This window comes from Streptomyces kanamyceticus (genome assembly GCF_008704495.1).
GTDB lineage: Bacteria > Actinomycetota > Actinomycetes > Streptomycetales > Streptomycetaceae > Streptomyces > Streptomyces kanamyceticus.
In genome coordinates this window covers 5,594,009-5,650,023 of record NZ_CP023699.1, presented here as the reverse complement: position 1 = coordinate 5,650,023, position 56,015 = coordinate 5,594,009, and the positions used below count along the sequence as shown (strand labels likewise).

The following is a 56,015-nucleotide window of genomic DNA, read 5'->3' as shown; positions in this document are numbered from 1 at the left end:
GGTGCCGTACATGAGGCGGACGGGAACGCCGTTCACCTCGTACAGGCGGCCGTCCTGGCGCACCGTGGAGCCGGTCTCGGCGGACCAGGTGAGGGTGCCCGTGGCGCCCGCGTTGACCTTGCGTTCCTTGGCGTAGCCGAGGGTGCCGTCGACCTGGGAGCCGCTCGTGAGGTCGCCGCGCTCGACGGACGCGGTGGCGGCGGGCAGCCCGGCGTCCTGCCGGGTGGAGTCCTCCTTGCCGCCCGCGTCGGCGAGCGCGGTGACCGCGATGCCGCCGCCGGTGACGGCGAGGAGGGCCACGACCGTGGCGACGACGGCGGTGCGCCGCCTCACTTGACGATGCCCTTGCACGCCTCGGCGGCCTTCTCCATCTTCTTGGCCTCAGCACCCTTGGGCATCGGCAGTGCCTCCATGGCCTTGCCGTCGAACTTTGGGTCCGGCATGTTGTAGCCGTTCTTGCGCATGCACTGGGCGTACTTGAGCATCTTGTCCTTGTCGGCCTGCGAGACGCCGCCGCCCTTGGCTCCGCCGCCCATGCCGCAGTCCTTCATGATCTTCTGCATCTTGTCCTGGCTCATGTCGCCGCCGATGGTGATGCCCGCGGCGTCCTGTCCCGACTTGGGCTCGTCCACCTTCATGCCGTGCTTGCGCAGGCACTCGCGCTCCTTGAACGCCTTGTCGGCGTCGGAACCCTTTCCGCCGTCGGCGCTGTTCTTCTTGGAGCCGGATCCGTCGTCCGATCCCGAGCCTCCGGAGCAGGCCCCCGCGAAGAGGGCGAGGGCGGCGAATCCTGACGCGAGTACCGCTGAGCGCTGGCGAGTCCTCATGGCGTGGCTTCCCTTCACATGGGGCGTGGGTGACGGCCACAGGCTGGCGGGAAGCGGGGTTTCGTTTCTCTCCACGGGGACGCTTACACCGGCGAAAGGTCACTCTCCGGTACACAGGTCGGCATGCGCGTACTTCTGGTGGAGGACGAGGACTTCCTGGCCGAGATGATCGCCGAGGGGCTCCGGCGCGACGCGGTGGCCGTCGACATCGCCTCCGACGGCCTGACAGCGCTACGCAAGCTGCAGCTCGGGGAGTACGACGTGCTGATCCTCGACCGCGATCTGCCGGGCCTGCACGGCGACGAGGTGTGCCGCCGCGTCGTACAGCAGCGGCTGCTCACCCGGGTCCTGATGCTGACGGCGGCGGGCACGGTGCGTGACCGGGTGGCCGGGCTCGGCCTGGGCGCCGACGACTACCTGACCAAGCCGTTCGCGTACGACGAGCTGCTCGCCCGCGTCATCGCGCTCGGCCGCCGGGCCCGGCCCGCGCTGCCGCCCGTGCTCGAACGGGCCGGGCTCGTCCTGGACACCGCGCGCCGCCAGGCCAGCAGGGACGGGCGTCATCTCGCGCTGTCCCGCAAGGAGTTCGCGGTCCTTGAGGCGCTGCTGCGGGCGGACGGCGCGGTGGTCAGCGGCGAGGACCTGATCGAACAGGTCTGGGAGGAGGACACCAGCTACCGCACCAACGCGGTCCGCGTCACCCTCTCCAAGCTCCGCGCGAAGCTGGGCGAGCCTTCGGTGGTGGAGACGGTGCCGGGCGCCGGGTACCGGGTCACGGGGCGGTCCCTGTGAGGCGCGGGCGCCTGCCGTCGGTGGGGATGAGCAGCGAACGGGCCCGGCTGACCGCGCTGTACGGCGGGCTGCTCGTCCTTGCCGGGGCGCTCCTGACCGGGCTCGTGTACCTGCTGGTGGAGCAGGGGCTCTACTCGTCCATCAGTACGGCGGTGACCACCGCCGTCCCCGGGGATCCCCGGCCGCCGTGGAAGGACACCGCCGCTTCGCTCCCGGCCCTTCAGGTGGTGCCCGCGACCCCGGTGCGGCGCACGCTGCCGTCCGCGGACACCGAGGGCCTGGCCATCGCGAAGGTCAGCGACCTCGCGGGCGAGGCCGCGCTCAACCGTCTCCTGACCGTCTCCGTCATCGTCTTCGCCGCGTACGCCGTGCTGTCGATCGCCCTCGCCTGGTGGATGGCGGGCCGGGTGCTCCGCCCCGTCGCGGTGATCACCGGCACCGCGCGGCGGCTCTCCGGGGCCAATCTGCACGAGCGGATCGGCCTGGACGCCCCGCCGGGCGAGCTGAAGCACCTGGCCGACACCTTCGACGAGATGCTGGACCGGATAGAGCGTCTGGTCGGCGCGCAGCAGCGGTTCGCGGCCAACGCGGCGCACGAGCTGCGCACGCCGCTCGCCGTGCAGCGGGCGGCCGCCGAGATCGGCCTCGCCGGTGAGCCCGACGCGGAGCGGGTGGCGATGATCCGCAAGAAGCTGATCTCCGTGGCGGACGACAGCGAGCAGCTGATCGAGGGGCTGCTGCTGCTCGCCGCGTCGGAGCAGGGCCTGGAGCGGCGCGAGCCCGTCGCGCTCGACGTCCTCGCGCACGCGGTCGCGGACGGCCTGGGTGCGGAGGCGGCCGCCTGGAACGTCGCCGTGACGGTGCGGGCCGAGCCGTTGACGGTGGAGGGCGACGGGGTGCTCCTGGACCGTCTCGTCCACAACCTGGTGGCGAACGGGGTGCGCTACAACGTGCCGGACGGCAGCGTCACCGTGCGGGTCGAGGGGGACGGCACGCTGGAGGTCACCAACACGGGCCCCGAGGTCCCTCCGGAGACCGTCCCGCACCTCTTCGAGCCGTTCCGGCGGCTGACCGAACGCACCCACGCGCGCGGGGAGGGTGCCGGTCTCGGTCTGTCGATCGTGGCGGCGATCGCGCGGGCGCACGGGGCGGAGGCCACCGCCGAGGCGAACAGGGAGGGCGGAGGCTTGACGGTACGCATCAGATTCGCCCCGTAAGGGCCACGGTACGGACCGGGCGCGCCCCGTAAGGGGCGCGGGGAACTGCGCGCCCGGCCACAACGGACCCGCAGCGACCCCACAACCAACACCGCTCAAGCCAAGCGCAGCGACCAGCGACTATCGACGGTAGAAGATCCGGTCCCCGTACTCCTCGAAGACCCGGCCGTTCCAGTCGTGCCCGCCGTCCACGTTCGCCGAACGGAGCAGGGGCGGCTGCTTGCCGCGGGCGACGAGCTCCTCGACGGCGGCGGCCATCATGGCCTGCATCAGCGCGTTGGTGACCACGCTGGACGCGGGGCCGAACGGCGCGTCGACCCCGTCGACGGCGAGCTCCGCGTCGCCCACCGCGATCTTGGAGTCGATCACGACGTCGCAGTGGTCCTTGAGGAAGGTGCCCGAGGTGTGCCGCGACCTGGTCTCGGTGGCGTACGCCACGGAGGTGACGCCGATGACCCGCAGGCCCAGCGCGCGGGCGTTCATCGCCATCTCCACCGGCAGCGAGTTCCGGCCCGAGAGCGAGATGATCACCAGTACGTCGCCGGAGCGGGCCGGGGACGAGTCGAGGACGGCGCCCGCGAGCCCGTCGACGCGCTCCAGGGCGGAGCCGAGCGTGGCGGGCATGACGTCGACGCCGACGACGCCCGGCACGGCGAGCAGGTTCATCAGGGCGAGGCCGCCCGCGCGGTAGACGACGTCCTGCGCGGCGAGCGAGGAGTGCCCGGCGCCGAAGGCGAAGAGCCGCCCGCCGCCCTCGACGGCGTCGGCGAGCACGGTGCCCGCCTCCGCGACGTGCCCGGACTCCTCGTCACGGACACGCTGGAGCAGCCCGATGGCGGCGTCGAAGTACCGGCCGACCAATTTACTCTCGCTCTTGGAGCTCATTCGCCTCACGTTGCGGTCTGGACCTATGCCCTGTCAACACTGTCTCAGGCCCCTCAGCGGCGGGAATTCCACCGGCGCGGCACGGTTGTCAGTGGTATGCGTCAGAATTGAGGGCAGGGCCAGCGCACGAGCGAATTCTGAGGGGCACCCATGTCGGGGCTGATTGACACCACTGAGATGTATTTGCGCACCATCCTCGAGCTTGAGGAGGAAGGTGTGGTCCCCATGCGCGCCCGGATCGCCGAGCGGCTCGACCAGAGCGGACCGACGGTGAGCCAGACCGTGGCGCGCATGGAGCGCGACGGCCTGGTGGCGGTCGCGAGCGACCGTCACCTGGAGCTCACCGAGGAGGGCCGCCGTCTGGCCACCCGTGTGATGCGCAAGCACCGCCTCGCGGAGTGCCTGCTCGTCGACGTGATCGGGCTCGAGTGGGAGCAGGTGCACGCCGAGGCGTGCCGATGGGAGCACGTGATGAGCGAGGCGGTGGAGCGCCGCGTCCTGGAGCTGCTCCGCCATCCGACCGAGTCGCCGTACGGCAACCCGATCCCGGGCCTGGAGGAGCTGGGCGAGAAGGACGGCGCGGATCCGTTCCTGGACGAGGGCATGGTCTCTCTGATGGAGCTGGACCCGGGCGCCGAGGGCAAGACCGTCGTCGTCCGCCGCATCGGCGAGCCGATCCAGACGGACGCCCAGCTGATGTACACGCTGCGGCGTGCGGGCGTGCAGCCCGGCTCCGTGGTGAGCGTGACGGAGTCCGCGGGCGGTGTGCTCGTGGGCAGCAGCGGTGAGGCCGCGGAGCTGGCCTCGGACATCGCCTCGCACGTCTTCGTCGCCAAGCGTTGATCAAGCACTGACCCGGCGCCGATCGAGCGCTGGGAGGGTTCCGCTTCGGGCGGCGGCCACCCGTTGTTGGGGCGTACGTCGCCGGATGCGGGCACTGAGGTCAACTTCCGTTACTAGAGGGGAAGTTGACAAGACCCCGGGATCTCCACGAGATCTCTCGGAGTCCAAGATTCAGTGTGCGGAATCGCAGCGGCCGAGCGTTTTGCGTGCAAGGCTGTCGCGAGAGGCATATGACCTGAGGGCTCTTGACCGTGTCGGCACCGGGTCTGGCCGCACGGCCGGAGAGGGGGCAGAAGTATGTGCCCGTCTGGTGAGCACGAACGTCCGTCCGATGGACGGGCTCGTACCGCCCGCGGACCAGTAGAGGGCCCCGGCGCCCAAGAGCGCCGGGGCCTGTCCTCCCCTGTGCTGACCTGGAGCCCCGAGCTCTCAAGGTCATTCCCCTCGGACCGGCTTCCCCGAGCGGCCCGCCCCCCGATGAAGATCTCCCCTCGGCAGCGCCGGCCAATCCTTGAGACCGGTCACCCGAACGAGGGGTGTTATCGCCGATCCGGGCGCTTTCGAAAGGGAGTTCGATAGCGTGCGGGGGTGCGGAGCAGGACCAGGCGTGGAACCCGAGCGGAATCAAGGGGGGTGCCAGGAATCATGGTGCGGCGCATCGACGTGACAGGTGCGGGTGGCGTACGCCTCGCCGCCTGGGAGTACGCCGACCCTCCCAAGCTCAGGGAGGTCGAGGGCTCGTCAGGCGGAGTGCTGTTACTGCACGGCCTCATGGGCCGCGCGTCCCACTGGGCGGACACCGCCCGCTGGCTCTCCGAACGCCACCGCGCGGTCGCACTCGACCAGCGCGGCCACGGACAGAGCGAGAAGCCCCCCGAGGGCCCCTACAGCCGCGACGCCTACGTGGACGACGCCGAGGCCGCCCTCGACCAGCTCGGCCTCGCGCCCGCCGTGCTCATCGGCCACTCCATGGGCGCGCTCACCGCCTGGCAGCTCGCCGCGCGCCGCCCCGACCTCGTCCGGGGCCTGATCATCTGCGACATGCGGGCCTCCGCGCTCGGCGCCGCGTCGCAGCGCGAGTGGGAGGACTGGTTCAAGTCCTGGCCCGTTCCCTTCGCCACCCTCGCCGACGTCCGCAAGTGGTTCGGTGAGGACGACCCCTGGGTGGAGCGCCCCAACCCCGCGCGCGGCGAGTTCTTCGCCGAGGTGATGACCGAGGGCAAGGACGGCTGGCGGCCCGTCTTCGACCGCGCCCAGATGCTCAAGTCCCGCGAGACGTGGGTGCACGACGCGCACTGGGAGGAGCTGATCCAGGTCCGCTGCCCCACCCTCGTCGTACGCGGCCTGGACGGCGAGCTGGGCCGCGCCGAGTCGCAGGAGATGGTGCGGGTGCTGCCGCGTGGGGAGTACGCGGAGGTGGCCGATGCGGGGCATCTCGTTCACTATGACCAGCCGGGCGCTTGGCGCGCGGCGATCGAGCCGTTTCTGGACGGGGTCCTGACGGGGTAGCGGCCGGTCCGCGGGTGGGCTGATGCCGGTCGCGGCCTGCGGCCTGGCTCGTCCTCAAACGCCGGACGGGCTGATTTTTCCCCGGCCCGGCTGAAATTGCCCGGCCCGGGGAAATTGCCCGGTCCAGCCGAATTTTCCGGCCCGGCTGGAAATCTCACGGGCTGAGGCGCTCCAGGTGCCACCCCTGGCCCGCCTCGCGTACGTACCTCAAACGGTCGTGCAAGCGGTCCGATCGCCCCTGCCAGAACTCCACCGCCGTCGGGGTCACCCGGAAGCCGCCCCAGTTCGGTGGGGCCGGGACCTGTTCGCCCTCCGGGTAGCGCGCCGCCAAGTCCGCGTACGCGCGGTCGAGTTCTCGCCGCGAGGTGAGTACGGAGGACTGCGCGCTGGCCCAGGCGCCCAGCTGGGAGCCGTGTGGGCGGGTGCGGAAGTAGGCGACGGTCTCCTCGCGGGCCACGCGTGCCGCCGTGCCCGAGACGATGACCTGGCGGGCCATGGGGTGCCAGGGGAAGAGCAGCGAGACGTACGGGTTGGCGGACAGCTCGCGGGCCTTGCGGGACTCGTAGTTGGTGAAGAAGACGAAGCCGCGCTCGTCGAAGCCCTTCAGGAGCACCGTGCGGGAGCTGGGCCTGCCCTCGGCGTCGGCCGTGGAGACGACCATGGCGTTCGGCTCGTGGACGGCGCCCGTCGCGCGTGCCGCCTCCTTGAACCAGAGCGCGAACTGCTCCAGGGGGTCGCCGGGCAGCGCGGCCTCGGCGAGCCCGTCGGTGACGTACTGCTCTCGCATGTAGGCCGGTTCGGGAACGGGGGCACTGGAGTCGGTCACGCGGTCATCTTGCCGTATACGTAGGAGCGCGGACGCAGGGGCGCTCGACGGGGCGCACTACGCCACGGAGAGGTGACGTGTGGCACTGAGTGCCGCATTCGATCGCCAAAGGTGGCACCAAGGGATATCGTCCTGCTGCCGAATCGGTTGGGTGACCACCAGCCTCACGGGGCATCACCGGGATGACCGTTCCGGACCGCGAGTCGGCGAAGTCGACGCACACGACCGCGGAACCGGACCGAAATTGCCCACTTCTGACACATGGTCACGAGCTGATCGCAACCCCATCTCTCGAAACCATCTTGTCGAACACATCACGAGGAGCCGCCTGATGTCCGACTTCGTACCCGGACTTGAAGGAGTCGTCGCGTTCGAGACGGAGATCGCCGAACCGGACAAGGAGGGCGGCGCCCTTCGCTACCGGGGCGTCGACATCGAGGACCTGGTCGGCCACGTCTCCTTCGGGAACGTGTGGGGCCTGCTCGTCGACGGCGCCTTCAACCCCGGTCTGCCGCCCGCCGAGCCCTTCCCGATCCCGGTGCACTCCGGCGACATCCGCGTCGACGTCCAGTCCGCGCTCGCGATGCTCGCGCCCGTGTGGGGGCTGCGCCCGCTGCTCGACATCACTGAGCAGCAGGCCCGCGACGACCTCGCGCGCGCCGCCGTCATGGCCCTCTCCTACGTCGCCCAGTCCGCGCGCGGCCAGGGTCTGCCGATGGTGCCGCAGCGGGAGATCGACAAGGCCGACACGGTCGTCGAGCGCTTCATGAAGCGCTGGCGCGGAGAGCCCGATCCCAAGCACGTGCAGGCCGTCGACGCGTACTGGACCTCGGCCGCCGAGCACGGCATGAACGCCTCCACGTTCACGGCGCGCGTCATCGCCTCCACGGGGGCCGATGTCGCGGCGTCGCTGAGCGGGGCCGTGGGCGCGATGTCGGGACCGCTGCACGGCGGGGCGCCGTCCCGGGTCCTCGGCATGATCGAGGAGATCGAGCGCACGGGGGACGCGGTCGCGTACGTGAAGCAGGCCCTGGACAAGGGCGAGCGCCTCATGGGCTTCGGGCACCGGGTCTACCGGGCCGAGGACCCGCGTGCGCGAGTGCTTCGCCGCACCGCGCGTGAGCTGGGGGCGCCCCGCTTCGAGGTCGCCGAGGCGCTGGAGAAGGCGGCCCTGGACGAGCTGCACGCCCGCCGCCCCGACCGCGTCCTCGCCACCAACGTGGAGTTCTGGGCGGCGATCGTCCTCGACTTCGCCGAGGTGCCCGCGCACATGTTCACGTCGATGTTCACGTGTGCGCGCACCGCGGGGTGGTCGGCGCACATCCTCGAACAGAAGCGGACGGGGCGGCTTGTCCGCCCCTCGGCCCGGTACGTGGGACCTGCGTCGCGGGGCCCGCAGGCGATCGAGGGGTACGACGAGATCGCGCGCTGAGGGCCTCCGGCACGAGGCTGGTGCCGGGAACTCCCGCTCGGCCCCGTGACACCGCTGCCTCACCCCACCCACCCGCCCCCTCCAGGCCCGACCTCACGCCACCGGCCACCCGACGCCAGATCAGGTCCGGCCAAGCCAGGTCGGGTCAGGTCCGGTCAAGCAACCGGGACTTGAGGGCCCGTGCCAGCCAGGAGGGGGACTGGTAGGGCATCGCAGGACGCTTCTCCAGGCGGCCGCCGCCGCTAATACCGGCCCGGCCACTCCTCGGAGTGGCCGGGCCGCTTCTGTGCCCGCGGGGGCAGCGCGGCAGCGTGCTGGCTTCGTGCTGACTCGGGCGAGCACCATAAAGATCCCTGCGCCCCGCGCCGCCCCTACTCAGGGGGTCGGCTGTAGCGCTCCAGCGTCGCCTTGCGGGTCGACGGGTCCATGAGCCGCAGCTCCCACGGCCCGGTGTTCACGTCGAAGTCCTTCCCGAACCCGACCCACTTCCCGGCCATCCTGCGCCCGGTCGGCTCCACCAGCATCTGAACCGCCCCGTGATAGCGGGCGCCCTGGTAGTACCCGTCGGGGGCGGTCTGCTCCGTCCATGACCCGGTGACAACGGACTGGTCCAACGTCAAGTCAATGGAGAGCGGGCTGTCCGGGCTGGCGGACGCTCCGGGCAGACTCCGCACCGTGAGCCGGTTGCCGGTCTGCACCACCACTACGTAGTGCTTGCCCTCGTAGGAACTGTCCCGGCCGGATGAGTAGTACTCGTACCTGGACAGCCAGACTCCGCCGTACTGCCCCTGAGCCTCGGTCGCTGGATCCGTCTCGGCGGACGCCGCAGCCACACCTTCCGGGTCGGGGTCCATGTCGTGCCCCCCTGCTCCGTCGTCGTGCACTCGTGCCATAACTGCCAGTGCGAACCCGAGCTCCTCAACGGGGCGCCCTGTGACTCGCTCCAGGGCTCTCACATACACACCCCGGGGGGAGCGGCTGACGCCAGCCTCCCAACGCTGCACGAGCCGCTTGCTGGCTTCGTTGCGCTCCCCCAGCTCCTCACCTGCCCGGCGCAAGGCTCGGGCCAGATCTTCTTGACTCATGCGCATGCCGATACGGACGGCACGCAGGGTGTCGTTAGGCTCCGCGACCGTGGCTGTCATGTGAGTCACGCTAGACCCAATCACCGTTGAATGACACCGAATTGACGCCCCTCAACCGACGTCGGTCGGACGCCTTCCATGACGTCGCGGTGACCTGGCAGATGGCGGAACCATCAGGCCTGTTCCCCCAACTGACGGAGGTACGGGCATGACCACAGCAGTGGAGTACAAGACAGGCGCCTCACTCGTAGACGACGAGACGTTCGGGCACTTCGTGCTCTTCCTGATCAACGACATGGGAGAGGACCCTCGGCACGCTCCCGGCATCGTGGACCAGGCGTTGGCCTACTTCGGCACGGTGGCCGTACACGACGGCCTGCCGCTCATGCCGTCCGACGCGGTGGACCGAGGAATCCACTGCGTCTACCTGCACACCAGGGACGCCGCAGCGCTCTTCGACCGCATCGCGGGCAGGTTCCTCCACCACAACCCGCACCCCGAGAGGGGGGCTCGCCCCGCTGGCTCGCTGATCCATACGAAGTCCGCGATGCGTGACGCGGGCTTCGTCGTCGAGGACAAGTATTGGGCGCACGTCGAAGGCGGGGTCTCGCAGTGCGACTCCGACGACGGTCGTCCCTACTAGGAGCTGCGCCGGGACCGGCCCTCGCATTGAGGGCCGGTCTGCGGCGGTCTTCCATTTCCCGTCTCCCATTTCCGTCTCCCGATTCCCCCAGGAAGGACAGCTGTGGCTGACACGCTCGCGGAGTTGCCGTCGGAGGTCGAGGCGGTCGTGCGGCCGAGGGCCCTGAGGGTCGTTGCCGACCGGCGCGGCTCCATGGTGTGGGAGGCCGAGTCGCCGTACGGCCGGGTGGCGGTGAAGGTCGGGTACGCCATCGACGGGAAGCGCGGGTACACAGCTCTCGCCCCCGCTCGCGAGGCATCCGTTCTGCGCACCCTGGGGAGACCGCACGTCGCCTACGGCACATGGGACCGAGGCACGTTCAGCGTGCAGCCCTGGTACGACGGAGTGGCCCTTTGGCCTCTCTGGGAGTACCGCAGGAAGGGCCCCCAGGCGCCCATCGACTACGGAACCGCAGCTCAGTGCGTAGAAGCCCTCGACCGTCTCCACAGCGACGGCTGGGTCCATGGAGACATGCAACCCGCCCACCTGATCGTGGACGGCGGCAGCATCCACCTCATCGACCTCGCGTTCGCACGCGGCGGCCGCGTCGACTCCCTCTACGACTTCCCGTATCCGGGGTGCCTCGTCCACTACGAGCCACCCGAGATCTCCCGCGCCGTGCTGGCCACCGGCACGGCCACGCCATCCCCAGCGGCCGACGTGTACGCCCTGGGGGCGTCCCTGCTGATCTCTGCCACCGGCATCAGGGCGATGGAGTACCCGGACCATGCGGAGCGCGAGGAACAGCGGCAGGCCGTCGTCGACAACAAGCGACGCCCGTTCGACCTACCGGGACCCTTCGGCGTCATGGTCGACCGGATGCTGAGCTACGAACCGTACGACCGCCCCGCTCTGTCGGAGGTAGCAGCGGAATTCCGCAAGGCGTCGACGTAGAAGGAGCCGTGGAGGCCCCGGCCGTGTTCGGCCGCTGGAGGGAACCGCCGCACCGGAGACTTCGCCCGCCCCGGATGGGTCCACCAGCCGACGAGGCCAAGTCACGCTGGGCGGGGGCGGGCGGGTGGGGTGAGGCGGTCGCGGGGATGCTGACACTGTGCCCGGGCCCAGCCGCCGCTCCCCTGCGCCCGACCCCTACAACACCCCCTCCACCAGCACCGTCCACTGCGCCACCACCCGTTCCCGCCGCGCCCCGTCGTCCGTCAGGAGGTTCGCCAGGCCCAGGCCCCGGGCCATGTCCAGGAGGCCCTGGATCGTTTCGCGGACCCCGGGGCGGGACTCGTCCGCGCCCAGCAGTTCCACCGCTATGCGGTGCGTCTCGCGGCCCACGCGGGATTCCAGTTCCGTGACGCGTGAGCCCAGTTGGGGCTCGTTGGACGCGGCCACCCACAGGTGGAGTGCGGCGCGGAAGAGCGGGCCCGTGTAGAGGTCGACGAGGGCGGCGACCACCGCCGCCCTGTCCTGCGCGGGCAGCTCCCGCAGGGCGGTGGAGCGCTGCTCGGCGACGTACTCCACGGCCGCCGTGAAGAGGTCCTCGCGGGTCGGGAAGTGGTGCTGGGCCGCGCCCCGCGAGACCCCCGCGCGCTCGGCGACCACGGAGACCGTGGAGCCCGCCCAGCCGTGCTCGGCCAGGCAGGACACCGCGGCCTCCAGGAGCTTCAGGCGGGTGGCACGGCTGCGGTCCTGCTTGGGCGCGCGGTCGGCGGCGGTCACAACGCCCATGGGCGCTCCCGTCGTTCGAGGAACGCCGCCATCCCTTCCCGGGCCTCGGCGGAGCCGAAGAGCCGCGCGGACAGGGCGGTGAGGGCGTCCGAGTGGTCGTCGAATGCGTCGAGCACCCTAGCCGTGAGCAGCTTCTTCGTCTCGGCCAGGGCGCCGGGGGCGGCCGCCCGCACCCCGTCCAGGAGGGTCTGGACCATCCCGTCGGGCTCGGCCGCGTACGCCGTGACGAGGCCGATCCGCGCCGCCTCCGCGCCGTCGAAGCGCTCCCCGGTGAGGAAGTAGCGGGACGCGGCGCTCGGGTCGACGCGGGGCAGCAGCGGCATGGAGATCACGGCGGGCGCGACCCCGATGCGCACCTCCGTGAACGCGAAGGAGGAGCCGGGTCCCGCGACCGCCATGTCGCAGGCGCCGAGGAGACCGAGCCCGCCCGCCCGCACGTGCCCGTCCACCCGGGCGATCACCGGCTTGGGCAGTTCGACGAGGAGCCGGAGCAGCGCCACGAAGGCGGCGGGGTCCGGCGGGTCCTTCAGGTCGGCGCCCGCGCAGAACGTCGTGCCGGTGTGGGTGAGCAGGACCGCGCGGGTGCCCGGGTCCTCGCCGAGGTCGCCGAACGCCTCGGCCAGGGCGCCGAGCAGGTCCGCCGAGAGCGCGTTGCGCCGCTCGGGCAGGTCCAGGGTGACGGTGGTGATGCCACGCACCGTCGAGGCGACGGACAGGCTCATGAAAGCGCTCCTCAGTAGGACTTGGGCAGGCCGAGCGTCTGGTGGGACACGTAGTTGAGGATCATTTCCCTGCTGACGGGGGCGATCCTGGCCACCCGCGCGGCCACGATGAGCGAGGCGAGCCCGAACTCCTTGGTGAGGCCGTTGCCGCCGAGCGTGTGCACGGCCTGGTCGACGGCCTTCACACAGGCGTCGGCCGCGGCGAGCTTGGCCATGTTGGCGGCCTCGCCCGCGCCGGTGTCGTCGCCCTCGTCGTAGAGCCCGGCGGCCTTCTGCATCATCAGGCGGGCCAGTTCGATCTCTATGTGGCACTGGGCGAGCGGGTGCGCGATGGCCTGGTGGGTGCCGATGGGGGCCTTCCAGACGGTGCGTTCCTTGGCGTACTCGGTGGCCCTGTGCAGTGCGTAACGGGCCATGCCCAGGGCGAACGCGGCGGTCATGATCCGTTCGGGGTTCAGGCCCGCGAAGAGCTGGAGCAGGCCCGCGTCCTCGTCGCCGACGAGCGCGTCCGGGGGCAGTCGCACGTCGTCGAGCGTCAGCTCGAACTGCTTCTCCGGGGCCTGGAGTTCCATGTCGATCTGCCGCCGCCGGAAGCCTTCGGCGTCGCGCGGGACGATGAACAGGCACGGCTTGAGGCTGCCGGTCCTAGCGTCGGACGTGCGGCCGACGACGAGGGTGGCGTCGGCGATGTCCACGCCGGAGATGAAGACCTTGCGGCCGGTCAGGAGCCAGTCGCCGGAGTCGGGGTCGCGGCGCGCCGTGGTGGTGATGCGGTGCGAGTTGGAGCCCGCGTCCGGCTCGGTGATGCCGAACGCCATCGTGCGGGACCCGTCGGCGAGCCCGGGCAGCCACTTCCGCTTCTGGGCCTCCGTGCCGAAGCGGGCGATGACGGTGCCGCAGATCGCGGGCGAGACGACCATCATGAGGAGGGGCGAGCCCGCCGCGCCCAACTCCTCAAGGACGATGGAGAGTTCGGCGATGCCGCCGCCTCCGCCGCCGTACTCCTCGGGCAGGTTCACGCCCAGGTAGCCGAGCTTGGCGGCGTCCGCCCACAGCTCGTCGGGGTGGCCGTCGGCCGCCACGACGCGGGTCATGTACTCGCGGCCGTAGCGCTTGCCGAGGGCGGCGACGGCGGCGCGCAGGTCCTGGTGCTCCTGGATTTCGAGGCTCATACGGACTCTTCCTCCTGTACGACTCCGCTGGAGTCCTGTACGACGGCGAGCAGCGCGCCGACCTCGACCTGCTGGCCGGGGGCGGCGTGCAGGGCGGTGAGCGTTCCGGAGGCGGGAGCGGAGACGCGGTGCTCCATCTTCATGGCCTCCAGCCAGATGAGGGGCTGCCCGGCGGTGACCCGAGCCCCTTCGGTGAGTCCTTCGGCGACGCGGACTACGGTGCCGGGCATCGGGGCGAGCAGCGATCCGGGCTCGCGGCGGGCGGTCGGCTCGGGGAGCAGGGGCAGCGCGGTGAGGACGGTGCCGCCCCGGGACGTGCCGACGTAGACGCGGCCGTCACCCCCCTCGCCGTACCGCGCGATCGCGAACTCGCGTCGTACGCCATCGACTTCGAGCACCACGCGCTCCGCCGCCACGGCGACGACACGGACCCCTTCGGCGGTCAGGCCGTCCCGCGTGTGGTCGTAGCGGACCTCGTGCTCGGCGCCGTCGGGCTCGGTGCGGTAGCGCTTGACGCGGGGCGCCGAGCGGAGGTTGCGCCAGCCGCCGAACCGGGAGCGGCCGTGCGCGTCCGCGAGGGCGGCGGCCAGCGGTGCGTGCGGGTCGGGCGCGGCGGCCGCGAGGTCGGCGAGGTGCCGGTCGTAGAAGCCGGTGTCCATGCGGGCGCCGGTGAACTCCGGGTGCCGCAGGGAGCGTACGAGCAGGTCGCGATTTGTCACCGGGCCGTGCACCGCCGCCCGTTCCAGGGCCCCGGCGAGCTTGCGCACGGCCTCGGCGCGCGTGGGGGCGTGCGCGACGGCCTTGGCGAGCATGGCGTCGTAGTGCACGCCGATGCCGTCGCCCGCCGCGTACCCGGTGTCCAGGCGCACCCCCGGCACGGTCAGGCGGTGCAGCGTGCCGGTCTGCGGGGCCCAGCCCGCCGCCGGGTCCTCGGCGTAGATACGGGCCTCGACGGCGTGTCCGCGCGCGACGGGCGGCTCCCCCGTAAGCGGGTGCCCCTCGGCGATCCGGATCTGCAGCGCCACCAGGTCGATGCCGAACACCGCCTCGGTGACGGGGTGTTCGACCTGGAGCCGGGTGTTCATCTCCAGGAAGTGCGCCCGCCCGTCAGCGACGAGGAACTCGACCGTGCCCGCACCCCGGTACTCGGTGACCCGTGCCGCCCGTACGGCCTGCGCGTGCAGTTCGGCGACGAGTTCCGGGGGCAGTCCGGGCGCCGGGGATTCCTCGATGACCTTCTGGTGGCGGCGCTGGAGCGTGCAGTCGCGGGTGCCGAGCGGCCACACCGTGCCGTGCGCGTCGGCCATGATCTGCACCTCGACGTGCCGCCCGCCCTCGACGAACGGCTCGACGAACACCTCGCCGTCCCCGAACGCGCTGGCCGCCTCGGCGCGCGCGGCCTCCAACTCCCCGTCCAGAGCGTCTAGTTCGCGTACGACGCGCATCCCGCGCCCGCCGCCGCCCGCCGCCGCCTTCACCAGGACCGGCAGATCGGCGGCGGTGACCTCCTTGAGCGGCTCGACGCCCATCAGTTCCTTGGCGCGCGTCTTGGACGCCATCGCCTCGATCGCCTCCGGGGGCGGCCCGATCCAGACCAGGCCCGCGTCGAGGACGGCGCGCGCGAAGTCCGCGTTCTCGGAGAGGAAGCCGTAGCCGGGGTGGACGGCGTCCGCGCCCGCCGCCTGCGCGGCCTTCACGATCAGCTCGCCGCGCAGATACGTGTCGGCGGGCGCCGCCCCCGGCAGGCGTACGGCGCAATCCGCCTCGCGTACGTGCAGGGCGTCCGCGTCCGCGTCGGAGTACACGGCGACCGTGCCGATGCCGAGCTCCCGGCAGGTACGGAAGACGCGGCAGGCGATCTCGCCCCGGTTGGCGACCAACAGGGAAGTAATCATGGGCAGTTCCTCAGAAGTCATGGGAGCCCTCACATCCGGAAGACGCCGAAGCCGCCGCGCGCGCCCTCGTAGGGGGCGGTGTGGATCGCGGACAGGCACAGGCCGAGGACGGTGCGGGTGTCACGCGGGTCGATGACCCCGTCGTCGTAGAGCCGCCCGGACAGGAACATCGGCAGCGACTCGGACTCGATCTGCTGCTCCACCATGGCGCGCAGCGCGGCATCCGCCTCGTCGTCGTAGGGCTGCCCCTTCGCGGCGGCGGACTGCCGGGCGACGATGGAGAGCACGCCCGCGAGCTGCTGCGGCCCCATCACCGCCGACTTGGCGCTCGGCCAGGCGAAGAGGAAGCGGGGGTCGTAGGCGCGCCCGCACATGCCGTAGTGCCCGGCGCCGTAGGAGGCGCCCATGAGGACGGACAGGTGCGGCACCCGCGAGTTGCTGACCGCGTTGATCATCATCGCGCCGTGCTTGATGATGCCGCCCTGCTCGTACTCCTTGCCGACCATGTATCCGGTGGTGTTGTGCAGGAAGAGCAGCGGGATGTCTCGCTGGTTGGCCAACTGGATGAACTGGGCCGCCTTCTGCGACTCCTCGCTGAACAGCACGCCCTGCGCGTTGGCGAGGATGCCTACGGGATAGCCGTGCAGCGAGGCCCACCCCGTGGCGAGGCTCGGCCCGTACAGCGGCTTGAACTCGTCGAAGTCCGAGCCGTCGACGATCCGCGCGATCACCTCGCGCGGATCGAAGGGCTTCTTCAGGTCGCCGGGGACGATGCCGAGGAGCTCGTCCTCGTCGTACTTGGGCGCCTGGACCGCGGACGGGTCCGGATCGGCGTACTCCTTGCGCCAGTTGAGGCGGGATACGACCCGGCGGGCCTGGCGCAGCGCGTCGCGCTCGTCCTCGGCGAGGTAGTCGGCGAGGCCCGAGGTGCGGGCGTGCATCTCGGCGCCGCCCAGCGACTCGTCGTCGCTCTCCTCGCCGGTCGCCATCTTCACCAGCGGCGGACCGCCGAGGAACACCTTCGCGCGCTCCTTGACCATGATCACGTGGTCGCTCATGCCGGGCACGTAGGCGCCGCCCGCCGTGGAGTTGCCGAAGACGACGGCGATCGTGGGGATCCCGGCGGCCGATGACTGCGTGAGGTGCTTGAACAGGGCGCCTCCCGGGATGAAGATCTCCTTCTGGGAGGGCAGATCGGCGCCGCCGGACTCCACGAGGTGGATCGAGGGCAGCCGGTTCGCGTGCCCGATCTCATGCGCCCGGAACGCCTTCTTCAGCGTCCACGGATTGCTCGCGCCGCCGCGTACGGTCGGGTCGTTGGCGGTGATCAGACACTCGACGCCCTCGACGACGCCGATGCCCGTGACCATGGAGGCACCGACCGGATAGTCGCTGCCCCAGGCCGCGAGCGGCGAAAGCTCAAGGAAGGGCGTATCCGGGTCGAGGAGCAGCTCGATCCGTTCCCTGGCCAGCAACTTGCCGCGCTTGTGGTGACGTTGGACGTACTTCTCGCCGCCGCCCTCCAGGGCCTTGGCCTGCTCGGTGCCGAGCTCGTCGAGCCTGGCCAGCATGGCCTCGCGGTACTCGGCGTACTCGGCGCTCGCGGGGTCGAGCGCGGAGGCGAGGACGGTCACAGCAATACCTCCGGTATGTCCAGGTGGCGGGCGCGCAGCCACTCCCCCAGGCCCTTGGCCTGCGGATCGAAACGGGCCTGCGCGGCGACGCCTTCGCCGAGCAGCCCCTCCACGACGAAGTTCAGGGCGCGCAGGTTGGGCAGCTCGTGGCGGGTGATGACCAAGTCACGTGTCTCGGGCAGGAGTTGCCGAAGCCTGTCGACGGTCAACTCGTGGGCGAGCCACCGCCACGCGTCGTCGCCGCGCACCCAGACGCCGAGGTTGGCGTCGCCGCCCTTGTCGCCGCTGCGGGCGCCTGCGATGCGGCCGAGGGGGGTGGGGCGGGTGGGGCTCGGGGGGAGCGGTTCGGGGGGCGGGGGTTTCAAGGTCGGCTCCCGCAGTACGAGAATGTCGTGCGCGGTGTCCTCACCGACCGGCCTGCGTTCACCCGTCGGCAGCACCGACACGTGCTCCACCGCGTCCCGCTCCACGTACGCCGCCTCGAACACCCCGTACGGCGCACCCTTGCCCGGCGGCGCCGTCACGTGGAAGCCGGGGACGCTGCCGAGCGCCAGCTCGATCGCCGCGCCGCTGAGCGCCCTGCCGACCGCTTCCGCGTCCGCGTCGCGCACGACGAGTCGCAGCAGCGCGCTGGCCGTCTCCTCGGTCGACGCGTCCGGGCGATCGGTACGGGACAGCTCCCAACTAACCTGCTTGGGACGGGACTTGCCCCTGTCGAACGCGTCCTCTATCTGAGCCTGGACCAGCGCCGCCTTGGCCTCGATGTCGAGCCCGGTCAGCACGAACACCACTTCGTTGCGGAAGCCGCCAAGGCGGTTCAGGCCCACCTTCAGCGTCGGCGGCGGCGCCTCACCCCGTACGCCCGTCACGCGCACCCGGTCCGGACCCTCCTCCGTGAGCGTCACCGTGTCGAGCCGCGCGGTCACGTCCGGGCCCGCGTACCGAGACCCCTGCGTCTCGTAGAGCAGCTGCGCGGTGACCGTGCCCACGTCGACGAAACCGCCCGTGCCGTCGTGCTTCGTGATGACCGCCGAGCCGTCCTCGTGGATCTCGGCCAGCGGGAAGCCGGGGCGGCGCAGGTCGCGCGCGTCCCGCTCCGCGAAGAACGCGTAGTTGCCTCCGGTGGCCTGCGTCCCGCACTCCAGGATGTGGCCCGCGACGACCGCTCCCGCCAGGCGGTCGTGGTCCGTCGGCGACCAGCCGAAGTGCGCGGCCGCCGGACCCGTGACGAGGGCCGCGTCCGTCACGCGGCCCGTCACCACGATGTCCGCGCCCGCGCGCAGACACTCCGCGATACCGGCTCCGCCGAGGTAGGCGTTGGCGGTGAGTACGCCGGGGAAGCGGGCGGTGAGGTCGTCCCCCTCCACGTGCGCCACGGCGACGGGGATACCCAGCTCCCGCACCAACTCCCTTATTCTTGCGGCCAGTCCGGACGGGTTCAGGCCGCCCGCGTTGGCCACGATCCTGACTCCGCGTTCGTGCGCGAGGCCGAGGCACTCCTCCAGCTGGCGCAGGAAGGTCTTCGCGTAGCCGCGCGACGGGTCCTTGAGGCGGTCGCGGCCGAGGATCAGCATGGTCAGTTCGGCGAGGTAGTCGCCGGTGAGGACGTCCAGGGGGCCGTCGGTGAGCATCTCGCGCATGGCGTCGAAGCGGTCGCCGTAGAAGCCGGAGGCGTTGCCTATGCGGAGAGGGGCGGGGGTCATCGGGAGGTCCCCTCGCGTGGGGTGCGGTCGGTGCCGGGCGGTCCCGCGAAGGCCTGCGCGATGTCCAACCAGCGGTCGGCGTCCGGGCCTTGGGCCCGTACGTCCAGGTCCGCGCGGTGCGCTCGGCGCGTGACGAGCAGACAGAAGTCCAGGGCGGGTCCGGTGACGCGTTGGGGTGCGTCGTCGGGACCGTACTCCCACGTCTCCCCGGTCACGGGCGACGTCAGCTCCACTCGGAACTCCTCCTGGGGCGGGGTCAACCCCCGTACGGCGTAGGCGAAGTCGCGGGTCCGTACGCCGATGCGGGCCACGTGACGGAGACGGTCGGTGGGCTCGCGCGTCACTCCCAGGGCGTCGGCGACGTCCTGGCCGTGGGCCCAGGTCTCCATGAGGCGGGCGGTCGCCATGGAGGGGGCGGCCATGGGCGGGCCGTACCAGGGCAGGCGGGTGCCCGCGGGGGCCTCGCTGAGGACGTGCCACAGCTTGTCGCGGGCGGTGCGCCAGCGGGTGAGGAGGTCGGCGGGCGGGAGAGTGGCGCCTTCTTGGGCGCCGTCGTCCACGAAGGTGTCGGGGGCGGCGGCGGCTTTCGCGACTTCGTCGGCGAAGGCGATGGGGTCGGTGGCGGCGAGGAGGGCGGCGCGGTCGGTCCAGGCGAGATGAGCGATCTGGTGCGCGACGGTCCAGCCGGTGGCGGGGGTGCCGGTCGCCCATCGCTCGTACGGCAACTGCGCTACGAGCCGGTCGAGTTCCTCACTCTCACGGCGCAGGTCTGCGAGCACGGGCAGGACGTCGGACACGGGGCGCTCCCCTCGGGGACGGCGGTGTGCCTGGAGCATGCCAGCGGCTTCAGAAACAAGCAAGCGTGCTTGCATGAGTTTTGGTGCGGGTTCGCCTTGGGTTCGTCTTGGGGGCGGGGCCGCGGGAGTATGTGCGTACTCGCCATCCCGGGGCGGGGGCTACTGGCCTTGCTTCCTTGCCTCGGTCTCCACTGTGCTCCGTTCGCACATACCCCCACGTCCCCTCAGGAGCGCGGGCGGCTGCGGGCCGGTGGGGCTGCGCCCACCTGCACTGTGGCTTGTGCCCCCGTAACCGTCCCTCGGCGCCGGGGGCTGTGCCCACCCGTTCCGCCGTGCGGAACGATTGCCCACAGCAGCGCGACCCGCAGCCGCCGTCCGGCCTGAGGGGACGTGGCGGTATGTCCGCCCGGAGCACTGGGGGCCTCGTTCCGAGGTGCCCGTGGTGTGGCAATGCTCTGGGACGGCGAGGACGGACATACCGCCGCGGCCCCGCCCCACGACGCACGGGGCGGCTCCTACAGGAAGAGCCCGTCGCGGAGATACGGGTGGGCGGGTGGGAAAGGTTCCTACAGGGAGCGCTCCCGCTCAGGGAGGGCCGACGTCGCTTCCGGTAGCACCGTCGCCGCAGCAGCAGGCGCAACCCTCCGGCGCCCCACCTGCGACCGCACCGCCCCCATGCTCGCCGCGATCACCAAAGAGATCGCCAACGCCTCGCTGAGAGCCAGCGCCTGGCCGAGGATGAGGAAGCCCGCGACCGCCGCGATCGCCGGTTCGAGGCTCATCATGATGGCGAACGTGGACGCGGGCAGCCGCCGCAGCGCGAGGAGTTCGAGGGTGTAGGGCAGCACGGACGACATCACGGCGACCGCCGCGCCGAGCGCCAGCACCTCGGGGCGGACCAGCTTCGAGCCGGATTCCACGAGGCCGAGCGGCAGGAAGAGGACCGCCGCCACGACCATGGCGAGCGCGAGCCCGTCGGCCTGCGGAAAGCGCCGTCCCGTACGCGCGCTGAAGACGATGTACGTCGCCCACATCGCCCCCGCGCCGAGCGCGTACGCCACACCGACCGGGTCGAGGCCGCTGAACCCGCCACCGCCGCCGAGCAGGAAGACGCCGCAGAGGGCAAGGCCCGCCCAGATGAAGTTGACCGCCCGGCGGGAGGCGAGGACGGAGAGGGCGAGGGGGCCGAGGACCTCGAGCGTGACCGCGGGGCCCATGGGGATGCGGGCCACGGACTGGTAGAAGAGGCCGTTCATGCCCGCCATGGCGACGCCGAAGGCGACGACCGTGCCCCAGTCCGCGCGCGAGTGCCCGCGCAGCCGGGGTCGGCAGACGATGAGCAGCACGAGCGCGGCGAACGCGAGGCGCAGGGTCACGATGCCGAGCGCCCCCGCCTTCGGCATGACGCTGACGGCGATCGCCCCGCCGAACTGCACGGAGATGCCCCCGGCGAGTACGAGCCCGACGGGCCCTAGCGCGGCACGCCCGCCGGTCGCCGTCTCCTGATCGGTACTCGACACCTTCGCTCCTGAGTCTTGCGCTGAGTCTTCCGTTCGCCGGATTCCTCCAGCGCTACCACCAGTCCATTGTTCTGGACCTTGACGTCCACGCTATTGGACTACGACAGGATTGTGGAGCCCTTTTGCTGCTGTACGCAAGACCTGTCCACATGGCGAAGGTACGGCGCGGAGCGCGGCGCGTGAAATGCCGATTGCGCTCCCGTTATGCTCCGCAGGCATGACAAAGGGAACGTCCGGGCCCGGGGCCATCGAGCTGCGTCATCTGCGGTGCTTCCTCGCCATCGCCGACGAGGGCAACATCACCCGCGCCGCCGCCCGCCTCCGCATCACCCAGCCCGCCGCGTCCCGCACCCTCGCCGCCCTGGAGGACGCCCTGCGAGCGCGGCTAGTGGACCGGTCCACCCACTACCTCACGCTCACCCCCGAGGGCCGCGCCTTCCGCGACAAGGCCGCCGTCGCCGTCGCCGCCTTCGAGGACGCCCTGGACGTGGGGCGTTCGGTGCGCAGGGCGCTGCGCCTCGGGCACGCCTGGTCGGCCGCGGGCGCGTACACCACGCCCCTGCTGCGCCGCTGGCGCGAGGCCCACCCCGACGTACCGCTCGAACTGCTCCGCATCGACGACCGCACCGCGGGGCTCGCCCGGGGCGCGGTCGACGCCGCGCTGCTCCGCGGCCCCGTCGGCACCCCGGGCCTGGTGACGGAGCTCCTGTACACGGAGGCGCGGGTGGCCGCCGTGCCCGCCGACAGTCCGCCGGCCGGTCAGGGGAGTGCGGCACTCGACGAGCTGGCCGGGGCCGTGATCGCGCTCAACACCGTGTCCGGTACGACCACGCTCGACCTGTGGCCCGTCGACGCCCGGCCCACCGGCACGATCACCGTCGCCAACACCGACGACTGGCTGGCCGCGATCGCGGCGTCCCGCGCGGTCGGCGTCACGACCACCGCGACCGCGGCCCTGCACCCGCACCCCGGCGTCGTCTACGTCCCGCTGCCCGACGCCCCGCCGGTCCCGGTGTTCCTGGCCCGCCGCGACGGGCCGCCGAGCCATCCCGCCCTGCGCGACCTGTGCGCCCTCGCGCACGAGGTCACGGGCCGGGACTCCGCCTGACCCGCCGGACAGGCCCTAGCGCACCCGGCCGTACATGTTCGGGTTGTACCAGCTGAAGGACGAGATCCGGACGCTCTTGCCGGGCCGGGGCGCCTCCAGGTACTGGCCGCCGCCCAGGTAGATCGCCACGTGGTGGATGCCCGACGAACTGCCGTTGCCGCTCCAGAACACCAGGTCACCGCGGCGCAGCTCGCCCCGCGAGAGGGACCGGGTCGCGCGGTACTGCGCGTCGGCGACGCGCGGCAGGCTGACGCCCGCCTGCCGGTAGGCGGCCATCACCAGACCCGAACAGTCCCAGCCGTGCGGCCCGTTGCCGCCCCAGACGTAGGGGTCGCCGAGGTGCGACATGGCGTACGAGATGGCCGCCTCCGTGCCGTGCCTGCTCGGCGTTCCGGAGGTGTGGCCGCGCGAGCCGCCCGAACTGCTCGAACCCGTCGGACGCGGTGCGGGCTTCGCCGCGTGGCTTCCGGAACGGCCCGTGCGACTCTCGTACTTGTCCCGGTGACTGGTCCAGTACCAGTGCCCCGCCTTCTGGTACCAGTACACGCGGTCGGTGGCGTCCCAGCCCCCGCGCCCGCGGAACGTGGGCTCGCCGGACGAGGTCCCGCGGGCGGCGGGCCGCGCCTTCCCGGTCCCAGTGGCCGCGTGCGTGCCCGCCTTGCCCGTGCGCGCCACGTACTTGTCGTAGTGCGAGGTCCAGCGCCACCAGCCGGTCGCGTCCTTGTACCAGTACTTGGAGCCGTCCCAGCCCGCGTGGCTCGGCGCGGGTTCGGCGGCCGCCGGGCCCGCCGCGGTGCCCACGAGCACCGCCGCTCCCACGGCGGCGACCAGCGCGCCGCGCACCCCGCAGCGCTGGCCCGCGCGGTCGGCGGACGGCGTCGCGGCGCAGTGTCCGCACCCGCAGTCGGCGGGTATCTCCTCGGTGAATCGGGGTGTCTGCACTTCGGCCTCTCTCGGTCGGTTCGGCGGCGCCCCCTCCTCACCGCCGCTCAGTGGGTGTCCACGGCGCTCCCCCGCGCCGTGTAGAAGGCCACCGTCAAGTCCTTGACCAGCGCCTTCCGTTCGTAGTCGTCGAGTGTGACGAGCCCCCGCTCGGTCAGGCGCCGCACGGTGTCGTCCACCGCGTCGAGCACCGAGGTCAGCACGGTGTCCCGGTGTTTGGCGTCGATCGCGGCGAGCTGCCTGCGCTGCATCGCCGCCGCCATCTCCGGTGCGTACTCCACGCGGGTGGGCCGCGCCGAGAACACCTCGACGCCGACCGCCCTGCACTCCGCGGCGAGCGTGGCGCCGAGCGCGTCGCCGACCGCCTCGGCGTCCCGCAGCGTCGGCACGTCGTCGGCGGGCTCCCGGAACGAGTCGGCGGGCAGCCGCGACACCACCCGCGCCGTCACCGCCTCCACCTGCTCCCGCAGGTACGCGAGGTGGTCGTCCACCGTGAGCAGCGCCCGCGCCGCGTCCTTGACCTGCCACACCACGAGGACGACGACCCGCAGTTCGATGCCCTCCGCGTCGACGGCCGCCATCGGTTCGCTGCGCCAGTGCCGCAGCCGTACGTCCACGCGGCGCCGCAGCATCAGCGGGCTGATCCACACGAGTCCGGTCCGCCGTACGCTCCCCCGGTAGCGGCCGAACAGCGACAGGGTCCACGCGCTGCCGACCCGCCCCCGCGTGAGCCCGCCGAGCGCGAACAGCGCGACCGCTCCACAGCCGCCGACCGCCGCCCACTGCCAGGCGACCAGCCCGTTCCGGGGCCGTTCGGGGAGGGCGAGGAAGTCCGTGATCCGTACGGGGACCAGACCGCCCGCCCAGATCAGCCAGGCCGCTCCGCCGAGGGCCAGGAGCGCCACGAGCAGCGCCCACCAGCCGGAGCACGCGGGACCGCGCCGCTCGGCCAGGTCACGGTCGGGGCGCGGCGGGGAGAGGCGCTTGGCCGCGCCGGACTCCTCCGTCGGCTCGGGGGACTTCTGGGGCTGAGGGGACTTTGGAGGCTGGAGGGACTTCAGAGGCTGGGGGGACTTCGGTGCGTGCGCCGTCTTCGTCGGCTTCGGCAGTTCCGCCGTGTCGCCGCGGAAGAGCAGGTCCATCGGTATGGAGTCGTGGCGGTTGCGTACGACCAGGGCGCGGGGGCCCGTGCCGTCGCGGGGGCCCGTGCCGTCCCCCGGGGCCGCCGGTTCCGCGGGCCCTTCGGGGCCCTTCCGCTGCTCGGGGTCCTTCGGCTCTTCCGGCACGGGCACAACCAGACTTCTCACGGGCGTACGTCAGCTGACGCCTCGACAGATGATCATGAACCATCCTGATCCTGCCGGAACCGGACACCGCCCCCTACCCGCAAAGGTCCCTTCCACCAGGGACTTTGGTCCCTATCTGGGCAGCCCCTCCGCGAGGATCTCCGCCAGGTGCCTGCCGCGCACCCCGGCCAGCTGGCCGAGCTGGGTCCGGCAGGAGAAGCCGTCGGCGAGCACCACCGCGTCGGCGGGGGCGTCGCGCACGGCGGGCAGGAGCTGTTCCTCCGCGCAGGCCACCGACACGTCGTAATGCCCCCGCTCGAAACCGAAGTTTCCCGCGAGCCCGCAGCAGCCGCCGCTCAGCTCGCCCGTCAGGCCCGCCTTCGCGCGCAGGCGGCGCTCGGCCGCGCCCCCCAGGACCGCGTGCTGGTGGCAGTGCGTCTGGCCGACCGCGGGGCGGTCGACGCGCGGCGGCCGCCACTGCGGGGCCAGCTCCTCAAGGGCCTGGGCGAAGGTGCGGACGGACGCGGCGAGGCGGTGGGCGCGCGGGTCGTCGCCGAGGAGTTCGACCAGGTCCGTCCTGAGGGCGGCGGCGCAGCTCGGTTCGAGGACGACGACCGGCGTGCCCGCGTCGAGGACGGGGGCCAGCCGGTCCAGGGTGCGGCGCAGCACCGCGCGGGCGCCGTCCAGCTGGCCCGTGGAGACGTACGTCAGGCCGCAGCAGACGCCCGGCGGCGGCAGCGCGACGGTGAGGCCCGCGTCCGCGAGGACCCGCACCGCGGCCCGGCCCACCGACGGCGAGAGGTGGTCGGTGAACGTGTCGGGCCAGAGCACGATGTCCGGGGCCCCCGCGGTCCGCTTCCCCGTACCCCCGGTCCGCTTCCCCGTACGCCCCGCGGCCTGCTTCCCCGTACGCCGCCACCACTGCCGGAACGTGCGCGGCGCCACCTCGGGCACCTGGCGCTGCGGGGCGATCCCGCCGAGCCGCTTGCCCGCCGCGGCCAACGGGCCGATCCGGGCGAGGGCGTTGACGAGCGGGGCCGTGCGCGTCAGCGCGACGGCGCGCAGCCAGCGCGGCAGCCACCCCATCGAGTAGTGGGCGGCTGGCCTGCGCCTGCCCTCGTAGTGGTGGTGCAGGAACTCCGCCTTGTACGTGGCCATGTCGACGCCCACCGGGCAGTCCGAGCGGCAGCCCTTGCAGGACAGGCAGAGGTCGAGCGCGTCCTTGACCTCCGTCGAGCGCCAGCCGTCGGTCACCACCTCGCCCGCGAGCATCTCGTGCAGCAGCCGCGCGCGCCCGCGCGTGGAGTGCTCCTCCTGGCCCGTCGCGCGGAAGGAGGGGCACATCACGCCGGTCGGTGAGTTCGCCGTCGACGTGCGGCACTTGGCGACGCCCACGCACCGCCTGACCGCCGCCGAGAAGTCGCCGCCGTCGTGCGGGTAGCCGAAGGCCACGTCGACGGGCTCGCGCGGCAGCGGGGCGAAGCGCAGGTTGGCGTCCAGCGGGTCGGGGCGCACCAGCATGCCGGGGTTGAGCAGGCCTGCCGGGTCCCAGACGTCCTTCACGCGCCCGAAGAGGGCGATGAGTTCGGGGGCGTACATCTTCGGCAGGAGTTCCGCGCGGGCCTGTCCGTCGCCGTGTTCGCCGGAGAGCGAGCCGCCGTGCGCGACGACGACGTCGGCGAGCTCTTCGGAGAAGCGGCGGAAGCGCGCGATGCCCTCCTTGCCGAGCAGGTCGAAGTCGATGCGGACGTGGATGCAACCGTCCCCGAAGTGTCCGTAGGGGGTGCCGCGCAGGTGGTGCTCGGTCAGCAGGGTCCTGAAGTCCCGCAAGTACGCCCCGAGTCGGGCGGGCGGCACCGCGCAGTCCTCCCAGCCGGGCCAGGCCTCTCCCCCAAGTCCTCGGCTCCGCTCGGACAGGGAGGTACCCCCCTCGTCCGGCATCCGGGTCGCGGTGCCGCTGGCGTCCTCGCGTACGCGCCACAGGGCCCGCTGCCCCGCCGGGTCGTCGACGACCACGGCGTCGAGCACGTCGGCCGCCCGCACGATCTCCTCGGCACGCGCGCGTGCCTCGGCCGGACTCGCGCCGCCGGTCTCCACGAAGAGCCAGGCGCCGCCCCTGGGCAGCCCCTCGGTGTCGCGCACCAGGTCGGCGGCCATGCCCTCGACGGTCAGCGGGCCGTGCGGCAGAAGGCCCGCGGCCGCCTCCGCCGCCGCGCTCTCGTCGGTGTACCCGAGTACGGCGAGGGCCCGCGCGCGGGGCGCTTCGACGAGGCGTACGACGGCTTCGGTGAGGATGCCGAGGGTGCCCTCCGAGCCGCAGAACGCGCGCGCGTGGTCGACGCCGTGCTCGGGGAGCAGGGCGTCGACGGCGTATCCGGAGATGCGGCGCGGCAGGTCGGGGAAGCCGGTGCGAAGGAGCGCCAAGTCGCCGTCGACCAACGGGCGCAGGTCCTGGGGCGCGCCGTCCCAGCCCCTGCCGAGGTCGAGCCGCTCGCCCCGGCCGCTGAGGACGGACAGCCGGTGGACGTTGTCGGCCGTGGTCCCCCAGGCCACCGAGTGCGATCCGCAGGAGTTGTTGCCGATCATGCCGCCGAGGGTGCAGCGGCTGTGCGTGGAGGGGTCGGGGCCGAAGGTCAGGCCGTGCGGGGCGGCCGCGGCGCGCAGGTCGTCGAGGACGAGTCCCGGCTGGACGACGGCCGTACGGGACCCGGGGTCGAGGGAGAGGAGCCCGTTCATGTGCCGGGTGAAGTCGAGGACGACGCCGAGTCCCGTCGCCTGCCCGGCGATCGAGGTGCCCGCGCCGCGCGCCACGACCGGCACGGACCGCTCCCGGCAGACGGCGAGGGCCGCCGCCACGTCGTCGGCGTCGCGCGGGGCGAGCACCGCGGTGGGCACGCGGCGGTAGTTGGAGGCGTCCATGGTGTGCAGGGCCCGTGCGGTGACGGAGAGGTCCACGTCGCCGCGCACCGCGTCGCGCAGCGCCTTGCCGAGTCCGTCCGGATCGCCGAGTGGACTGCCGAGTGGATTCCGGCCTGGATGGTGCTTCTGAGGGCCGTTCAGATCGCCGTCGAGTTCGCTGCCGCGGTCACCGTCGAGATCGCTCATACACCCAGGATGCCCCCGCGAGGGCCCCCGCCGACCACCCCGCCCCACCCGTTATGTCACGATGCGGAAGGGAACATTCCCACCATGGTCATCAACTCTCCTATAGTGGGAACAACTTGAGCAGAGCTTGAGATACGACCGAGCACGTTCGAGCAAAGTGTGTCGCTTCCGATCTAGGAACCCGATTGATGACCGCGCCAACCCCCCTAGCGCGCCCCGGGACGGAGCGTCCTGAGCTGCGCCCGTCCGCGCTCGTCCTGCTGACCTGCGCCCTGGTCACCTCGGCGCTCACCGGAGCGTCCGTCGCCCTCGCGCCCGACTCCGCACGTACCGCCGTGGCCTGGGGCGCCGGTGCCGCCGCCGTCGCCCTCAGCGCCGCCGTGACCTTCGCCTTCCACGCCATGCGCACCGCGGGCCTGCTCCGGCTCCAGCTGCACTCCACCCGCCAGGACGCGGGCCGCCTCCAGCAGGAACAGGCCAGGCGGGCCACCGAGTTCGGGCAGGAGCACGCGCGGCTCACCGCCGAGCACGAGCGGGAGAAGGGCGTGCTCACCCAGCGCGCCCGCACCGCCGAGTCCGAGCGCGCCGCCGCCCTCGCCGCCTGCGCCAACGCGGCGGGCCGCATGCAGGCGCTCGCCACCGGCATGCTCGCCGACCTCCGCGAGATGGAGACCAGGCACGCCGACGAGGACGTCCTCACCGACCTCCTCCACCTCGACCACCGCACCGCGCAGGCGGGCCGCATCGCCGACTCCGTCGCGGTGCTCACCGGCGCCCGCTCGGGACGCCGCTGGGCCAGGCCCATCGTCATGGAGTCCATCCTGCGCGGCGCCATGGGCCGCATCGGCGGCTACCAGCGCGTGCGCGTCCACTCGGCCAGCGAGGTCGCCGTCGCGGGCCACGCCGCCGAAGGCGTCATGCACGCCCTCGCCGAACTCCTCGACAACGCTGCCAACTTCTCGCCGCCCACCTCCGAAGTGCACGTCTACATCGAAGAGGTCGCGGCCGGCGTCATCGTCTCCGTCGAGGACAGCGGCCTGGTCATGGGCCCGGTGCAGCAGCGCCGCGCCGAGCGGGCCGTATCGGGCACCGCCGCGGGCCTCGGCCGTCTGTCCGGCACCCGGCTCGGCCTGCCCGTCGTCGGCAGGCTGGCCCGCAAGCACGGCCTGACCGTGTCCTTCCGGCCCTCCGCGCGCGGCGGCACCGGCGTGCTCCTGCTCATCCCGCAGGAGCTCATCTCCCGCCCTTCGGACGCCACCCCGGCCCCGGCCACCCTGCCCGCCGCGGCCCCGGCACCCGCCCTCGCCCCGGCACCCGTCGCCACCTCCACGGAGACCTCCGCCACGGTCTCCGTGACTGTGCCTGCCCCCGCGACCAGGACCCCCGAGCCGTACGAAGCCGGGGACGGCGTCGAGACCCCCGTCGACCGCGACCCCGTGCCCACCCACGAGTCCGCGGCCGAGCCCCCCGCCGAGCCCTCCGCGCCCGGCGGGCTCCCCAAGCGCCCCCGCGGCCGCACCCTCGCCGCCGCCGAGAGCGCCCGCGCGCGGGCCGCCGAGGCCGCGCCCCGTACCCGTACCGCCGCCGACGCGAGCACCACCGCCGCCCGCTTCAGCAGCTTCCGCCAGGCCGTCCGCGCCACTGACCCCGACGCACCGGACGCCCCCGCAACTCCCCCGCACCCGGAAGGCGACACTCCCCGATGACGACCGGCACCACCACGACCGACGCCAAGCTCACCTGGCTGCTCGAAGGTCTCCTGGAGCGCACCCCCGGCGCCCGGCACGCCCTCGTGCTCTCCCGGGACGGCCTGAAGCTGTGCCGCACCCCCGAGCTCTCCGTCGACCAGGCCGACCAGCTCGCCGCGATCGCCGCGGGCATCCAGTCCCTCTCGCACGGCGCCTCCGCCGAGTTCGGCGACGGCAGCGGCGGGGTGCGCTCCGCGATGGCCGAGTTCTACGGCGGCATCCTCTTCATCGTCGAGGCGGGCGAGGGCGCGCACCTCGCGGTGATCGCCGCCGAGGACGCCGACGCCGGGCACGTCGGGCACACCATGAGCGAACTGGTCGAGCAGCTCGGCGAGCACCTGCGCGCCGAACCGCGCGCGGCCGATGGACCCAGCACACCGCAGGCCTCATGAGCCGCCCCGGCCGGGACGACTCCCCCGACCGGCTGTACACCCTCACCGGGGGACGCAGCAGGTCGGCGCCCGACGCCCCCTTCGACCTGGTCACCCTCGTCGTCAGCGAGTGCGATCCGGTGCCCGGCATGCAGTCCGAGCACTCCGCGATCCTGCGGATGTGCACGATGCCCACCGCCGTGGTCGAGATCGCCGCCGAGCTGAGCCTGCCGGTGAGCATCACCCGCATCCTGCTCTCCGACCTGCTCGACGCGGGCCGGATCAGCGCCCGTCACCCGCGCTCGGCCGCCGCCCACAGCGTTCCCGACCACGACCTTCTGGAGCAGGTGCTCGTTGGACTCCGCAATCTCTGAGATCTCTGGAATCTCTGAACGCAGCGCTACCCGAAGAGAGCTGACCGCCACCGCCGACAACGGTCTGAAGATCGTCGTCGTCGGCGGCTTCGGCGTCGGCAAGACGACGCTCGTCCGCTCCGTCAGCGAGATACGTCCCCTCACCACCGAGGAGACGATGACGCAGGCCGGACAGGGCATCGACGAACTCGGCGACATCGAAGGCCTGCGCGCCAAGACGTCCACGACCGTCGCCTTCGACTTCGGCCGCATCACGCTCGACGAGCGCAACGTCCTCTACCTCTTCGGCGCCCCGGGCCAGGAGCGGTTCTGGTTCCTGTGGGACCGCCTCTTCTCCGGCACGCTCGGCGCGGTCGTCCTCGTCGACACCCAGCGCCTCGCCGACTCCTGGTACGCCATCGACCGCCTGGAGCACCACGGCACGCCGTTCATCGTGGCCCGCAACGACTTCGGCGGCCCCGCGCACACCGCGGAGCAGCTGCGCGAAGCACTCGACCTCGACCCCGGCGTGCCGCTGATCGACTGCGACGCGCGCTCCCGCGAGTCCGGCAAGGACGTCCTCATCACCCTCGTACAGCACCTCAAGTCCCTGTACGCCCCGCAGGAGACGTACGCCCCCCAGGAGACCACCCCGTGACCTGCCCCGTAACCGGCGCCGCGAACGGCGCGGCCGTCCCGCTCTCCGGACCCCGGTTCGCCACCGAACCCGCCGAGCTCTACCGGGAGATGCGCCGCGACCACGGCTCCGTCGCCCCCGTGCTGCTCGACGGCGGCGTGCCCGCCTGGCTCGTGCTCGGCTACCGCGAACTGCACCAGGTCACCGGCGACCCGATGCTCTTCAGCCGCGACTCCGAGCTGTGGAACCAGTGGCCGAACATCCCCGCCGACTGGCCACTGCTCCCGATGATCGGCCACAAGCAGCCGTCGATCCTCTACACCGTCGGCGAGCGGCACACCCAGCGCGCCGCGATGATCGCGCACGCCCTCGAAGCGGTCGACCCCTTCGAACTCAAGGCGTACGCCGAGCAGTTCGCCGACGAACTGATCGACACCTTCTGCGGCAAGGGCGTCACCGAGATCATCGCCGACTACGCGATGCTGCTCCCCGTCCGCGTCCTCGCCCGCATCTACGGCTTCTCCGACGAGCGGGGCCCCGGCCTCGTCACCGCCATGAACGACATGATCGACGGCCGCGAGCGGGCCCTGGCGGGACAGCAGCACCTCGCCTCCTCGATGTTCGCGCTGCTCGCCGAGAAGCACGCGAACCCCGGCCAGGACGTCGCCTCGTACATGCTGGAGACGCAGCTCGCCGACGACGGCTCGGGCTTCACCGACGAGGAGATCGCCCAGGACCTCATGGTGATGATGGCCGCGGGCCACCAGCCGACCGCCGACTGGATCGGCAACTCGCTGCGCCTGATGCTCACCGACGACCGCTTCGCCGCCTCGCTGTTCGGCGGCAGGCACAGCGTCGCCGAGGCCATGAACGAGGTCCTGTGGGAGGACACCCCCACCCAGAACGTCGCGGGCCGCTGGGCCTCGCGCGACACCCAGCTGGGCGGGCGCCGCATCAACTCCGGCGACCTGCTCCTGCTCGGCCTCGGCGCCGCCAACGCCGACCCGCAGGTCCGCACCGACGGCTCCGCCCTGACGGGCGGCAACAGCGCCCACTTCGCCTTCGGCCACGGCGAGCACCGCTGCCCCTTCCCGGCCCAGGAGGTCGCCGAGGTCATCGCGCGGACCGGCATCGAGGTGCTCCTCGACCGCCTTCCCGACCTCGACCTCGCCGTCCCCGCCACCGACCTCACCCGCCGCCCTTCCCCCTGGCTGCGCGGCCTCACCGACCTGCCGGTGCGCTTCACCCCGACCCCGACCTCAGTGTTTGGAGAATCCAGATGACGCGTATCGCCCTGGACCCGTTCGTCACCGACCTGGACGGCGAGAGTGCCCGGCTGCGCGCGGCGGGCCCCCTCGCCGAGGCGGAGCTGCCGGGCGGCGTCCCGGTGTGGGCGGTCACGCACCACGCCGAGGCCCGCCAACTCCTCACCGACAAACGCCTGGTGAAGGACATCGAGGTCTGGGGCGCCTGGCGGCGCGGCGAGATACCCGCCGACTGGCCGCTGATCGGCCTCGCCAACCCCGGCCGTTCCATGCTGACGGTCGACGGCGAGGAACACCGCAGGATGCGTACGCTGGTGGCGCAGGCGCTCACGCCGCGCCGCGTGGAGCGCATGCGCGAGCGCATCGCGAAGCTGACGGAGACCCTCCTCGACCGGCTCCCCGCGGACCCCGAAGCGGCCGAAGTGGTCGACCTGAAGGCCGAGTTCGCCTATCCCCTGCCCATGTACGTCATCAGCGACCTGATGGGCATCGACGAGTCCGACCACCCGCGCCTGAAGGTCCTCTTCGACAAGTTCTTCTCCACCCAGACGCCCCCGGACGAGGTCGTCGCGACGCTCGGCGAACTCGCCGAGATGATGGGCAAGGTCGTCGCGGCCCGCCGCGCGGAACCCGGCGACGACCTGACCAGCGCGCTGATCCAGGCCTCCGAGGACGGCGACCACCTCACCGACGCGGAGATCCTCTCCACGCTCCAGCTGATGGTCGCGGCGGGCCACGAGACGACGATCTCCCTCATCGTCAACGCGGTCGTGAACCTCTCCGCCCACCCCGACCAGCTCGCGCTCGTCCTCGCGGGCGAGATCGGCTGGGACGCGGTGGTCGAGGAGACCCTGCGCTACGCGACTCCCACCTCGCACGTCCTGATCCGCTTCGCCGCGGAGGACGTACCCGTCGGCGACAAGGTGATCCCCCAGGGCGACGCGCTGATCGTCTCGTACGGCGCGATCGGCCGCGACGAACAGGCGCATGGGCCCACGGCGGACTCCTTCGACATCACGCGCACGTCCCCGAACCGCCACATCTCGTTCGGCCACGGCCCGCACGTCTGCCCCGGCGCGGCACTCTCCCGCCTGGAGGCGGGGGTGGCACTCCCGGCGCTGTACGCCCGCTTCCCGTCCTTGACCCTGGCGGTCCCGCCGTCGGAACTCCGCAACAAGCCGGTGGTGACGCAGAACGACTTGCACGAGCTGCCGGTGCGGCTGAGAAACAGCCCCTCCGGCGATTGAGGAGCGGGGTCCGGGGCGGAGCCCCGAGGCAGGTCCCCGGACTGCAGGATCTCAGCCGACGGACGCAAGAAGGACGGCGTGCCCTGAGCCGCTAGGCTCACCCCGTGGCAGAGATCCAGATTCCCGCTGACCTAAAGCCCGCCGACGGCCGTTTCGGCGCGGGCCCCTCCAAGGTGCGTACGGAGGCGCTGGACGCCCTGGCCGCCACCGGTACCTCCCTGCTCGGCACCTCCCACCGCCAGGCCCCGGTCAAGAACCTGGTCGGCCGGGTGCGCGAGGGCGTGGGGAACCTCTTCTCCCTCCCCGAGGGCTACGAGGTGATCCTCGGCAACGGCGGCTCCACCGCGTTCTGGGACGTGGCGACGCACGGCCTGATCGAGAACAAGTCGCAGCACCTCAGCTTCGGCGAGTTCTCCTCCAAGTTCGCGAAGGCCGCCAAGCTCGCCCCATGGCTGGCCGAGCCCACCGTGATCGCGAGCGACCCGGGCACCCACCCGGACCCGAAGGCGGAGGCGGGCGTCGACGTCTACGCCTTCACGCACAACGAGACCTCGACGGGTGTCGCGGCCCCGATCAAGCGCGTCGCGGGCGCCGACGAGGGCTCCCTCGTCCTGGTGGACGCCACGTCCGGCGCGGGCGGCCTGCCGGTCGACATCGCCGAGACGGACGTCTACTACTTCGCCCCGCAGAAGTCCTTCGCCTCGGACGGCGGGCTGTGGATCGCCGCGTTCTCCCCGGCCGCGATCGAGCGCGCCGAGCGGATCCACGCGTCGGGCCGCCACGTCCCGGAGTTCTTCAGCCTCCCCACGGCGATCGACAACTCCCGCAAGAACCAGACGTACAACACCCCGTCGCTCGCCACGCTCTTCCTGCTCGCCGAGCAGCTGGAGTGGATGAACTCCCAGGGCGGCCTGGAGTTCACGACCGGCCGCACGGCCGCGTCCTCGCAGGCGCTGTACGGCTGGGCGGACGAGTCCAAGTACGCGACGCCGTTCGTCACGGACCCGGCCAAGCGGTCGCAGGTCATCGGGACGATCGACTTCTCGGACGAAATCGACGCGGGCGCTGTCGCGAAGACGTTGCGGGCCAACGGGGTCGTCGACACGGAGCCGTACCGGAAGCTGGGCCGCAACCAGCTGCGGGTGGCCATGTTCCCGGCGATCGACCCCGCGGATGTCGAGGCGCTGACCAAGTGCATCGACTACGTCATCGAGAAGCTTTAACGCTCCGCAGGTTCGTCGGGTGCGGGTGCGCTGTGGCTGGTCGCGCAGTTCCCCGCGCCCCTGACGGGGCCGTCCGTCCCTCTGCGGACGGGCGGCCCCGATGCTTTATCGGCTCAACTGCTTGAACTTCCTCACCGCCAGCGGCAAGAAGACCAGCGAGATCACCACCGGCCACACCGCCGCCATCAGCACCGCGTGCTGCTCGACCCAACTCGCCCCGCCCGCGCCGGGGTTGCCGAACAGTTCACGGGTCGCCGTACCCGTCGACGAGACGGGGTTCCACGCGGCGACGGGGGCCAGCCAGTCCGGCATCAGGGACGGGGCCACGAAGACGCTGGAGATCATGGTGAGCGGGAAGGCGACCGCGTAGAGGCCGCCCGCCGCCTCCGGGGTCGGTACGACCAGGCCGAGGAAGACGCCCACCCAGATCAGGCTGAACCGCAGGAACAGCAGCAGCCCGAAGGCCAGCAGGGTGTCGAAGAGCCCCGCGCTGGAGCGCCAGCCGATGGCCAGGGCGGTCAGCGCGATGATGAGCAGCTCCGCGCAGGCCACGATGAGATCGGCGAGGCCGCGCCCCGACGCCACCGCGGAGGGCGCCATCGGCATCGAGCGGAAGCGGTCGATGACGCCCTTGGACGCGTCGGTGGCCACGCCCATCGCGGTGTTCATGAACCCGAAGGCCATGGTCATCACGAACATGCCGGGCATCAGGAACTGCTTGTAGTCACCGTCGTCGCCACCGCCGGGCACCTTCATCGCCTCGCCGAAGACGAAGCCGTAGAGCAGCACGCTGATGAGGGGGAAGCCGAGCTGCCAGGCGATGGTGACCGGCCTGCGCCGGAAGTGCGTCAGGTAGCGGCGGGTGACGTTCCAGCAGTCGGCGAGGGCCCAGAAGAGCCGCCCGCGCGAGGCGTCGACATCAACGGGGGCGTCGACGGTCAGTGCGGCGCTCATGCCGCCACCTCCAGCTTCTCGTCATCGGCCGTCCGGCCCGTAAGGCGTAGGAACACGTCGTCCAGGCTCGGCCTGCGCAGGCCGATGTCCTCGACCGCGACGCCCTCGTCGCGCAGGGTGCGCGCCACCTCGGTCAGGGCGCCGACCCGGTCGGTCACCGCGGCCTGCACGCGGCGCTCCGCGTCGACGGTCAGCGGTTCGCCGTCGCAGACCCGGGCGACGGCCTTGACCGCGGCCGGCAGATCGGCGCTCTCGCGCACCACGACGTCGAGGTGGCTGCCGCCCACCGTGCTCTTCAGGCCGTCCGGGGTGTCGTCGGCGATGGCCCGGCCCCGGTCGATGACGGTGATGCGGGAGGCGAGCCTGTCGGCCTCCTCCAGGTACTGGGTGGTGAGCAGCACGGTCGTGCCGCGCGCCACCAAGTCCCTTACGGCCTCCCAGACTTCGAGGCGGCCGCGCGGGTCGAGTCCGGTGGTCGGCTCGTCGAGGAAGAGCACGGCGGGCGCGAGGATCATCGAGGCGGCGAGGTCGAGCCTGCGCCGCATGCCGCCGCTGTACTGGCCCGCGCCGTTCTCCGCCGCGTCCTGGAGGTGGAACTGTTCGAGGAGTTCCCGCGCGCGGCGGGCCGCGCCCCTGGCGCCGAGGTGGAAGAGGCGCCCGAACATCTCCAGGTTCTGCCGTCCGGTGAGGATCTCGTCGACCGCCGCGTACTGCCCGGTGAGCCCGATGCGGCCGCGTACGAGGCCGGGCTCGCGCGCCACGTCGGCGCCCGCCACCTCGGCGCGGCCGCCGTCGAGCCTGACGAGCGTGGAGAGGATCCGTACGGCGGTGGTCTTGCCCGCGCCGTTGGGTCCCAGCAGTCCGTGCACCGTGCCCTGCTCGACCCGCAGGTCGAAGCCGTCGAGCGCGTACTTCTCCCCGTAGCGCTTTTCGAGCCCTTCGGCCCGTACCGCGAAGCCGTTCCCGTTCATCGCTGCCCCTTCCTCCGCACTTCCGCGCCCTCTGGGTACGCCGTACCCAGAAGAGAGTACGCCGTACCCAATTCCTTGGGTACGCCGTACCCAATTTCTGGACCTGCGACTAGGCTGAGCGCCATGACGAGCACGAACACCGGCGACGACCAGCGCACCGGCAGCGACATCACCCGCAGCCTCGCGCTGCTCTGGGGCGAGGGCGAGCGCCCGACGCGCGGGCCCAAGCCGGGGCTCACGCTGGACCGGATCGTCACCGAGGCGGTGCGCCTCGCGGACGCCGAGGGGCTCGCGGCCCTCTCCATGCGCCGCCTGTCCACCGAGCTCGGCACCGGCACGATGTCGCTGTACCGCTACGTCCCCGGCAAGAGCGACCTGGTCGACCTGATGCTGGACCGCGTCAACACGGCCCCCGAGGAGACGGCGCCCTGGAGCGGCGGCTGGCGCGAGGCCGTCGAGGCGTACGCGCGCGAGACCCTCGCCCTCTACCACCGCCACCCCTGGCTGCTGCACGTCAACCAGGCCCGCCCGGTCCTCGGCCCCGGCGCGGTCGGCAGCCTCGAACGCACCCTGACGCGGATCAGGCCGATGGGCCTGCGCGACCCCGAGCTGATCAGCGTGATCGTGATGACCGAGGGGTACGTCACCGGGGTCGCCCGCACGCAGGTGCACGAGGCCGAGGCGGCGCGGAAGACCGGCCTCTCGGACCGGGCGTTCTGGGAGGCGCAGGCCCCCGCACTCGGCCGGATCATGCGCGGCGGCCGCTACCCCACGCTCGCGGACCTCTCCGAGGACGCCTTCGGGAGCGACTTCGACCACTTCGAGTTCGGCCTGCGACGCCTCCTGGACGGCCTGGACGTCCTGGTCGCCCGGCGCGAACAGGGCTAAGCGCCCCGCGGGACGTACGGTCCACGCCTGCGGGCGCGTCGTGGCTGGTCGCGCCCACGCGGCGGAGCCGCACATGTCACAGCACCGCGCCCCTTACGGGCGCACCTGAGCCGCACCGGACTTCCCCAAAGCCGCTCAGGCCGTACGGACCGGCGGCCGGGAAACGGCTACTTGCCGCCCCCGCGCCGCGTCAGCCGCTTCAGGCCGAACACCGCGAGCAGCGCCGCGCCGAGCACGATCGCGCCCGTCTTCACCTTGCCGTCGAGCCCCTCGCCCCCGCCGTCGCCCGAACTCCCGTCGGCCGATGGCGACTTGCCGTTCCCGCCGCCGCCCGGCGCCTCGACCGGCTTGACCTCGCTCTGCTCGCCCTCGGTGCCGTACATCAGCGTCGTGCCGTCCAGGGTGTACGTGACGGACTCGCCCTGCCGCTGCAGCGGCACGCTCAGCCGCCCCTTGCGCTCGGGCTTCTCCCCGTCGCCCTTCCAGGCGTACCAGACACCCCCGAAGTAGCCGCGCAGAGCGAGCTGTTTGCCGTCGGGCGAGAAGGCCCCGTCGGTCACCCAGAGGTCGATGTCACAGACGCGCTTGAAGACGTTCGTCCCCGAGGCGGTCATGCGCTCCGGGCTCTCGTAGAGGCCGCCGCCCTCCTCGTTCTTGCTGACGATGTAGACGCGTCCGGTCTTGGGGTGCACCATCAGCGCCTCGGCGTCCCTCGGCCCGTCCTCGTACTTCACGACGTACTGCGTGGCGCGCACGCTCTGGTCGGTCAGCTTCTTCGGCTCGGGCAGCTTGTAGACCCAGACGTTCTTCCAGGTGCCGTTGAGGTTGTCGCCGATGTCGCCGACGTAGATGTTGCCGTCGCTGCCGACCGAGATGGCCTCCACGTCGCGCGGGGCGCCGACCCCGGTCATGGTGATGGTCGCGACGGTCTTTCCCGTGCGGCTGTCGACCGCGTAGAGGAAGGCGCCCTTGTCCTGGTCGTTGTGGGTCCAGTAGACGCCCGGGTGGGCGCGGGATGCCGCGAGGCCGCTGGACTCGACGATCCGGGGATCCTTGATGGTGAAGCCGTCGTGGTCGTCGGCGGCGGCGGGCACCGCCACGGCGAAGAGGAGCACGGCACCGGCGAGGAGAGACGGGACAGCCCGAAGCGAACGCATGCGCCCAAGCGTGCCATCCCCCGTGACCGGAGAGCGTGCGCAGCCTCACATCGCAGGTGACGTGCCTGATCCGCCATGATGAGCGGATGCTCAGGTTCATGTTCGTCGGCGACTCGATGACGATCGGAAGCGCCGGTGAACACACCTGGCGATACCGGATGTGGCACCACCTGCGGGACACCCTCGGCGACGAGGGCTTCGCCGTGGTGGGCCCGCGCACGGCCCTGCACGACAAGGCGACGGGCGAGCCCCTCTCCCACGACTACGCGGACGCCGCCGCCGACTTCCCCCGCCACCACCTCGCGGGCTGGGGCGAGGGCTGGCAGCACCTGGCCCCGCAGATCGCGGGCGCGCTGACCCGCGACCCCGCCGACGTGCTCCTCGTCTCGCTCGGCCTGATCGACCTCGGCTTCTACACGAACGCGGAGCAGACCGCGCACAACGTCCACGCCTTCGTCGAGCGCGCCCGCGCGGCGAACCCGCGGATCCGGCTGGTCCTGCTCCCCGTGATCCCCAACATCCGCGCCGAGTCGGACGCGCCCTTCGCCGCCGAGGTCGCCCGCTTCAACGAGCTCCTCGCCAAGGCGGTGGCGAACCTGGACACCGGGACCTCGCCGCTGCTCCTCGCCTCGCGCCCGCCGTCGTACGACATCCATCTCGACACGTACGACGGCACGCACCCCAACGCGAGCGGCGAGCACAAGCTGGCCGGGGCCTTCGCGGACGCGATGGCGCAGGCGTGGGGGATCGGCGGCCCCTACGCCGGGGTGGCCGCCCGACCCGAGGCGGTCACCCGACCCGAAGCGGCGGTCACGCGCCCCACCGGCTGATGCTGAACTTGCCGCCCGCGCGCGCCACTTGAGCCACTCCTGCCCCGCGGAAGTGCGCGGGCACCAGGAGTTCCCCCTCGTCGGCGGCCCGCCCGAGCACCCGTACGCGGCTCTCGGCGGACTCCTTCGGGTTCTCGCAGAAGCAGCTGCTGCAGCCGGGCTCGAAGAGCTGCGCGGGAGTGTGCAGGAGGTCGCCGACGAAGACGGCCCTGTCGCCGCCGGACGCCAGCCTCAGCACGGCCGAACCGGGGGTGTGACCGGGCGCGGCCTCCAGGGTGAGGCGCGCGTCGATGCGGTGCGCGCCCTCCCACAGCACGGCCTGCCCGGCCCGTACGACGGGCTCGACGCTGTCGGCGAAGGCCGCCCGGAGCTCCGGGGGGACCTCGCCCCCGCGCCCCGGACCGAAATGGGCGTGGTCGGCGGCCGGAATGAGGTAGCTGGCGTTGGGGAAGGTGGGGACCCAATCGCCGTCCTGCGCGCGGGTGTTCCAGCCGACGTGATCGGCGTGCAGATGGGTGTTGACGACGACGTCGACGTCCTCGGGGCGCACCCCCGTCGCGGCGAGCCGGTCCAGATAGGGGGTGTCGAGGTGCTCGAAGGGCGGCACACCCGGCCGCACCCTGCCGTTGCCGACGCCCGTGTCGACCAGGACGGTGAGCCCCTCGCTGCGCAGCACCCAGCTCTGTATGGCCGCGAGCGCGTTGCCGGTCACCGGGTCCCAGTGGTCGGGCGCGAGCCGGTCCGCGTTCTCGCGCCACACGGAGTCCGGCATGTCCGGGACGATCGCGTCGGTCTCGAAGGGCAGTGCGTCCAGCTCCACGACCCGACGGACCTCGATATCGCCCAACACGATCCGCTCTTCGGTGAATTCACTCATGGACCCACCGTAGGAAGCGTCGGCGAGCACCTCAATGCCCGCTCACCTCAATTGAATACGCGAGCGTCTCACCACACTAGAATCCGGCCATGGACGTCGTCAGCGATGTGATCTCGGCGGTGCGGGCCGGGCGGCCGGTCTCCCACCGCGTCAGGGTGTCGGGCTCCTGGTGCAGCAGGATCCCCTCGTACGACGGGGTGGGCTTCCGCGTGGTCCTGGAAGGGAGCTGCTGGGTGCTGCCGGACGACGGGAGCGCCCCCTTCACGCTGGCGGCGGGCGACGTGCTGCTGCTGCCGCGCGGGGCGGGACACATCGTCGCGGACTCCCCTGTGGACGGGCCCACGGTCGAGCGGGCGACCCCTTTCGACGAGTGGCTGGAGACGCACGGCCTGCCGCTGACGCGCGACGCGCCACTGACGCACGACGCACGGCAGCCCCACGGACCCGGTCCGGCCGGACCCGGTGCGTCCGGATCCGCGGGGCCCGGTCCGTCCGAACCCGCGGGCCCCGCCCTGGAAATGCTCTGCGGCAAGTACCAGTCGAGCGGCGCCCACGCGCACCCGCTCCTCGCCGAGATCCCCGACATCGTCCACCTGCCCCGCAGGGCGGGACGCCACCCGGAGCTCGCGGCCGCGATCGACCTGCTCGGCAGGGAGGCGGGCGCGTCCCGCCCCGGCGCCGACGTGGTCGTGCCCGGCCTCCTCGACCTGCTCCTGGTGTACATGGTGCGCGCCTGGCTCGCGGACTCCGCGGCCGACTCCCAGTGCCCGGCCCGCTGGCCCGCCGCGCTCAACGACCCGGTGGTCGCCAAGGCCCTGCGCCTGCTGCACGACTCCCCCGAAACCCCTTGGTCCAACGAGGAGTTGGCGTCCCGCACGGGCGTCTCCCGGGCCACTCTCGCCCGCCGCTTCACGTCCCTGGTGGGCCGCGCCCCCATGGCGTACCTCACCTGGTGGCGCATGTCGCGAGCGGCGACGCTCCTGCGCTCCACGCCCGCTTCCCTGGACACGGTGGCCCGCCAGGTCGGCTACAGCTCCCCGTACGCCCTGTCGCACGCGTTCACGCGCACGTTCGGCACGACACCGGGGCGCTACCGGACGCGATTGGCGCGAAAGGAAGTCATGCCCTCTGCGACGACGGCACTACCGTCCGGAGTCCGCTCGGTCTCGACGGCAGACTCGACGGCAGAGGAGAACAAGTGAGTCCCATCGACAACGCAGGCGCCACGGAGATCCACACCCTCGGACACGCCAACCGCTTCGCGACCTGGGACAGCGAGTTCCGCTACGACGGCCGGTTATCGGCCCCCAAGGGCGTGAAGATCAAGGGAATCACGTACGACTGGGATGGCGAGGGGACCGTCGACCACGGCACCAGCAAGAAGGAGCGCGGCGAGGGCGGCATCGACCAGGAGTTCGAGGTCATCGACACGGTCACGGTCGGGGACCGGGACCTGATCACCTTCACCCTCCGCGGCGACCTGGCCGTCGACAGGACCGTCCGCGGCGAGAACGCCCAGACGTACCTGATCAAGGTCGAGGTCACGCTGGACAACGGCAGCGTGTACACGGTCGCGCCGCGGGTCGAGGCTCTCAACCCGAACTGGGACAAGAGCTACCCCGAAGGCACAGGGCGCCCGTTCGTCCGGCTGCCCTACGACAACAACTGGGACCGCTACCCGGACCAGAAGGGCTACAGCCAGGCCGGCTTCGGCTACGTCACGGACAGCGGCCTCGTGCACGACCGGACGCTCTTCATCAACCTGGTCAACCCGCGCCTGCCCGACGAGGCCGACGGTTACGTCTACTACCAGCTGGTCCACGAGGACGGCGAGCCCTCGCACCTCACCCCGCTGCCGAAGAAGCAGTACCTGCGGGCGCGCAACGACAGCGCCGCGACGGACTGGGTGGACCTGCCCGCCTTCCACCTGGGCGAACTCGGCGACAAGGCCGGCTACTACCGCTTCCTGGTGTGGCCGCAGGCGGCCGAGGGCCAGGAAACCCTCAGCCACCAGTACGGCTGGGATCCGAGCAAGCCCGAGGACGCCTTCCAGGTCGGCAGCGTCTACTTCCGGTGCCGGGGCTATCTGCCGGAGTGGGCCCGGGTCTCGCTCACCGTCACCGACCGGCGCAGCCCGCAGACGGTGGCGCAGGGCGAGGAGAGCTTCTGGCCGAGCGTGACGGTGCAGAACACCGGTGTGGAGCGCATCGGCACACAGACCGTCACCGTCCGCGCGCCGCAGGGGATGTGGTTCACCGAGTCCAAGCTGTACTGGGGGCGGAACGGGCTGCCGCAGAACTGGTGGGCCGTGGGTGAACTGTCGGCGGACAGGACCACACTGACGGGCCGGCTCCCACTGGACCTGAACCCCGGCGAGTTCGCGACTCTCTGGGCACCACTGCGAGTCGGCACGGAGGCGCCGACCGGCCTGACGCACGTGACGTTCGAGGTGGGAGCGGCTCGCGGGGCGGCCGTACCGGAGGTCACGCCGCGGAAGTAGACCACCCGGAACCCGGGCCCCCGGCAAGGGCGGCATCTCAGCCGCACACTTTGGTCACCGCGCCCTAGCCGGAAGACCGACGCCCGCCGCACCGCAGTCTCCCTACCGTCCAGACATGACGACAGAGACCGCCGCGGACAAGGCAGCGCCGTCCCCCCGCACCGAGCTGCCACCGGGCGAACGGGCCCTGGCCCCGGACCTCGCCCGGGGCCTGATGCTCCTGCTCATCGTGCTGTCCAACACCGCCTTCCACCTCTGGAAGGCGAAGCACGGGCCGTCCGGGTGGCAGCCCGTGGACGGCGGGTGGGTCGACCACGCCGTCCAGTTCACGATGATCACCACCCTCGACATGCGGGTGTACCCGCTCTTCGCGTTCCTCTTCGGGTACGGGATGACGCAGCTGTTCCTGCGGCGGACCGCGAAGGGCGCATCCGAGCGCGGCACGGTCGCCGTCCTGCGCCGCCGGAGCCTCTGTCTGATCGTCATCGGCCTCGCGCATTCCACCCTCCTGATGGCGGGTGACATCGTCGGGTACTACGGGCTGCTCAGCCTCGCCCTCGGCTGGCTCTTCCTGCGCCGCAGTGACCGGGCGCTGAAGTGGTGGATCGGGATCGGCGCCGCGCTGCTGCTCTTCGGGGCGCTGCAACCCGTCGTATCCGCCCTGCTCAACGGGGAGTTGGGCTCGCTCGGGGACGCCCACGCCGAGCCCGGTTCGGATGCCTACGCGGCGGGCGACCCGAGCTGGCCCGACTCCGCCGCCACCCGCGTGGAGAGCGGCCTCTACGTCACCTTCCTCGCCGCCCCGCTCTCCCTGGTCGGCGGCGGCTTCACCATCTTCCTGCTCGGGTTCTGGGCGGCGCGGCGCCGGATCCTGGAGGAGCCGGGACGCCACCTGCCCCTCCTGCGCCGCACCGCCGTCATCGGCATCGCGATCGGCTGGCTCGGCGCGCTGCCCGCGGCGCTCGCGCACATCGGCGCACTCGACGTGCCGGACGCCGCGCAGAGCGAGTCGGGGGTCCTGGGCCTGCTGCGCGACCTCACGGGGAACGCCGCGGGGCTCGGCTACGTCGCCGCGATCGCGCTCTTCACGCACTGGTGGACGCGCCGCCGCCCCCGCCGAGGCGCACGCACGATCACCGCCCTCTCCGCCGTCGGCAAACGCTCCCTCTCCTGCTACCTCACCCACTCCCTCCTCTTCGCCCCACTCCTCGCCGCCTGGGGCCTCGGCCTCGGCGCACACCTGACCAGCGCGACGATGGCACTCGTGGCGGTCGGGGTGTGGCTGGTGACGGTGGCGGGGGCGTACGCGATGGAGCGGGCGGGGCGACGGGGTCCTGTGGAGACGGTCTTGCGGCGGGTGATGTACCGGGGGTGACCGCCCGGGGCCGGTGCCGTTGTACTCCTCGGCTGCCCGAGGGCGGCAGCGGGGAGGGGCGGACAGTGTTCATCGCGGGAAACGACAGCACCGGGGTCACTGAGGAGGGCGACGGAGCCCTGAACCAGTGGTTCCAGTCACTCGACCGGACCCCGTTCCGTGATCTCGGCTACGTCGCCGAGAGCATCGAGGGCGCGGTCATCATGACCGCGCAGCGGCAGGTCCACCGGCAGATCACTCACGACATCGCCGACCAGTTACGGCTCAAGTACCCGGAGAAGTCGCCGACTTCCGATCGGCACATCGACTTCCCCGGGTACATGAACACCTTCGTGCCCGACGTCGTAGCGGTCAGGGAAGGCAAGGCCCCGGCCCCGAACGGTCGCTGGCGCTACGCGGACATCGATCTGGTCGTAGAAGTCCCCTGCGACAGCACCGCGCACTACGACTACGGCCCCAAGCTGCACGCATACGCCACTGCCGAAGTCCCGCTCTACTTCATCGCCGACCCCACTTCGGCGAAGTGCCACCTCTTCTCCCACCCCAAGGACGGGGACTACCGGCGTCGGCTCACCGTGGCCTTCGGCCTGGACGTAGACCTCGCGGCAGCCCCCATCGGCCTCGTCCTCAAGACCGAAGACTTCCCCCGCGATTGACCTAGGCCCGCCAACTCCCCTTGCCTAGAGCCCACTCCACCCCGTTGGCTGGACCCCCATGAAGTACACGCAGCTGGGACGCACAGGGCTCAAGGTCAGCCGGGTCACGCTCGGGACCATGAACTTCGGGCCGCTCACCGACGAACCCGAGAGCCACTCGCTCATGGACGCCGCGCTCGACGCGGGCGTCAACTACTTCGACACCGCCAACGTCTACGGACAGAGCGCGGGCAAGGGCCGCACCGAGGAGATCATCGGCACCTGGTTCGCGCGGGGCGGTGAGCGGCGCGACAAGGTCGTGCTCGCCACCAAGGTGTACGGGAACATGTCCGCCGAAGGGGAAGCGGTCTGGCCCAACCACGACCGGCTCTCCGCGGTCAGCATCCGCCGCGCCGTCGAGGCGTCGCTGAAGCGCCTCGGGACCGACTACATCGACATCTACCAGTTCCACCACATCGACCGGAACACCCCGTTCGACGAGATCTGGCAGGCGGTCGACGTCCTCGTACAGCAGGGGAAGATCCTCTACGCGGGGTCGAGCAACTTCCCCGGCTACAAGATCGCCCAGGCCAACGAGACCGCACGGCGGCGCGGCAGCTACGGCCTGGTCAGCGAGCAGTGCCTGTACAACCTCGCCGCGCGCGACGCCGAGATGGAGGTCATCCCGGCCGCCGAGGAGTACGGCATCGGCGTCATCCCGTGGTCACCGCTGCACGGCGGGCTGCTCGGGGGCGTCCTGAAGAAGGCGGGCGAGGGCGCGCGCAGCACCAGTGGCCGCGCCGCGGTCGAGCTCGCCAAGCCGGAGGTCCACGCGAAGATCACGGCGTACGAGGAGCTGCTCGACAAGCACGGTCTCGAACCCGGCGAGGTCGCGCTCGCCTGGCTGCTCACCCGGCCCGGGATCACCGCGCCGATCGTCGGCCCCCGCACCGCGGGCCAGCTGGCCTCCGCGCTGCGCGCCGTCGAGCTCGAACTCTCCCAGGAACTCCTCGACGGTCTCGACGAGATCTTCCCGGGGCCCGGCCCTTCGCCGGAGTCGTTCGCCTGGTAGCCCCCGGCGCAGGGGCAGCACAGAGGCAGCGACGGGCGCGTCGCGGTGGCGGCCCGCGTTCGACTAACCGAACGCGGCCGCCACCGCCACCACGACGAACATCAGCACGAGCACACCGGCCATGATCCGGTTCCTGGTTTTCGGGTCCACGTAGTCGAGGTTAACCGGCGCCGCCCGGCGACCCCGCGCCGCCTCCCAGTGCCCAGCGCCCGACCGCCTCGTAGCGCGGCCGCTCCCCTGCCACCCCGCTCACGGGCAGATTGCTGCGTACGAGAGTCAGCTCGGCCACCGTCCAGGTCGCGCCGTCGAAGGGGCCGAGCGCGTCGACGTACGGCGTGAGGTCCGTCTCCCCCTTGGCGCGCGCCAGTGTCAGATGCGGGCGGTAGTGCCGGTGTCCCTCCGTCGCGATGCCCGCCTTGCGCGCCGCCGCGTCCGCGCGCGCGGCGAGCAGGCGCAGTGCGGCCACGTCGCCCGCGGCGCCCGCCCACAGCGCCCGCTCCCCGAAGTGCCCGCCGCCGCGCAGCGCGAGCGGGAAGGAAGGTGTGCGGTGCGCGGCCCGCTCCAGGCGGGCGGAGAGGTCGGGCACCGCCTCGTCCGGCACCTCCCCCAGGAAGGCGAGCGTGAAGTGCCACCCGGACCGCCCGGTCCAGCGCAGCCGCTCCGCGCCGGGCAGCTCCTTCAACTTGTCGGCGGCGAGGGCAAGTTCAGAGGTCGCGGAGTCCGGCGGCAGGACCGCGGCGAAGAGTCTCATGGGGGTGACGTTAGAGCCTGTCCGGACAGGCCCTACCCTCCCCGCATGAGTGACATGGAGCCCATAAGGATCAGGAAGGGCGGGGCCGACGACATCCCCGCGATCATCGCTCTCTTCGACGGCGCCGTGGAGTGGCTCGTCGCCCGGGGCCGCACCGGGCAGTGGGGCACCAAGCCCTGGTCCACCAACCCGAACGCCGTCGCGATGGTCGAGAAGTACGTGACGACGGGAGATCCCTGGATAGCCGAGATCGACGGCACCGTGGTGGGCACGCTCACGCTGACCGAAGGGCCCGGCGGCGACATCATCCCGAAGGCCGACGAGCCCGAGCGGTACGTCCACCTGCTCGCCGCCGATCACGGCAGGTACGCGGGCCGCGGCGTGGGCCGCGCGCTCCTCGCGCACGCGGCGCGGGAGACCCGCGCGCAGGGCGTCTCCCTGCTGCGGGTCGACTGCTACCGGGGCGAGGACCGGGCGCTCGTCGCGTACTACGAGAGCAACGGCTTCACCGCCACCGAGCCCTTCACGGGCCCCGACGGCAGCTGGCCGGGACAGGTGCTCGCGCAGCGCGTCTGACCGGCCCCCGTCCCCGCCCCCGGCATCACGCCGCGGTCGCCAGCTCCCGCTCCCTCGGCACGAACTGCAGGTGCTGGCGGCCGCGCCGCAGGTCCACCTTGAGGCGCAGGTTCGCGGCGCGCGCCAGCATCAGGCCGACACCGGCCGCGGCGAGCGCGCAGACGAGGCCGCCGATGGCCATGCTGACCCGGACCCCGTAGGCGTCGGCGAGCCAGCCGAAGAGCGGGCCGCCGAGCGGCGTACCGCCGGTGAAGACCATCATGAAGAGGGACATCACGCGGCCGCGCATCTCCGGGTCCGTGGCCATCTGGACCGAGGAGTTGGCGGTGACGTTCACCGTCAGGCCGAGGATGCCGATCGGCACGATCAGCGCGACGAACATCCACAGCTCGGGCGCGAACGCGGCCACGATCTGCAGCACGCCGAAGGCGATCGCGGCCCCGGCGAGCAGCCGCAGGCGCGAGGTGCCGCGGCGGGCCGCGAGCAGCGCACCGGCCAGCGAGCCGACCGCCATCAGGGTGTTGAACAGCCCGTACATCCCCACGCCGCCGTGGAAGACGTCGTCCGCGAAGGCGCTCATCCAGATCGGGAAGTTGAACCCGAAGGTGCCGATGAAGCCGACGAGGACGATCGGCCAGATCAGCTCGGGGTGCTTGGAGACGTAGTTGAGCCCCTCCTTCAGCTGTCCCTTGCCGCGCGGCTTGCGCGGGGTGTGGTGCAGCTCGGAGGTGCGCATCAGCATCAGTCCGGTCAGCGGCGCCAGGAACGAGAGGCCGTTGGCCAGGAACGCCCAGCCGGGCCCGACGGCAGCGGTGAGACCACTGGCCACGGCGGGGCCGACGAGGCGCGCGGACTGGAAGTTGGCGGAGTTCAGCGAGACGGCGTTGCGGACCTGGTCGGGGCCGACCATCTCGGACACGAAGGACTGCCGGGTCGGGTTGTCGACGACGGTGACGAGGCCGGTGAAGAAGGCCGCCGCGTAGACGTGCCAGACCTGGACGTTGCCGCTGAGCGTGAGGGCGGCGAGGAAGAGGCCGCTGATGCTCATCGCGCCCTGGGTGCAGAAGAGCAGCTTCCGCTTGGCGAACCGGTCGGCGATCACGCCGCCGTACAGGCCGAAGAGCAGCATCGGCAGGAACTGCATGGCCGTGGTGATGCCGACGGCCGCGGAGGAGCCCGTGAGGCTGAGCACGAGCCAGTCCTGGGTGATGCGGGCCATCCAGGTGCCGGTGTTGGAGACGACGGCACCGGACGCGAAGAGCCGGTAGTTGCGGATCTTCAGCGAGCTGAACATCGAGGGCTTACGGGGGCCATCAGGTGCTGCGCCTGCGGAGCAGGCTCCTTGAGGGGCGGTGGTCGGGTGACGGGCGGGCGAGTCGAGGGCGGTTGGTGCGGGGGCGGAGTCTGCTCCGGATCCCGTACTCAAAGTCGGTTCGCCTCCTTTGGCGTACGAAGGTCGTCGCGAGGACCAGTTGCTTACAAGTGCGCGAGTTGCTTACAAGTGCGCGAGCTTTTCCAGGACCGGGGCGGCGGCGCGCAGCCGCTCCCACTCGTCCTCGTCGAGGTGCTCGGCGAGACCGGCGAGCCAGGCGTTCCGCTTGCGGCGGCTCTCCTCGAGCATGGCCTCGGCGGTCTCCGTCTGGGTCACCACCTTCTGGCGGCGGTCCTCGGGGTGCGGCTCGAGCCGGACCAGGCCCTTGGCTTCGAGCAGGGCGACGATGCGGGTCATCGAAGGCGGCTGCACGTGCTCCTTGCGGGCGAGCTCGCCCGGAGTGGCGCTGCCGCAGCGGGCAAGGGTGCCGAGCACCGACATCTCGGTGGGGCTCAGCGACTCGTCGACACGCTGGTGCTTGAGTCGACGGGACAGGCGCATCACGGCGGAGCGCAGGGCGTTCACGGCGACGGCATCGTCACCATGGGAGAGGTCCGGCATGTTTGTTAGCGTAACTCATTACCCTAGCTAAAGACCACTTGGTTTCCCGTACCCGGGTACTCGAACCCTTTCGTCACCCATATGAGTGAGGTGACTTCGGAAAGCGACGCATCCGCCCGCGGGGCCCGTGGACCCTGTCACGCATGGGATCGACAGTGCTCAGCCTGCGGATAGACGGTGAGCTGCTCGACCGGCTCCGGCAGCACGCGGCGAAAAGAGGAATGAGCGTCCAGGACTATGTGGTCCGGACGCTCATTCGTGACGACTTCGACGAACGGTTCGCGACGTCGGTCGAGAAGACGGAGAAGTTCTACGGGGTGGCGTAGGTGCGGGGCCCCGTAAGGGGCGCGGGGAACTGCGCGACGAGCCCCCACCGGCCCGCGGGGTCGATCGCTCCTACGTAAGACCAAGCGCGGGCATCAGGTAGTAGAACGCGAACACCGCAGACACCACGTACATGGCAACGGGCACCTCACGGGCCCGCCCCGCCGCCACCCGCAGAACGGTGAACGTGACGAAGCCCATCCCGATGCCATTGGTGATCGAGTACGTGAACGGCATCATCAGCATCGTCACGAACGCGGGGATCGCGATCGTGTAGTCGCTCCAGTCGATGGCCCGGATCGACCCGGACAGGATCAGGAAGCCCACCGCGAGCAACGCGGGAGTGGCCGCCTGCGAGGGAACCATCGTGGCGATGGGCGTGAGGAACAGCGCGACGGCGAAGAGCCCGCCGGTGACGACGTTCGCGAGGCCCGTGCGGGCCCCTTCGCCGACGCCCGCGGTGGACTCCACGAAGCAGGTGGTGGCCGAGGCGGACGAGGCACCACCGGCGGCGACGGCGATGCCGTCGACGAAGAGCACCTTGTTGATGCCGGGCATGTTGCCGTTGGCGTCGGTCAGCTTGGCCTCGTCGCCGATGCCCATGATCGTGCCCATCGCGTCGAAGAAGCACGAGAGCAGCACGGTGAAGACGAAGAGGACACCGGTCAGGACGCCGACCTTCTCGAAGCCGCCGAACAGGCTGATCTCGCCGACGAGCCCGAAGTCCGGCGTCGAGACGGGGTTGCCCGGCCACTCCGGGGTGGTCAGGCCCCAGGAGGGGATGTCCGCGACCGCGTTGATGATCATGGCGACGACCGTCATGACGACGATGCTGATGAGGATGGCGCCGGGCACCTTGCGCACGAGCAGCGCCAGGGTGAGCAGCACGCCGAGCACGAAGATCAGGACGGGCCAGCCGTTGAGGTGGCCGTCGCCGCCGAGCTGCAGCGGCACCGTGGTGTGCGCGGCGTCCGGGATGCGCGAGACGAAACCGGAGTCGACGAGGCCGATCAGCATGATGAAGAGGCCGATGCCGATCGCGATGCCCTTGCGCAGGCCGAGCGGCACGGCGCTCATCACGCGTTCGCGCAGCCCGGTCGCGACGAGCAGCATCACGACGAAGCCCGCGAGCACGACCATGCCCATGGCGTCGGGCCACGACATGCGCGGCGCGAGCTGGAGGGCGACCACGGTGTTCACGCCGAGGCCGGCGGCGAGCGCGATCGGCACGTTGCCGATGACGCCCATCAGGAGCGTGGTGAAGGCGGCGGTCAGCACGGTCGCGGTGACCAGCTGCTTGTTGTCGAGCTGATGCCCGTACATGTCCTTCGCGCTGCCCAGGATGATCGGGTTCAGCACGATGATGTAGGCCATCGCGAAGAAGGTGGCGAGGCCGCCGCGGACCTCCCTGGCCAGGGTGGAGCCCCGCTCCGTGATCTTGAAGTACCCGTCGAGACCGCCCCGCGGGGGCTTCGGGGGCGGCGTTTTGGCGTCGACCGGGGCGCTGGCCGAGGGAGACATGCGTGACCTCATGGATCTCGTGCGGGTGGCAAATCAAGCGGAGTGCGGAACCGATCGTCCCGCCCTCACGTTTCATCCTCGTCACGCCTTATTTGTGCTTTCTTACGAAAGAAAGCGGCCATAAACGAGCGGTTTCAGTATGAAGACATAAGGCAAAGATCGCTATCTCCGCGCGTAGACCCTTGTGCCCCAAGGGGTGTACGAGACGGGGCCCACCCCTCGTAAGCTGTAGGCATGGCGAAGTGGACCCCAACGCACGAGGCGCCGGAGCCCCTGGAGGGGCCCGTGGTCGCCACCATCACCGGTGGCACGATCATCTGGTTCGTCCTCTTCCTGGCCCAGCTCCCCTTCTACGGCTGGTTCGACGACCGCGACGCGACCTGGTGGGTGTGGACCTGCCTGGCCGGAGCGGGCCTCGGCCTGATCGGCATCTGGTACGTGCGCGGCAGGGACGCCGCGATCAAGCGGGCCGCGGAAAGCACGGCGAGCACGGAAAGCAACGGGCCGAAGGTCACAGAGACGCGGTAGGAAGGTCCCCGCGGCCCTGCGCGGCCGTACACCCACGGGACGGGCCGCCTCCTCCCGAGGTCGGATCTTTTCCGCACTCAAGGGGTGAAGCCCCATAACCCCCCTTACGGTCGATGCATGACGCATATCGACGCGGGCGCCGAACTCGACCCGGTCCACCCGGTGCCACCGCCCCACGGGCGGTCCACGGGACTCACCACCGCCGAGGTCGCCGAGCGGGTCGCCCGCGGCGAGGTCAACGACGTCCCGATCCGCAGCAGCCGGTCGCTGAGCGAGATCGTCCGGGCGAACGTCTTCACCCGCTTCAACGCCATCATCGGCGTGCTGTGGGTGGTCATGCTCTTCGTGGCGCCGATCCAGGACAGCCTCTTCGGCTACGTGATCATCGCCAACACCGGCATCGGCATCATCCAGGAGTGGCGCGCCAAGAAGACCCTGGACTCCCTCGCCGTCATCGGCGAGGCCAAGCCGACCGTCCGGCGCGACGGCAAGGCCTGCGAGATCTCCACCTCCGAGATCGTCCTCGGCGACGTCATCGAACTCGGCCCCGGCGACAAGATCGTGGTGGACGGCGAGGCGGTCGAGACCGACAGCCTGGAGATCGACGAGTCGCTGCTCACCGGTGAGGCCGACCCGGTCATCAAGAAGCCGGGCGACAAGATGATGTCGGGCTCCTTCGTGGTCGCGGGCGGCGGCGCGTTCACCGCCACCAGGGTCGGACGCGAGGCGTACGCGGCCCAGCTCGCCGAGGAGGCGTCCCGCTTCACGCTCGTCCACTCCGAGCTGCGCACCGGCATCTCCACGATCCTCAAGTACGTGACGTGGCTGATGATCCCGACCTCGATCGGCCTGGTCCTCTCCCAGCTCGTCGCCAAGGACGACAACTTCAAGGAGTCCGTCGCGTACACGGTGGGCGGGATCGTCCCCATGATCCCGGAGGGGCTCGTCCTCCTCACCTCCGTGGCCTTCGCGATCGGCGTGATCCGGCTCGGCCGCCAGCAGTGCCTGGTGCAGGAACTCCCGGCGATCGAGGGCCTGGCCCGCATCGACACGGTCTGCCTGGACAAGACGGGCACCCTCACCGAGGGCGGCATGGACGTCACCGAGCTGCGGCCGCTGAACGGCAGCGACGAGGCGTACGTCCGTACGGTCCTCGGCGCGCTCGGCGAATCCGACCCGCGGCCCAACGCGTCCCTCCAGGCGATCATCGACGCCTACCCCGACACCGACGAGTGGCGCTGCACCGAATCGCTGCCCTTCTCCTCGGCGCGCAAGTACAGCGGGGCCTCCTTCAGCGAGGGCGACGGCACCGAATCGACGTGGCTGCTCGGCGCCCCCGACGTACTGCTTCCCGAAGGCGACCCCTCCCTCGCCGAGATCGAGGGACTCAACCAGCAGGGCCTGCGCGTGCTGCTCCTCGCCCGCGCGGCAGGCACCCTCGACGACCCCGAGGTGGCCGCGGGGGCCAAGGCCACCGCCCTGGTCGTCCTCGAACAGCGCCTTCGCCCCGACGCCGCCGACACCCTGCGCTACTTCGAGGAGCAGGACGTCGCCGCCAAGGTCATCTCCGGTGACAACGCGGTCTCGGTGGGCGCGGTCGCGGGCAAGCTCGGGCTGCCCGGCGCGGAGAACACCGTGGACGCGCGCAGGCTCCCCGCCGACAAGGAGGAGCTGGCCCAGGCCCTCGACGACAACACCGTCTTCGGCCGGGTCACCCCCCAGCAGAAGCGCGACATGGTGGGCGCCCTCCAGTCGCACGGCCACACGGTGGCGATGACCGGCGACGGCGTGAACGACGTGCTCGCCCTGAAGGACGCCGACATCGGCGTGTCCATGGGCTCGGGCTCGGAGGCGACGCGGGCGGTCGCCCAGATCGTGCTCCTCAACAACAGCTTCGCGACGCTGCCCTCGGTGGTCGCCGAGGGCCGCCGCGTCATCGGCAACATCACGCGCGTGGCGACGCTGTTCCTGGTGAAGACCGTCTACTCGGTCGTCATCGCGCTCCTGGTGGTCTGCTCGCAGGTGGAGTACCTCTTCCTGCCGAGGCACCTGACGCTGCTCTCCACCCTCACCATCGGCATCCCCGCGTTCTTCCTGGCCCTCGCCCCCAACAAGGAGCGGGCCAAGCCCCACTTCGTACGCAGGGTCATGCGGTACGCGATCCCGGGCGGTGTCATCGCGGGCGTCGCCACCTTCGTGACGTACCTGCTCGCCCGGCACCACTACACGGGCGCGGGCGCGCGGGAAGCCGAGACCAGTGCGGCGACCCTGGCGCTGTTCCTGATCGCCATGTGGGTCCTCGCCATCATCGCCCGCCCCTACACGTGGTGGCGGCTCTGCCTGATCGGCGCGATGGGTCTCGGCTTCCTGCTCGTCATGACCGTGCCCTGGCTCCAGGACTTCTTCCAGCTGAAGCTGGTGGGCACGACGATGCCGTGGGCGGCGGTCGCGATCGCGGCGGTGGCCGCGGGGGCCATCGAGTTCGTCTACCGCTGGGTGGACCGCCGCTTTCCCGCCTAGCGGGCGGGCGGACTAGCGGACGTCGACGAAGTCACTGGTCGACGTCACGGACGGGGTGGTGGAGGTGCCCGCGAAGACGTAGCGGAAGTAGCCGTCGGCGGACGCCTTCACCGTGGTCTTGAGGTTGCCCTTGGTGTCGGACTTGACCGTCTTGAGCGTGGTGTAGCTGCTGGTGCCCTTCTTCTTGTACTGCAGCTTCACGTCCTGCTTGGTGTAGCCCGCGTACTTCGAGGTCTCCCAGTTGGCGCGGGTCAGGGCGCCGGTGACCGTGATGGTCTTGCCCTTCTTGACGGGCTCGGGGGAGGCGTTGGTGGTCAGGCGGGCGGCACGCTTCAGGCGGGCCTCCGACTTGAGGTACTCCTCGCGGTGCTTGTCGCCGTTGTTGTTGACCGCGGTGGCGAACACGTTCCAGCGGGACCCGGCGTGGGCGTTGCGGAGGTCCTGCGGGTAGGCGACGACCGTGTCGGTGCAGGTCTTCGTGGTGTCGTCCACGGCCACGCACTGAGCGTTGAAGACGACCGGCCTGATGACCTCGGTGGACGTGTTGAAGTCCGGGCCGAACCACAGGAAGCCGCTGGCGCCCCGCACGCCGGCCGGGTCGGTGGCGGTGATGGAGAGCTTGAACTCCTTCATCGCCGAGGTGCCGATCACGACGTCCTTGCCGCCGTTGACGCTCACCTTCGTGATCTTGAGATCGCCTGCGGCCTCATCGGCCTGTGCGGCCGGAACAGCGAAAGCGGACAGGGCCAGGGCGCCGGACACGGCGGCCACAGTGGCACGGATGCGCATGCGTTTCTCCATGTGGAGAAGGGGACCCGCGGTGCGCTGCACGCCGTCACGCGGGGTCCCAGTGATCTAGGAGTCTGTTGACTCGCGAGATCAGACCTGTGACAGGAGTGACTGGTTGTACAGCGGGTGAAGAATGTGTGACCGGGTGGCGGAATGCCGGGCGACAGAATGCCGGGTTGCCGCCCGTTCGGCAGGGCGGAACCCGGCATACCCGTCCACAAGCCTCAGTCGAACCAGCGGTCCCGCGCCAACTCCGCGGTCCGCGAAGGATCTTCGAGCAGCGCGGCCACCTCGAACCTGCGCGGCCACTGCCCCGCCGCCCAGGCGAGCCCCGCCGCGACACCCTCCAGCGTCGCCGCGTGCACGGTGCCGTCCGGAGTGCGGCGCCAGTCGAGATCCACACCGCCCACGACGAGTTCCTCGTGCTCGATGTACGTCTCCGGGGTCGCCGCCCCCAGCAGGATCCGCACCGGCTCGGGCACCGCGTGCTCCACGCCGTGGCCCGCGGGCTCCACCGCGGCCGTCTCGCTCAGCCGCCGCACCTGGAACAGCTCCGCGAGGTCCCCCGCCTTGCGCGAACGCACCGGAAGCAGCGGCACGCCCTCGGCCAGCGGCAGCAGGTCCGGCGCGTCGGCGACCACCGCGTCCGCCGCGTCGACCACCACGACCTCGCCATCCACCACCGCGCGCAGCTCGTCGGGGAGCGTCACCTGCTCCGGGTCGAGATCGGCAAGGGCCCCGTACAGCGCGTGCAGTTGGGCGGGCGAAACGGTCCTCTCCGGATCCGCGAGCCGGTCGAGCAGCTCGGCCGCGCCGCCCGGCTCCGCGAGGAGCGCCCCGACCGAGGTCCGCACGCCCAGGGCCCGCAGCACCTCCTCGTCGCCAAAGCCGGAGGCGTCCGCCGCGTCGTACAGACCCACCAGGAGCGGATCGCCGCCCGCGGCGCGCAGACCGGCGGGACGGCGCCCGTCCAGGACGTGATGGCCGCGCAGCCACCACGCCGTGTACGAACGGACGGTCTCCGTCGTGCCGTCGGGCAGCAGCACCCGCAACGGCTGCGTCAGCGCGTCCCGCAGCGGCGGGCGCGAGAGCATCGCGAGCGCCCGCGGCCAGCAGTCGTCGTCGACCAGATCCAGATCCCGTACGGCGACGATCTCGGTGGCGACCGGCGGCACCGGCGTATCGGGCAGCCGGTCGAGCACGTCCTCGCACCACACGTCCACGGCGTCAAGGAGACCCGCGTCGTCGGGCTCGGCGAAGTCGCCTTCGCGCGGCTCCAGTTCATCCGGATCCAGTACGACATCGGTGGTG

General features: G+C 71.5%; 52 protein-coding genes (2 of these 52 running past the window's edge). 26 read left to right on the top strand and 26 right to left on the bottom strand.

Annotation, left to right across the window (positions count from 1 at the left end; genetic code table 11):
• On the bottom strand, positions 1-333 hold the 5' end (the start) of the coding sequence (locus tag CP970_RS24325; RefSeq protein WP_224058664.1) for a peptidoglycan-binding protein. 738 nt of this gene lie to the left of the window's left edge; 333 of the gene's 1,071 nt are visible here — the first part of the coding sequence; it begins with the start codon at positions 331-333; the stop codon falls past the left edge of the window.
• Positions 330-827: a hypothetical protein gene (locus CP970_RS24320; RefSeq protein WP_055554101.1), complete on the bottom strand. Its 498-nt coding sequence runs from the start codon at positions 825-827 to the stop codon at positions 330-332. Before CP970_RS24320 ends, CP970_RS24325 begins: the two co-directional genes overlap by 4 nt.
• Positions 828-950: 123 nt before the next feature.
• Here CP970_RS24320 and CP970_RS24315 point away from each other — a divergent pair, with 123 nt between their 5' ends.
• Positions 951-1,619 (top strand): response regulator transcription factor, encoded by a 669-nt coding sequence (locus tag CP970_RS24315; RefSeq protein ID WP_055554103.1) that lies wholly within the window; start codon positions 951-953, stop codon positions 1,617-1,619.
• Between the two features lie 26 nt (positions 1,620-1,645).
• Positions 1,646-2,836, top strand: coding sequence for a sensor histidine kinase (locus CP970_RS24310; RefSeq protein ID WP_055554106.1), 1,191 nt, complete (start codon positions 1,646-1,648; stop codon positions 2,834-2,836).
• A 120-nt stretch (positions 2,837-2,956) separates the two neighbouring features.
• Here CP970_RS24310 and CP970_RS24305 read toward each other — a convergent pair whose 3' ends face one another.
• Positions 2,957-3,721: an SIS domain-containing protein gene (locus CP970_RS24305; protein WP_055554108.1), complete on the bottom strand. Its 765-nt coding sequence runs from the start codon at positions 3,719-3,721 to the stop codon at positions 2,957-2,959.
• Between the two features lie 150 nt (positions 3,722-3,871).
• Here CP970_RS24305 and CP970_RS24300 point away from each other — a divergent pair, with 150 nt between their 5' ends.
• Together CP970_RS24300 and CP970_RS24295 are read left to right on the top strand one after the other, a co-directional pair.
• Entirely contained in the window at positions 3,872-4,564 is a 693-nt protein-coding gene (locus CP970_RS24300; protein WP_055554110.1) for a metal-dependent transcriptional regulator, read from the top strand.
• A gap of 645 nt (positions 4,565-5,209) precedes the next feature.
• Positions 5,210-6,073, top strand: coding sequence for an alpha/beta fold hydrolase (locus CP970_RS24295; protein WP_055554112.1), 864 nt, complete (start codon positions 5,210-5,212; stop codon positions 6,071-6,073).
• Positions 6,074-6,227: 154 nt separating this feature from the next.
• Here CP970_RS24295 and pdxH read toward each other — a convergent pair whose 3' ends face one another.
• A complete protein-coding gene (gene pdxH / locus CP970_RS24290) occupies positions 6,228-6,860 on the bottom strand; it encodes a pyridoxamine 5'-phosphate oxidase (RefSeq protein WP_055554117.1) in 633 nt (210 codons plus the stop codon).
• Between the two features lie 370 nt (positions 6,861-7,230).
• Between pdxH and CP970_RS24285 the strand changes: the two genes are divergently transcribed.
• Complete coding sequence (locus tag CP970_RS24285; protein ID WP_055554115.1) at positions 7,231-8,331, top strand: citrate synthase 2; 1,101 nt, start codon at positions 7,231-7,233, stop codon at positions 8,329-8,331.
• Positions 8,332-8,702: 371 nt separating this feature from the next.
• Here the strand turns inward: CP970_RS24285 and CP970_RS24280 are convergent, their stop codons facing one another.
• Positions 8,703-9,476 (bottom strand): helix-turn-helix domain-containing protein, encoded by a 774-nt coding sequence (locus CP970_RS24280; protein ID WP_055556709.1) that lies wholly within the window; start codon positions 9,474-9,476, stop codon positions 8,703-8,705.
• A 148-nt stretch (positions 9,477-9,624) separates the two neighbouring features.
• On the opposite strand from CP970_RS24280, the gene CP970_RS24275 reads away from it, so the two are divergent.
• Positions 9,625-10,059 (top strand): glycine-rich domain-containing protein, encoded by a 435-nt coding sequence (locus CP970_RS24275; RefSeq protein ID WP_055556711.1) that lies wholly within the window; start codon positions 9,625-9,627, stop codon positions 10,057-10,059.
• A 102-nt stretch (positions 10,060-10,161) separates the two neighbouring features.
• Positions 10,162-10,992, top strand: a complete 831-nt coding sequence (locus CP970_RS24270; RefSeq protein ID WP_055556713.1) for a protein kinase domain-containing protein — start codon at positions 10,162-10,164, stop codon at positions 10,990-10,992.
• A gap of 195 nt (positions 10,993-11,187) precedes the next feature.
• Here CP970_RS24270 and CP970_RS24265 read toward each other — a convergent pair whose 3' ends face one another.
• The 8 genes from CP970_RS24265 to CP970_RS24230 all read right to left on the bottom strand — a co-directional run bounded on the left by CP970_RS24265 (position 11,188) and on the right by CP970_RS24230 (position 21,218).
• Positions 11,188-11,775, bottom strand: a complete 588-nt coding sequence (locus CP970_RS24265) for a TetR/AcrR family transcriptional regulator (protein ID WP_150493888.1) — start codon at positions 11,773-11,775, stop codon at positions 11,188-11,190.
• Positions 11,763-12,497 carry an enoyl-CoA hydratase family protein gene (locus CP970_RS24260; RefSeq protein WP_055545227.1) on the bottom strand — a complete coding sequence of 245 codons (735 nt, stop codon included), beginning with the start codon at positions 12,495-12,497 and terminating at the stop codon, positions 11,763-11,765. The genes CP970_RS24265 and CP970_RS24260 overlap by 13 nt, the downstream gene beginning before the upstream one ends.
• 11 nt (positions 12,498-12,508) lie before the next feature.
• Entirely contained in the window at positions 12,509-13,669 is a 1,161-nt protein-coding gene (locus CP970_RS24255) for an acyl-CoA dehydrogenase family protein (RefSeq protein WP_055545226.1), read from the bottom strand.
• Positions 13,666-15,564, bottom strand: a complete 1,899-nt coding sequence (locus CP970_RS24250) for an acetyl/propionyl/methylcrotonyl-CoA carboxylase subunit alpha (RefSeq protein WP_055545225.1) — start codon at positions 15,562-15,564, stop codon at positions 13,666-13,668. The genes CP970_RS24255 and CP970_RS24250 overlap by 4 nt, the downstream gene beginning before the upstream one ends.
• A gap of 29 nt (positions 15,565-15,593) precedes the next feature.
• Positions 15,594-17,198: an acyl-CoA carboxylase subunit beta gene (locus tag CP970_RS24245; RefSeq protein WP_055545224.1), complete on the bottom strand. Its 1,605-nt coding sequence runs from the start codon at positions 17,196-17,198 to the stop codon at positions 15,594-15,596.
• Positions 17,195-18,901, bottom strand: coding sequence for an acyclic terpene utilization AtuA family protein (locus CP970_RS24240; RefSeq protein ID WP_150493886.1), 1,707 nt, complete (start codon positions 18,899-18,901; stop codon positions 17,195-17,197). Before CP970_RS24240 ends, CP970_RS24245 begins: the two co-directional genes overlap by 4 nt.
• Positions 18,898-19,698 carry a TIGR03084 family metal-binding protein gene (locus CP970_RS24235; protein ID WP_055556446.1) on the bottom strand — a complete coding sequence of 267 codons (801 nt, stop codon included), beginning with the start codon at positions 19,696-19,698 and terminating at the stop codon, positions 18,898-18,900. The genes CP970_RS24240 and CP970_RS24235 overlap by 4 nt, the downstream gene beginning before the upstream one ends.
• Positions 19,699-20,264: 566 nt before the next feature.
• Positions 20,265-21,218 (bottom strand): EamA family transporter, encoded by a 954-nt coding sequence (locus tag CP970_RS24230; protein WP_150493885.1) that lies wholly within the window; start codon positions 21,216-21,218, stop codon positions 20,265-20,267.
• Positions 21,219-21,435: 217 nt separating this feature from the next.
• On the opposite strand from CP970_RS24230, the gene CP970_RS24225 reads away from it, so the two are divergent.
• Positions 21,436-22,326: a LysR family transcriptional regulator gene (locus CP970_RS24225; RefSeq protein WP_055551626.1), complete on the top strand. Its 891-nt coding sequence runs from the start codon at positions 21,436-21,438 to the stop codon at positions 22,324-22,326.
• 15 nt (positions 22,327-22,341) lie between these two features.
• Here CP970_RS24225 and CP970_RS45065 read toward each other — a convergent pair whose 3' ends face one another.
• From CP970_RS45065 to CP970_RS24210, 3 genes are all read right to left on the bottom strand, one after another.
• Complete coding sequence (locus CP970_RS45065; protein ID WP_055551628.1) at positions 22,342-23,268, bottom strand: C40 family peptidase; 927 nt, start codon at positions 23,266-23,268, stop codon at positions 22,342-22,344.
• A gap of 47 nt (positions 23,269-23,315) precedes the next feature.
• Entirely contained in the window at positions 23,316-24,560 is a 1,245-nt protein-coding gene (locus CP970_RS24215) for an SPFH domain-containing protein (protein WP_055551630.1), read from the bottom strand.
• Between the two features lie 126 nt (positions 24,561-24,686).
• On the bottom strand, positions 24,687-27,473 hold the full coding sequence (locus CP970_RS24210) for an FAD-binding and (Fe-S)-binding domain-containing protein (RefSeq protein WP_224059291.1): 2,787 nt from the start codon (positions 27,471-27,473) through the stop codon (positions 24,687-24,689).
• A 374-nt stretch (positions 27,474-27,847) separates the two neighbouring features.
• Between CP970_RS24210 and CP970_RS24205 the strand changes: the two genes are divergently transcribed.
• From CP970_RS24205 to serC, 7 genes are all read left to right on the top strand, one after another.
• Complete coding sequence (locus CP970_RS24205) at positions 27,848-29,365, top strand: sensor histidine kinase (protein WP_150493880.1); 1,518 nt, start codon at positions 27,848-27,850, stop codon at positions 29,363-29,365.
• Positions 29,362-29,799 (top strand): roadblock/LC7 domain-containing protein, encoded by a 438-nt coding sequence (locus tag CP970_RS24200; protein WP_055552361.1) that lies wholly within the window; start codon positions 29,362-29,364, stop codon positions 29,797-29,799. Before CP970_RS24205 ends, CP970_RS24200 begins: the two co-directional genes overlap by 4 nt.
• The gene (locus tag CP970_RS24195; protein ID WP_055552363.1) at positions 29,796-30,152 is read left to right on the top strand and encodes a DUF742 domain-containing protein; all 357 of its coding nucleotides are present in this window, start codon (positions 29,796-29,798) and stop codon (positions 30,150-30,152) included. The genes CP970_RS24200 and CP970_RS24195 overlap by 4 nt, the downstream gene beginning before the upstream one ends.
• The gene (locus CP970_RS24190) at positions 30,133-30,789 is read left to right on the top strand and encodes a GTP-binding protein (RefSeq protein WP_398655659.1); all 657 of its coding nucleotides are present in this window, start codon (positions 30,133-30,135) and stop codon (positions 30,787-30,789) included. The genes CP970_RS24195 and CP970_RS24190 overlap by 20 nt, the downstream gene beginning before the upstream one ends.
• Positions 30,786-32,051, top strand: coding sequence for a cytochrome P450 (locus CP970_RS24185; RefSeq protein ID WP_055552365.1), 1,266 nt, complete (start codon positions 30,786-30,788; stop codon positions 32,049-32,051). Before CP970_RS24190 ends, CP970_RS24185 begins: the two co-directional genes overlap by 4 nt.
• Positions 32,048-33,280, top strand: coding sequence for a cytochrome P450 family protein (locus tag CP970_RS24180; protein ID WP_055552367.1), 1,233 nt, complete (start codon positions 32,048-32,050; stop codon positions 33,278-33,280). Before CP970_RS24185 ends, CP970_RS24180 begins: the two co-directional genes overlap by 4 nt.
• A gap of 104 nt (positions 33,281-33,384) precedes the next feature.
• Complete coding sequence (serC, locus tag CP970_RS24175; RefSeq protein ID WP_055552369.1) at positions 33,385-34,503, top strand: phosphoserine transaminase; 1,119 nt, start codon at positions 33,385-33,387, stop codon at positions 34,501-34,503.
• A 105-nt stretch (positions 34,504-34,608) separates the two neighbouring features.
• On the opposite strand, the gene CP970_RS24170 is transcribed toward serC, so the two are convergent.
• Together CP970_RS24170 and CP970_RS24165 are read right to left on the bottom strand one after the other, a co-directional pair.
• Positions 34,609-35,457 carry an ABC transporter permease gene (locus tag CP970_RS24170; protein WP_055552371.1) on the bottom strand — a complete coding sequence of 283 codons (849 nt, stop codon included), beginning with the start codon at positions 35,455-35,457 and terminating at the stop codon, positions 34,609-34,611.
• Positions 35,454-36,428 carry an ATP-binding cassette domain-containing protein gene (locus CP970_RS24165; protein ID WP_055552373.1) on the bottom strand — a complete coding sequence of 325 codons (975 nt, stop codon included), beginning with the start codon at positions 36,426-36,428 and terminating at the stop codon, positions 35,454-35,456. Before CP970_RS24165 ends, CP970_RS24170 begins: the two co-directional genes overlap by 4 nt.
• A gap of 123 nt (positions 36,429-36,551) precedes the next feature.
• Here CP970_RS24165 and CP970_RS24160 point away from each other — a divergent pair, with 123 nt between their 5' ends.
• Positions 36,552-37,316 (top strand): TetR/AcrR family transcriptional regulator, encoded by a 765-nt coding sequence (locus tag CP970_RS24160; RefSeq protein WP_055552375.1) that lies wholly within the window; start codon positions 36,552-36,554, stop codon positions 37,314-37,316.
• A gap of 167 nt (positions 37,317-37,483) precedes the next feature.
• Here the strand turns inward: CP970_RS24160 and CP970_RS24155 are convergent, their stop codons facing one another.
• Positions 37,484-38,473: a TolB-like translocation protein gene (locus CP970_RS24155; protein ID WP_055552377.1), complete on the bottom strand. Its 990-nt coding sequence runs from the start codon at positions 38,471-38,473 to the stop codon at positions 37,484-37,486.
• An 86-nt stretch (positions 38,474-38,559) separates the two neighbouring features.
• Between CP970_RS24155 and CP970_RS24150 the strand changes: the two genes are divergently transcribed.
• On the top strand, positions 38,560-39,303 hold the full coding sequence (locus CP970_RS24150; protein ID WP_079043811.1) for a GDSL-type esterase/lipase family protein: 744 nt from the start codon (positions 38,560-38,562) through the stop codon (positions 39,301-39,303).
• Here the strand turns inward: CP970_RS24150 and CP970_RS24145 are convergent.
• Entirely contained in the window at positions 39,284-40,180 is an 897-nt protein-coding gene (locus CP970_RS24145) for an MBL fold metallo-hydrolase (RefSeq protein WP_055552380.1), read from the bottom strand. The two genes, CP970_RS24150 and CP970_RS24145, sit on opposite strands and share 20 nt — an antisense overlap.
• A gap of 89 nt (positions 40,181-40,269) precedes the next feature.
• Here CP970_RS24145 and CP970_RS24140 point away from each other — a divergent pair, with 89 nt between their 5' ends.
• The 5 genes from CP970_RS24140 to CP970_RS24120 all read left to right on the top strand — a co-directional run bounded on the left by CP970_RS24140 (position 40,270) and on the right by CP970_RS24120 (position 45,762).
• The gene (locus CP970_RS24140; protein ID WP_063806183.1) at positions 40,270-41,382 is read left to right on the top strand and encodes an AraC family transcriptional regulator; all 1,113 of its coding nucleotides are present in this window, start codon (positions 40,270-40,272) and stop codon (positions 41,380-41,382) included.
• Entirely contained in the window at positions 41,379-42,680 is a 1,302-nt protein-coding gene (locus CP970_RS24135) for a hypothetical protein (RefSeq protein WP_055552382.1), read from the top strand. Before CP970_RS24140 ends, CP970_RS24135 begins: the two co-directional genes overlap by 4 nt.
• Before the next feature lie 115 nt (positions 42,681-42,795).
• A complete protein-coding gene (locus tag CP970_RS24130; RefSeq protein ID WP_055552384.1) occupies positions 42,796-44,055 on the top strand; it encodes a DUF418 domain-containing protein in 1,260 nt (419 codons plus the stop codon).
• Positions 44,056-44,120: 65 nt separating this feature from the next.
• Positions 44,121-44,711: a Uma2 family endonuclease gene (locus CP970_RS24125; RefSeq protein WP_055552386.1), complete on the top strand. Its 591-nt coding sequence runs from the start codon at positions 44,121-44,123 to the stop codon at positions 44,709-44,711.
• A gap of 58 nt (positions 44,712-44,769) precedes the next feature.
• Positions 44,770-45,762, top strand: coding sequence for an aldo/keto reductase (locus tag CP970_RS24120; protein WP_055552388.1), 993 nt, complete (start codon positions 44,770-44,772; stop codon positions 45,760-45,762).
• 160 nt (positions 45,763-45,922) lie between these two features.
• On the opposite strand, the gene thpR is transcribed toward CP970_RS24120, so the two are convergent.
• Entirely contained in the window at positions 45,923-46,513 is a 591-nt protein-coding gene (thpR, locus tag CP970_RS24115) for an RNA 2',3'-cyclic phosphodiesterase (RefSeq protein ID WP_055555864.1), read from the bottom strand.
• 45 nt (positions 46,514-46,558) lie between these two features.
• Between thpR and CP970_RS24110 the strand changes: the two genes are divergently transcribed.
• Positions 46,559-47,089 carry a GNAT family N-acetyltransferase gene (locus CP970_RS24110; RefSeq protein ID WP_398655652.1) on the top strand — a complete coding sequence of 177 codons (531 nt, stop codon included), beginning with the start codon at positions 46,559-46,561 and terminating at the stop codon, positions 47,087-47,089.
• A 25-nt stretch (positions 47,090-47,114) separates the two neighbouring features.
• On the opposite strand, the gene CP970_RS24105 is transcribed toward CP970_RS24110, so the two are convergent.
• Positions 47,115-48,515, bottom strand: coding sequence for an MFS transporter (locus CP970_RS24105; protein ID WP_055555860.1), 1,401 nt, complete (start codon positions 48,513-48,515; stop codon positions 47,115-47,117).
• Positions 48,516-48,584: 69 nt separating this feature from the next.
• Positions 48,585-49,022 (bottom strand): MarR family winged helix-turn-helix transcriptional regulator, encoded by a 438-nt coding sequence (locus CP970_RS24100; RefSeq protein WP_055555858.1) that lies wholly within the window; start codon positions 49,020-49,022, stop codon positions 48,585-48,587.
• Positions 49,023-49,165: 143 nt separating this feature from the next.
• On the opposite strand from CP970_RS24100, the gene CP970_RS24095 reads away from it, so the two are divergent.
• On the top strand, positions 49,166-49,348 hold the full coding sequence (locus CP970_RS24095; RefSeq protein WP_055555856.1) for a hypothetical protein: 183 nt from the start codon (positions 49,166-49,168) through the stop codon (positions 49,346-49,348).
• 70 nt (positions 49,349-49,418) lie between these two features.
• Here CP970_RS24095 and CP970_RS24090 read toward each other — a convergent pair whose 3' ends face one another.
• Entirely contained in the window at positions 49,419-50,867 is a 1,449-nt protein-coding gene (locus tag CP970_RS24090) for an NCS2 family permease (protein ID WP_055555854.1), read from the bottom strand.
• Between the two features lie 234 nt (positions 50,868-51,101).
• Here CP970_RS24090 and CP970_RS24085 point away from each other — a divergent pair, with 234 nt between their 5' ends.
• Both CP970_RS24085 and CP970_RS24080 read left to right on the top strand, forming a co-directional pair.
• Positions 51,102-51,395, top strand: a complete 294-nt coding sequence (locus CP970_RS24085; protein ID WP_055555852.1) for a DUF2530 domain-containing protein — start codon at positions 51,102-51,104, stop codon at positions 51,393-51,395.
• A gap of 117 nt (positions 51,396-51,512) precedes the next feature.
• Positions 51,513-53,915: a cation-translocating P-type ATPase gene (locus tag CP970_RS24080; protein ID WP_055555850.1), complete on the top strand. Its 2,403-nt coding sequence runs from the start codon at positions 51,513-51,515 to the stop codon at positions 53,913-53,915.
• Positions 53,916-53,927: 12 nt separating this feature from the next.
• Here CP970_RS24080 and CP970_RS24075 read toward each other — a convergent pair whose 3' ends face one another.
• Complete coding sequence (locus CP970_RS24075; protein WP_055555848.1) at positions 53,928-54,704, bottom strand: hypothetical protein; 777 nt, start codon at positions 54,702-54,704, stop codon at positions 53,928-53,930.
• Between the two features lie 224 nt (positions 54,705-54,928).
• Positions 54,929-56,015, bottom strand: partial view of a sacsin N-terminal ATP-binding-like domain-containing protein gene (locus CP970_RS24070; RefSeq protein ID WP_150493878.1) — the end only. It continues 2,132 nt past the right edge of the window; the window shows 1,087 of its 3,219 coding nt (coding positions 2,133-3,219); its start codon lies beyond the right edge, outside the window; it ends in the stop codon at positions 54,929-54,931.

Excerpts from the sequence above, each read along its gene's own strand:
- CP970_RS24320 (WP_055554101.1), bottom strand. The coding sequence starts at position 827 with ATGAGGACTCGCCAGCGCTCAGCGGTACTCGCGTCAGGATTCGCCGCC.
- CP970_RS24315 (WP_055554103.1), top strand. The coding sequence starts at position 951 with ATGCGCGTACTTCTGGTGGAGGACGAGGACTTCCTGGCCGAGATGATC.
- CP970_RS24310 (WP_055554106.1), top strand. The coding sequence starts at position 1,646 with ATGAGCAGCGAACGGGCCCGGCTGACCGCGCTGTACGGCGGGCTGCTC.
- CP970_RS24305 (WP_055554108.1), bottom strand. The coding sequence starts at position 3,721 with ATGAGCTCCAAGAGCGAGAGTAAATTGGTCGGCCGGTACTTCGACGCC.
- CP970_RS24300 (WP_055554110.1), top strand. The coding sequence starts at position 3,872 with ATGTCGGGGCTGATTGACACCACTGAGATGTATTTGCGCACCATCCTC.
- CP970_RS24295 (WP_055554112.1), top strand. The coding sequence starts at position 5,210 with ATGGTGCGGCGCATCGACGTGACAGGTGCGGGTGGCGTACGCCTCGCC.
- pdxH (WP_055554117.1), bottom strand. The coding sequence starts at position 6,860 with ATGCGAGAGCAGTACGTCACCGACGGGCTCGCCGAGGCCGCGCTGCCC.
- CP970_RS24285 (WP_055554115.1), top strand. The coding sequence starts at position 7,231 with ATGTCCGACTTCGTACCCGGACTTGAAGGAGTCGTCGCGTTCGAGACG.
- CP970_RS24280 (WP_055556709.1), bottom strand. The coding sequence starts at position 9,476 with ATGACAGCCACGGTCGCGGAGCCTAACGACACCCTGCGTGCCGTCCGT.
- CP970_RS24275 (WP_055556711.1), top strand. The coding sequence starts at position 9,625 with ATGACCACAGCAGTGGAGTACAAGACAGGCGCCTCACTCGTAGACGAC.
- CP970_RS24265 (WP_150493888.1), bottom strand. The coding sequence starts at position 11,775 with ATGGGCGTTGTGACCGCCGCCGACCGCGCGCCCAAGCAGGACCGCAGC.
- CP970_RS24260 (WP_055545227.1), bottom strand. The coding sequence starts at position 12,497 with ATGAGCCTGTCCGTCGCCTCGACGGTGCGTGGCATCACCACCGTCACC.
- CP970_RS24255 (WP_055545226.1), bottom strand. The coding sequence starts at position 13,669 with ATGAGCCTCGAAATCCAGGAGCACCAGGACCTGCGCGCCGCCGTCGCC.
- CP970_RS24250 (WP_055545225.1), bottom strand. The coding sequence starts at position 15,564 with ATGATTACTTCCCTGTTGGTCGCCAACCGGGGCGAGATCGCCTGCCGC.
- CP970_RS24240 (WP_150493886.1), bottom strand. The coding sequence starts at position 18,901 with ATGACCCCCGCCCCTCTCCGCATAGGCAACGCCTCCGGCTTCTACGGC.
- CP970_RS24225 (WP_055551626.1), top strand. The coding sequence starts at position 21,436 with ATGACAAAGGGAACGTCCGGGCCCGGGGCCATCGAGCTGCGTCATCTG.
- CP970_RS24210 (WP_224059291.1), bottom strand. The coding sequence starts at position 27,473 with ATGGACGCCTCCAACTACCGCCGCGTGCCCACCGCGGTGCTCGCCCCG.
- CP970_RS24205 (WP_150493880.1), top strand. The coding sequence starts at position 27,848 with ATGACCGCGCCAACCCCCCTAGCGCGCCCCGGGACGGAGCGTCCTGAG.
- CP970_RS24200 (WP_055552361.1), top strand. The coding sequence starts at position 29,362 with ATGACGACCGGCACCACCACGACCGACGCCAAGCTCACCTGGCTGCTC.
- CP970_RS24195 (WP_055552363.1), top strand. The coding sequence starts at position 29,796 with ATGAGCCGCCCCGGCCGGGACGACTCCCCCGACCGGCTGTACACCCTC.
- CP970_RS24180 (WP_055552367.1), top strand. The coding sequence starts at position 32,048 with ATGACGCGTATCGCCCTGGACCCGTTCGTCACCGACCTGGACGGCGAG.
- CP970_RS24170 (WP_055552371.1), bottom strand. The coding sequence starts at position 35,457 with ATGAGCGCCGCACTGACCGTCGACGCCCCCGTTGATGTCGACGCCTCG.
- CP970_RS24165 (WP_055552373.1), bottom strand. The coding sequence starts at position 36,428 with ATGAACGGGAACGGCTTCGCGGTACGGGCCGAAGGGCTCGAAAAGCGC.
- CP970_RS24160 (WP_055552375.1), top strand. The coding sequence starts at position 36,552 with ATGACGAGCACGAACACCGGCGACGACCAGCGCACCGGCAGCGACATC.
- CP970_RS24155 (WP_055552377.1), bottom strand. The coding sequence starts at position 38,473 with ATGCGTTCGCTTCGGGCTGTCCCGTCTCTCCTCGCCGGTGCCGTGCTC.
- CP970_RS24150 (WP_079043811.1), top strand. The coding sequence starts at position 38,560 with ATGCTCAGGTTCATGTTCGTCGGCGACTCGATGACGATCGGAAGCGCC.
- CP970_RS24145 (WP_055552380.1), bottom strand. The coding sequence starts at position 40,180 with ATGAGTGAATTCACCGAAGAGCGGATCGTGTTGGGCGATATCGAGGTC.
- CP970_RS24140 (WP_063806183.1), top strand. The coding sequence starts at position 40,270 with ATGGACGTCGTCAGCGATGTGATCTCGGCGGTGCGGGCCGGGCGGCCG.
- CP970_RS24130 (WP_055552384.1), top strand. The coding sequence starts at position 42,796 with ATGACGACAGAGACCGCCGCGGACAAGGCAGCGCCGTCCCCCCGCACC.
- CP970_RS24120 (WP_055552388.1), top strand. The coding sequence starts at position 44,770 with ATGAAGTACACGCAGCTGGGACGCACAGGGCTCAAGGTCAGCCGGGTC.
- thpR (WP_055555864.1), bottom strand. The coding sequence starts at position 46,513 with ATGAGACTCTTCGCCGCGGTCCTGCCGCCGGACTCCGCGACCTCTGAA.
- CP970_RS24110 (WP_398655652.1), top strand. The coding sequence starts at position 46,559 with ATGAGTGACATGGAGCCCATAAGGATCAGGAAGGGCGGGGCCGACGAC.
- CP970_RS24100 (WP_055555858.1), bottom strand. The coding sequence starts at position 49,022 with ATGCCGGACCTCTCCCATGGTGACGATGCCGTCGCCGTGAACGCCCTG.
- CP970_RS24095 (WP_055555856.1), top strand. The coding sequence starts at position 49,166 with ATGGGATCGACAGTGCTCAGCCTGCGGATAGACGGTGAGCTGCTCGAC.
- CP970_RS24090 (WP_055555854.1), bottom strand. The coding sequence starts at position 50,867 with ATGTCTCCCTCGGCCAGCGCCCCGGTCGACGCCAAAACGCCGCCCCCG.
- CP970_RS24085 (WP_055555852.1), top strand. The coding sequence starts at position 51,102 with ATGGCGAAGTGGACCCCAACGCACGAGGCGCCGGAGCCCCTGGAGGGG.
- CP970_RS24080 (WP_055555850.1), top strand. The coding sequence starts at position 51,513 with ATGACGCATATCGACGCGGGCGCCGAACTCGACCCGGTCCACCCGGTG.
- CP970_RS24075 (WP_055555848.1), bottom strand. The coding sequence starts at position 54,704 with ATGCGCATCCGTGCCACTGTGGCCGCCGTGTCCGGCGCCCTGGCCCTG.